The 57,671-nt window shown below is 44.7% G+C and carries 46 protein-coding genes, 1 other RNA gene and 1 pseudogene (1 of these 48 running past the window's edge); 27 read left to right on the forward strand and 21 right to left on the reverse strand.

What is annotated here, in order from left to right; all coding sequences use genetic code 11:
* Positions 1–458 precede the first annotated feature (458 nt).
* Together QZW47_RS24195 and QZW47_RS24200 are read right to left on the reverse strand one after the other, a co-directional pair.
* Positions 459–2,111, reverse strand: coding sequence for an alpha-amylase family glycosyl hydrolase (locus tag QZW47_RS24195; protein ID WP_293132740.1), 1,653 nt, complete (start codon positions 2,109–2,111; stop codon positions 459–461).
* A gap of 518 nt (positions 2,112–2,629) precedes the next feature.
* The gene (locus QZW47_RS24200) at positions 2,630–3,352 is read right to left on the reverse strand and encodes a response regulator transcription factor (RefSeq protein ID WP_293132743.1); all 723 of its coding nucleotides are present in this window, start codon (positions 3,350–3,352) and stop codon (positions 2,630–2,632) included.
* A 401-nt stretch (positions 3,353–3,753) separates the two neighbouring features.
* On the opposite strand from QZW47_RS24200, the gene QZW47_RS24205 reads away from it, so the two are divergent.
* Positions 3,754–5,613, forward strand: coding sequence for a PAS domain-containing hybrid sensor histidine kinase/response regulator (locus tag QZW47_RS24205; protein WP_293132746.1), 1,860 nt, complete (start codon positions 3,754–3,756; stop codon positions 5,611–5,613).
* A 296-nt stretch (positions 5,614–5,909) separates the two neighbouring features.
* Here the strand turns inward: QZW47_RS24205 and QZW47_RS24210 are convergent, their stop codons facing one another.
* Entirely contained in the window at positions 5,910–6,437 is a 528-nt protein-coding gene (locus tag QZW47_RS24210; RefSeq protein ID WP_293132749.1) for an orange carotenoid protein N-terminal domain-containing protein, read from the reverse strand.
* A gap of 325 nt (positions 6,438–6,762) precedes the next feature.
* On the opposite strand from QZW47_RS24210, the gene QZW47_RS24215 reads away from it, so the two are divergent.
* Entirely contained in the window at positions 6,763–7,140 is a 378-nt protein-coding gene (locus QZW47_RS24215; protein WP_293132752.1) for a hypothetical protein, read from the forward strand.
* Positions 7,141–7,702: 562 nt separating this feature from the next.
* On the opposite strand, the gene QZW47_RS24220 is transcribed toward QZW47_RS24215, so the two are convergent.
* The gene (locus QZW47_RS24220) at positions 7,703–8,803 is read right to left on the reverse strand and encodes a glycerate kinase (protein WP_293132755.1); all 1,101 of its coding nucleotides are present in this window, start codon (positions 8,801–8,803) and stop codon (positions 7,703–7,705) included.
* A gap of 350 nt (positions 8,804–9,153) precedes the next feature.
* Positions 9,154–9,486 (reverse strand): DUF565 domain-containing protein, encoded by a 333-nt coding sequence (locus QZW47_RS24225; protein ID WP_293132760.1) that lies wholly within the window; start codon positions 9,484–9,486, stop codon positions 9,154–9,156.
* A gap of 515 nt (positions 9,487–10,001) precedes the next feature.
* On the opposite strand from QZW47_RS24225, the gene QZW47_RS24230 reads away from it, so the two are divergent.
* The 8 genes from QZW47_RS24230 to nuoK all read left to right on the forward strand — a co-directional run bounded on the left by QZW47_RS24230 (position 10,002) and on the right by nuoK (position 19,477).
* Complete coding sequence (locus tag QZW47_RS24230; RefSeq protein WP_293132764.1) at positions 10,002–10,571, forward strand: hypothetical protein; 570 nt, start codon at positions 10,002–10,004, stop codon at positions 10,569–10,571.
* Between the two features lie 135 nt (positions 10,572–10,706).
* Complete coding sequence (locus tag QZW47_RS24235; protein WP_293132767.1) at positions 10,707–12,812, forward strand: glycosyltransferase family 39 protein; 2,106 nt, start codon at positions 10,707–10,709, stop codon at positions 12,810–12,812.
* Between the two features lie 496 nt (positions 12,813–13,308).
* The gene (locus QZW47_RS24240) at positions 13,309–15,063 is read left to right on the forward strand and encodes a serine/threonine-protein kinase (RefSeq protein ID WP_293132770.1); all 1,755 of its coding nucleotides are present in this window, start codon (positions 13,309–13,311) and stop codon (positions 15,061–15,063) included.
* Positions 15,064–15,331: 268 nt separating this feature from the next.
* Positions 15,332–15,722: a transfer-messenger RNA gene (gene ssrA, locus QZW47_RS24245) on the forward strand.
* Between the two features lie 604 nt (positions 15,723–16,326).
* Positions 16,327–17,445 (forward strand): NADH-quinone oxidoreductase subunit NuoH, encoded by a 1,119-nt coding sequence (nuoH, locus tag QZW47_RS24250; RefSeq protein ID WP_293132773.1) that lies wholly within the window; start codon positions 16,327–16,329, stop codon positions 17,443–17,445.
* Positions 17,446–17,562: 117 nt separating this feature from the next.
* Positions 17,563–18,141 carry an NAD(P)H-quinone oxidoreductase subunit I gene (gene ndhI, locus QZW47_RS24255; RefSeq protein ID WP_293132776.1) on the forward strand — a complete coding sequence of 193 codons (579 nt, stop codon included), beginning with the start codon at positions 17,563–17,565 and terminating at the stop codon, positions 18,139–18,141.
* A 250-nt stretch (positions 18,142–18,391) separates the two neighbouring features.
* The gene (locus QZW47_RS24260; RefSeq protein ID WP_293132943.1) at positions 18,392–19,015 is read left to right on the forward strand and encodes an NADH-quinone oxidoreductase subunit J; all 624 of its coding nucleotides are present in this window, start codon (positions 18,392–18,394) and stop codon (positions 19,013–19,015) included.
* A 156-nt stretch (positions 19,016–19,171) separates the two neighbouring features.
* Positions 19,172–19,477 carry an NADH-quinone oxidoreductase subunit NuoK gene (nuoK, locus tag QZW47_RS24265; protein WP_228042566.1) on the forward strand — a complete coding sequence of 102 codons (306 nt, stop codon included), beginning with the start codon at positions 19,172–19,174 and terminating at the stop codon, positions 19,475–19,477.
* 252 nt (positions 19,478–19,729) lie between these two features.
* On the opposite strand, the gene folB is transcribed toward nuoK, so the two are convergent.
* The 5 genes from folB to QZW47_RS24290 form a co-directional block, all read right to left on the reverse strand.
* On the reverse strand, positions 19,730–20,095 hold the full coding sequence (gene folB / locus QZW47_RS24270) for a dihydroneopterin aldolase (protein ID WP_293132779.1): 366 nt from the start codon (positions 20,093–20,095) through the stop codon (positions 19,730–19,732).
* Positions 20,096–20,230: 135 nt separating this feature from the next.
* Positions 20,231–21,619, reverse strand: a complete 1,389-nt coding sequence (locus QZW47_RS24275) for a serine/threonine-protein kinase (RefSeq protein WP_293132782.1) — start codon at positions 21,617–21,619, stop codon at positions 20,231–20,233.
* Positions 21,620–21,744: 125 nt separating this feature from the next.
* The gene (locus QZW47_RS24280) at positions 21,745–22,161 is read right to left on the reverse strand and encodes a HEPN domain-containing protein (protein ID WP_293132785.1); all 417 of its coding nucleotides are present in this window, start codon (positions 22,159–22,161) and stop codon (positions 21,745–21,747) included.
* The gene (locus QZW47_RS24285; protein WP_293132788.1) at positions 22,151–22,543 is read right to left on the reverse strand and encodes a peptidase; all 393 of its coding nucleotides are present in this window, start codon (positions 22,541–22,543) and stop codon (positions 22,151–22,153) included. Before QZW47_RS24285 ends, QZW47_RS24280 begins: the two co-directional genes overlap by 11 nt.
* Positions 22,544–22,779: 236 nt before the next feature.
* Positions 22,780–24,060, reverse strand: a complete 1,281-nt coding sequence (locus QZW47_RS24290; RefSeq protein ID WP_293132791.1) for a glutamate-5-semialdehyde dehydrogenase — start codon at positions 24,058–24,060, stop codon at positions 22,780–22,782.
* Between the two features lie 444 nt (positions 24,061–24,504).
* Between QZW47_RS24290 and QZW47_RS24295 the strand changes: the two genes are divergently transcribed.
* On the forward strand, positions 24,505–26,229 hold the full coding sequence (locus tag QZW47_RS24295) for a zinc metalloprotease HtpX (RefSeq protein WP_293132794.1): 1,725 nt from the start codon (positions 24,505–24,507) through the stop codon (positions 26,227–26,229).
* 341 nt (positions 26,230–26,570) lie between these two features.
* Here QZW47_RS24295 and QZW47_RS24300 read toward each other — a convergent pair whose 3' ends face one another.
* Positions 26,571–26,990, reverse strand: a complete 420-nt coding sequence (locus tag QZW47_RS24300; protein WP_293132797.1) for a hypothetical protein — start codon at positions 26,988–26,990, stop codon at positions 26,571–26,573.
* Positions 26,983–27,243, reverse strand: coding sequence for a hypothetical protein (locus QZW47_RS24305; RefSeq protein ID WP_293132800.1), 261 nt, complete (start codon positions 27,241–27,243; stop codon positions 26,983–26,985). Before QZW47_RS24305 ends, QZW47_RS24300 begins: the two co-directional genes overlap by 8 nt.
* A 337-nt stretch (positions 27,244–27,580) precedes the next feature.
* On the opposite strand from QZW47_RS24305, the gene QZW47_RS24310 reads away from it, so the two are divergent.
* The 3 genes from QZW47_RS24310 to QZW47_RS24320 are packed head-to-tail and all read left to right on the forward strand — an operon-like array spanning position 27,581 to position 28,764.
* Positions 27,581–28,027 carry a hypothetical protein gene (locus QZW47_RS24310; protein ID WP_293132803.1) on the forward strand — a complete coding sequence of 149 codons (447 nt, stop codon included), beginning with the start codon at positions 27,581–27,583 and terminating at the stop codon, positions 28,025–28,027.
* Complete coding sequence (locus tag QZW47_RS24315) at positions 28,024–28,542, forward strand: helix-turn-helix transcriptional regulator (RefSeq protein ID WP_293132806.1); 519 nt, start codon at positions 28,024–28,026, stop codon at positions 28,540–28,542. Before QZW47_RS24310 ends, QZW47_RS24315 begins: the two co-directional genes overlap by 4 nt.
* 33 nt (positions 28,543–28,575) lie before the next feature.
* Positions 28,576–28,764 carry a hypothetical protein gene (locus QZW47_RS24320; RefSeq protein WP_293132808.1) on the forward strand — a complete coding sequence of 63 codons (189 nt, stop codon included), beginning with the start codon at positions 28,576–28,578 and terminating at the stop codon, positions 28,762–28,764.
* A 138-nt stretch (positions 28,765–28,902) separates the two neighbouring features.
* On the opposite strand, the gene QZW47_RS24325 is transcribed toward QZW47_RS24320, so the two are convergent.
* The 3 genes from QZW47_RS24325 to QZW47_RS24335 form a co-directional block, all read right to left on the reverse strand.
* Positions 28,903–29,655, reverse strand: coding sequence for a TSUP family transporter (locus QZW47_RS24325; RefSeq protein WP_293132810.1), 753 nt, complete (start codon positions 29,653–29,655; stop codon positions 28,903–28,905).
* A complete protein-coding gene (locus tag QZW47_RS24330; RefSeq protein WP_293132812.1) occupies positions 29,645–30,919 on the reverse strand; it encodes a hypothetical protein in 1,275 nt (424 codons plus the stop codon). The genes QZW47_RS24325 and QZW47_RS24330 overlap by 11 nt, the downstream gene beginning before the upstream one ends.
* 63 nt (positions 30,920–30,982) lie before the next feature.
* Positions 30,983–31,435 (reverse strand): cysteine dioxygenase family protein, encoded by a 453-nt coding sequence (locus QZW47_RS24335; protein ID WP_293132815.1) that lies wholly within the window; start codon positions 31,433–31,435, stop codon positions 30,983–30,985.
* A 262-nt stretch (positions 31,436–31,697) separates the two neighbouring features.
* Between QZW47_RS24335 and QZW47_RS24340 the strand changes: the two genes are divergently transcribed.
* Together QZW47_RS24340 and QZW47_RS24345 are read left to right on the forward strand one after the other, a co-directional pair.
* Positions 31,698–33,047: an NB-ARC domain-containing protein gene (locus QZW47_RS24340; RefSeq protein ID WP_293132818.1), complete on the forward strand. Its 1,350-nt coding sequence runs from the start codon at positions 31,698–31,700 to the stop codon at positions 33,045–33,047.
* A 476-nt stretch (positions 33,048–33,523) separates the two neighbouring features.
* Entirely contained in the window at positions 33,524–35,263 is a 1,740-nt protein-coding gene (locus QZW47_RS24345) for a hypothetical protein (protein ID WP_293132821.1), read from the forward strand.
* Here the strand turns inward: QZW47_RS24345 and QZW47_RS24350 are convergent.
* On the reverse strand, positions 35,225–35,935 hold the full coding sequence (locus QZW47_RS24350; protein ID WP_293132824.1) for a hypothetical protein: 711 nt from the start codon (positions 35,933–35,935) through the stop codon (positions 35,225–35,227). The genes QZW47_RS24345 and QZW47_RS24350 overlap by 39 nt on opposite strands.
* Positions 35,936–37,353: 1,418 nt before the next feature.
* Here QZW47_RS24350 and QZW47_RS24355 point away from each other — a divergent pair.
* The 5 genes from QZW47_RS24355 to QZW47_RS24375 all read left to right on the forward strand — a co-directional run bounded on the left by QZW47_RS24355 (position 37,354) and on the right by QZW47_RS24375 (position 42,008).
* Positions 37,354–38,886, forward strand: a complete 1,533-nt coding sequence (locus QZW47_RS24355) for a DUF1565 domain-containing protein (protein WP_293132827.1) — start codon at positions 37,354–37,356, stop codon at positions 38,884–38,886.
* 232 nt (positions 38,887–39,118) lie between these two features.
* A complete protein-coding gene (gene psb28, locus QZW47_RS24360) occupies positions 39,119–39,454 on the forward strand; it encodes a photosystem II reaction center protein Psb28 (RefSeq protein WP_293132830.1) in 336 nt (111 codons plus the stop codon).
* Positions 39,455–39,552: 98 nt separating this feature from the next.
* Positions 39,553–40,059 carry a MogA/MoaB family molybdenum cofactor biosynthesis protein gene (locus tag QZW47_RS24365; protein WP_293132832.1) on the forward strand — a complete coding sequence of 169 codons (507 nt, stop codon included), beginning with the start codon at positions 39,553–39,555 and terminating at the stop codon, positions 40,057–40,059.
* A gap of 212 nt (positions 40,060–40,271) precedes the next feature.
* A complete protein-coding gene (locus QZW47_RS24370; protein WP_293132835.1) occupies positions 40,272–40,469 on the forward strand; it encodes a restriction endonuclease in 198 nt (65 codons plus the stop codon).
* 105 nt (positions 40,470–40,574) lie between these two features.
* Positions 40,575–42,008 (forward strand): cytochrome P450, encoded by a 1,434-nt coding sequence (locus QZW47_RS24375; RefSeq protein ID WP_293132838.1) that lies wholly within the window; start codon positions 40,575–40,577, stop codon positions 42,006–42,008.
* Between the two features lie 338 nt (positions 42,009–42,346).
* On the opposite strand, the gene QZW47_RS24380 is transcribed toward QZW47_RS24375, so the two are convergent.
* Both QZW47_RS24380 and QZW47_RS24385 read right to left on the reverse strand, forming a co-directional pair.
* Positions 42,347–42,670, reverse strand: coding sequence for a hypothetical protein (locus QZW47_RS24380; protein WP_293132841.1), 324 nt, complete (start codon positions 42,668–42,670; stop codon positions 42,347–42,349).
* Between the two features lie 161 nt (positions 42,671–42,831).
* Positions 42,832–43,767, reverse strand: a complete 936-nt coding sequence (locus QZW47_RS24385; RefSeq protein ID WP_293132844.1) for a class I SAM-dependent methyltransferase — start codon at positions 43,765–43,767, stop codon at positions 42,832–42,834.
* Between the two features lie 706 nt (positions 43,768–44,473).
* On the opposite strand from QZW47_RS24385, the gene QZW47_RS24390 reads away from it, so the two are divergent.
* Positions 44,474–45,376, forward strand: a complete 903-nt coding sequence (locus QZW47_RS24390; RefSeq protein ID WP_293132847.1) for a hypothetical protein — start codon at positions 44,474–44,476, stop codon at positions 45,374–45,376.
* Between the two features lie 237 nt (positions 45,377–45,613).
* Here QZW47_RS24390 and purU read toward each other — a convergent pair.
* Positions 45,614–46,468 (reverse strand): annotated as a pseudogene (purU, locus tag QZW47_RS24395) (formyltetrahydrofolate deformylase).
* A gap of 284 nt (positions 46,469–46,752) precedes the next feature.
* Entirely contained in the window at positions 46,753–47,103 is a 351-nt protein-coding gene (locus QZW47_RS24400; RefSeq protein ID WP_293132850.1) for a hypothetical protein, read from the reverse strand.
* Positions 47,104–47,326: 223 nt separating this feature from the next.
* Between QZW47_RS24400 and QZW47_RS24405 the strand changes: the two genes are divergently transcribed.
* Positions 47,327–48,247 (forward strand): DUF4384 domain-containing protein, encoded by a 921-nt coding sequence (locus tag QZW47_RS24405; protein WP_293132855.1) that lies wholly within the window; start codon positions 47,327–47,329, stop codon positions 48,245–48,247.
* A gap of 20 nt (positions 48,248–48,267) precedes the next feature.
* On the forward strand, positions 48,268–52,374 hold the full coding sequence (locus QZW47_RS24410) for a CHAT domain-containing protein (protein ID WP_293132858.1): 4,107 nt from the start codon (positions 48,268–48,270) through the stop codon (positions 52,372–52,374).
* Positions 52,375–52,792: 418 nt separating this feature from the next.
* Here QZW47_RS24410 and QZW47_RS24415 read toward each other — a convergent pair whose 3' ends face one another.
* Entirely contained in the window at positions 52,793–53,743 is a 951-nt protein-coding gene (locus tag QZW47_RS24415) for a TIGR01777 family oxidoreductase (protein ID WP_293132862.1), read from the reverse strand.
* Positions 53,744–53,891: 148 nt separating this feature from the next.
* On the opposite strand from QZW47_RS24415, the gene QZW47_RS24420 reads away from it, so the two are divergent.
* The 3 genes from QZW47_RS24420 to QZW47_RS24430 form a co-directional block, all read left to right on the forward strand.
* Positions 53,892–55,523 (forward strand): DUF3352 domain-containing protein, encoded by a 1,632-nt coding sequence (locus QZW47_RS24420; RefSeq protein WP_293132866.1) that lies wholly within the window; start codon positions 53,892–53,894, stop codon positions 55,521–55,523.
* 171 nt (positions 55,524–55,694) lie between these two features.
* The gene (locus QZW47_RS24425) at positions 55,695–56,294 is read left to right on the forward strand and encodes an IS607 family transposase (protein WP_293132868.1); all 600 of its coding nucleotides are present in this window, start codon (positions 55,695–55,697) and stop codon (positions 56,292–56,294) included.
* A gap of 35 nt (positions 56,295–56,329) precedes the next feature.
* Positions 56,330–57,671: the 5' portion of an IS200/IS605 family accessory protein TnpB-related protein gene (locus QZW47_RS24430; protein WP_293132871.1), read on the forward strand. It continues 134 nt past the right edge of the window; the window shows 1,342 of its 1,476 coding nt (coding positions 1–1,342); it begins with the start codon at positions 56,330–56,332; its stop codon lies beyond the right edge, outside the window.

Here is a 57,671-nt window from a genome sequence, read left to right on the forward strand (position 1 = left end):
GATTGCCAGGTTTGTAGTGAGGACTTTAGTCCGCATCAAGAAGGACTGAAGTCCTCACTACAAACCTATGAGATTGCCAGGTTTGTAGTGAGGACTTTAGTCCGCATCAAGAAGGACTGAAGTCCTGACTACGAACTTATGTGATTGCCAGGTTTGTAGTGAGGACTTTAGTCCGCATCAAGAAGGACTGAAGTCCTCACTACGAACCTATGTGATTGCCAGGTTTGTAGTGAGGACTTTAGTCCGCATCAAGAAGGACTGAAGTCCTCACTACAAACCTATGTGATTGCCAGGTTTGTAGTGAGGACTTTAGTCCGCATCAAGAAGGACTGAAGTCCTCACTACGAACCTATGAGATTGCCAGGTTCGTAGTGAGGACTTTAGTCCGCATCAAGAAGGACTGAAGTCCTCACTACGAACTTATTTGATTGTCGTTACAGCGGACTTAATAAGACAAGTTACTGCCAGACAAACACTTTGGCTTCGTATTCCGGCAAGTCAATCATAATATTATCATCGCCCGATTCCACATCATAATTACCCGTCCATTCGTGCCAAGTTCCATTGGCAGGGAAGTGGGGAACACTGTAACCAGCTAGATAATTTTCCGACATATTCGCCACTACAACAACTCGCGAGCCTTCATCGTTCCAGCGAGTGTAAGCAAACACTTTTGAGTCGATGTCTTCGTGGAAAAAATCGATATTTTCCGTGTAAAGTGCTTGGTTGTTTTTGCGGAGGTGAATCAAGCCTTTGTAGTATTCCCACAAACCTTTATTCATGTCATTGCCTAGCAGCGTCCAATCAATTTTAGCTTGCTCGATCGTTTTGGCTTTATATTCGCCAAATTCTTCGCCCATCCAAATCAGCGGTACGCCTACTGCTGTCATTAACAACACAGAACCCAACTTCGCTCGCTTGAATGCTGCTTCATCCAAAATCGCGCGATCGCCCAATTCTGACAGCACGCGATCGTGGTCGTGATTGCTCAAATAATTGACTACGTTTGTAGCACCCAAGAAACCTTGCCGCTTGGCATCAATTACGTCTTTGAGGCGCTCTAAATCAAAGGTATCGCCGCAGATATGTTCGACAATGCAGTGATAGAAACTGTCGTGCCAGCAGCCGTCCATCGGGCCTTCTAGATTGGTGATGCTGGGAGTTTCGGGAATGTGTTCGGCAACAGTATAAAACGGTTTTGGGCCTGCGGCATTTTTGGCTTCTTGAACTATCCAGTGCATGAAGTCGTAGTTGGCAATTTGCCGCGCTGCGTCGAAACGAATGCCGTCGAGATGGTATTCTTGAATCCAATAGCGGACTGTATCGCCGATGAATTTGCGCGCCGGGTAAGTTCCTAAGTTGTCGTCATAAAATTCGTAGTTGAATTCTGGGCCCCAATTGTTGTCAGCATCGCGGGGGGCGTGGTGGTACCAATAATCGTGATCGATTTGGGTGAGGGGGCTGGATGATTCGGAGTGGTTGTAAATCCCGTCGATGATGACGCGAATCCCGCGCCCGTGACACTCGTCTATCAGGTTTTTGAGTTCGGCGGTGGTGCCGTAGCTGGACTCCGCAGCCAAGAAGTAGCGCGGGTTGTAGCCCCAACTGTAATCGCCTGGGTATTCTTTGAGGGGCATGAGTTCGATCGCGTTAACGCCGAGTTCGACTAGGTAATCGAGTTTTTCGACGACGTGCTCGTACTTGCCGCGGGCGAGGGGATCTGCTTCGCCGCCGGAAAAGTCGGCAACGTGCGTTTCGTATATTACTAATTCTCGATCGGCTGGTAGCGGTTTGTCATCGTGCTGCCACACGTAGGTATCCACGATGCGATCGCCATCTTTGACTCTCACCACGCCGTTTTGAGTGGGATCGTCGATATCAGTCGCGTAGGGATCTACCACATCTACCCACTGATCTGCTTCCAGAAACCAGCTTTTCGATTGCACCCTAAATTTGTATTGATAAACGCCATCCTTCAATTCTACTAGCGTGCGGAAATAACCTTCTTCGTCCTTTTCCATCGGAATTTCTTCCCAATTAGAAAAACACCCCATCAAGGCAGCTCCTTTATTATAGGGAGCAAATAATTTGAATTCAATTGGAGCGGCCATAGTGCCTCTTTTTAGAATATGTAAGTAGCAGTTGATACTTTTAATTTCGCAAATTCAAGCGAACTCAGGCATCACTCTGTAGATATAAGTTCTGTAAATGCTTAACTATTCCTAAAAGTCGGAGTATTTGGCGCTGGAGGCTACATTTTATGAAGTGAACTCGCCCCTGTTCGGCAGTGCAAGCTAAATTTATTTAACTTTTGCTGGCTCAACCATAATTATGAATAATCCAATCCCGAGCTTGCATCTATCTCAAGGTGGATTAACTTATAAAAATATTGTTTTAAATATCTGCACATGGATAGATGCGGACTTAATTTATAGCTTTTTTCAGCTTAACTGTTCGGTTGCTGGCGCCCATGGCGCAGCCGAGATTTTCGAGAGTAAAGCGTGCATTTTGCACCCTAAAAAATCCGAAAAAATGACTCGACCCGCGCGCCGCCAACACCTAGGTTTTCGTCAGTAAGGTGCGTCCCGCGCACCTTACTTTTAACTACTTTTTAGCTGACCGTCGCGCTTCATCCAACCAAGCCGGAACGGAGGGCGAGAACGGCCGCTTGAGTTCGGTCATCAGCGCACAACTTGTTCAAAATATTGCGGACGTGAGTCTTGACCGTACCGACAGTAATGTACAGCTTTTCGGCGATCGCAGCATTGCTGTAACCCTGCACGATCAATTCCAAAACCTCTAACTCCCGCTCGGTTAAAGGGTAAGTTTCAATGATGTGACTGAACTCGGGTTCGGCAGCCTTAATTGTAACTCTTTTGCCCTCATGCTTCGGTTCTTCCGGTGCAGACTCCTTAGTTTTAGCTTGTTTTAGGACGATGCGGGCGATCGCCGGATCGATCCAAGAGTTACCTTCGTGAGTTACTTTTACGACATCTAATAACTGATCGAAGCTGATATCTTTCATGCAATAAGAATCAGCTCCGGCCGCAAAAGCTGCCAGGACTTCTTCTTCGTTGTCCTGAAAAGTCAGAATCAAAACTTTGGTATCGGGATCAGACTCGGCTACCATCGATTTTTTGAATTTTTGTGTCAGTTCAATGCCGTCAAAATCCGGCAACCCAATGTCTACGATTGCCACGTCAGGTTTTGAAGACTGAAGCAGTTTCAATCCGTCTGTAGCGTTAGCGGCATCACCGACAACTTCTATAGTGTCACGCTGTTGTAAAGCTGTGCGGATGCCTACTCTTGTCAGGTCGTGGTCTTCTATCAATGCAACGCGAATTTTACTCATCTTTCTTCCAATAGTCCGCTAAACTTTTAAAATATCGTCAACCCACTCAGCTAAGCTGAGTAATTTTGAGAATGTGTCCTGATTTAGGGTTTAACAGCCCGCACATCTTTTTCCAGCATACTCATGCAGCCGTCAAGATTGCAAGTAATTTTTTAAGTTATTTTGCACAGAGCGGCCAGAAAGTGCGATCGGGACTGGTTACGCTCTCAATGTTATAACAGTTTACATGAATTATCCCATTGTCCGCCCCTTGATAGAGGTAAAGATAGCAGTACCTGGGTAAGTTGAAAGTATAAAAACTTTTGATGCACTTGGTACGTCAAAATCAATAAAGCTAGCAGCACTCCTTGTTTATCGGTGTTAGGCCTCAAGTTCATTGGTCATTTTTTATAAAACCAGTTATGACTCACTATCACAGCAATAACTCTTTTCGCTCGGACTTGGCCGAGGCGGAAATACTATACAAAGCATCAGAAATAAAATCCCCCCAACTACAAGTTGACGATCGCCAAACTCAGAACGATCGCCAGTGGTCGGAAATTCCTCATATAGTTTGGAAAGTAAATGCCAGCGGCTGGGCGACTTATTTAGGCGATCGCTGGGAAGAGTACACGGGAGTACCAGCATCAGCAGGTTTGGGTTTCGGCTATCTCGCCCGCGTCCACCCAGATGACCGTGCTGGTCTGTTGGCGCGATCGCGCACGGATCAGATCCCGCCCCAAAGTTACGAAATACAATTTCGTCTCCGGGCGCGGTGCGGTACTTACCGCTGGAACATCGCCCGAGGAGCGCCCGCTAACCCTGACAGTCATGAGGTTTTGGAGTGGGTGGGAACTTACACAGATATGGAGGCGATCGAACAAACTCAAAGCCAGCCCGCAGCAGAACCAGGATTTTTGCCCCGTGAAGCGTCCTCGGAAACTAATATTAAAACCGAAAATTTGTGCGACAAAATGGACGCAGTACGCGATTTACAGGCGATCGAGCGATTTACAAATCTGTTGGGCCAGCGCGCGGGTAACTTGCGCGAACTGTTGCAAGCAATAGCGGACGCGACTGTGGAGGCGATCGCCGGAGCAGAATTTTGTCTGGTGGCCCTCCCAGAGTGCGATTCCAGCGACCTCAAACTCAGCGCTGTCGGGCGCGCGACCAACTTTGCACGTGCAGGTCACACCCCGCACGTGCAAGAAAAGCTGCTGTTGAAAGCGTTTGCGACGGGAGAGTCTCAACTGTGGCGCTCTGAGTCGGGCGACTCGGTATCAGCGGCGGGCTGTGCTGCGGCGATCGAGTCTGGGGACACCGGGCGTTTGGGCGTGCTGGCGATCGGGAACGAGAAAGACAGCACCGCCATTGACAGGGGCTCGGCGCAACTGCTGGCGGTGATGGGAAAACAAGCTGCGATCGCGATTAACAGCGCCCGGGCGATCGAAAAATTAAAAAAACAGGAAGAGCTTTTAGAGTTGCAAAACGAGCTGCTAGTTCGCCAGCAGCAAGAACTAGAAAATCAGGGGCGGCGCATTCAACAACAAAAATTGCAACTGCTAGAAGCAGCAAAGTTAAAATCGCAATTTTTGGCCACCATGTCGCACGAATTGCGAACTCCGATGAATGCGATTATCGGCTTTTCCCAATTGCTGCTGCGCCAGCACAAACAACTGCTGACGGCCCAGCAAATAGATATGGTGGGGCGCATTTTAAACAACGGCAAAAACCTGCTGGTGTTGATTAACGATATCCTCGACCTCTCCAAAATCGAAAGCGGCCGCACAGAATTAGAAATTGCAGAATTTGATTTAGCGCGTTTAGTCATGGATGCCGCCCTGGAATTTGGCAATCAAGCCAGCGACAAGGATGTAGCAATGTGCGTCTGCGTGGGCTTGCAACATAAATTAGTAGTTAATGACAAGTTGCGCCTGCGGCAGGTTTTGGTCAATCTGATTTCCAACGCGGTTAAATTTACGCACCAGGGCTGCATTTCCATTGAGGTAGGGGAATTAAATGGCGATCGGCTAAGTATCGCCGTTCGAGACACAGGAATCGGCATCAGTGAAACAGATCTGCCCCACATTTTCGACAAATTCCGCCAAGCCGACCAAACCACAACTCGCCAATATCAAGGCACCGGTTTAGGACTAGCGATTAGCGCCTATTTAGTCGAGATGATGAACGGCACAATGACTGCCGAAAGTCAACTCGAAAAAGGTTCGAGATTTCAAATCGAAATTCCGCGAAAAGTTCATCCTAAACAACTCAATCCCTGACAGCAAACAGTGTAACTAACTCACATTCAGATACTTATAATTGTAATTGTGAGTTCGCCAAATTTGCCATCGCCGACGCTGCGCTTCGATAAAAAGCCGCCTTCACAGACTGTACCGCTGCCCCCAAAAAAAAGGATTCAAACCGGAAATAAGAGCAAAACCTGCGGACATTTCTGAGGTTTATTTATGTCCGCAGGTTTTGCACAAAATTCGGCTTTAATACCTGCTTTATTCTTCAGTCCGCAGAGCCGGACAAAAGTTGGAGTCGGTTAGAGGCTTCCAGGGTCGAGGCAGATTTAAAGACTAGAAGTTTTACCAACTTGAGCCTGAGTAGCAATTGGTTTAACATCCGTGTAGCCCATATTATTAGCTACGTCGCGCAGCACCGAAATTTGCTGTTCAAAATCAAGAGCTTCTATTTGACCTAAAATGCCATTCACAGCCTCAGTTGCCTCATATCCTTCGGGGATATCGACAATTCTTTCCCCCATACCAACAGCCCAAGCATACCAAACCACCAACTGATTGTTAGCAGTCAAAGCTCCGTAAGCGTGAGAATAAGGCGTGTCATTGCGATTGACAATACCTCGCATGATATTCAGTTGTTGGTCATGGGAAAGGTTGTAAAAATCATTCAGCAACATGGGAGCTAACTCTGGTTCAGCCGCGGCGGGAGCGGCTGGTGTAATTGAATCTCCCATTTTTTCATAAATAAAGTACAGCAGTGCCAGTTTTTCATCTGTACCCAACCCGTTGATTTTCTCAACCATGTTTTGAGTATCGTTTGACAGAGCGTGAGAATTGGTGGCGGCGGGTGAGTTCATAAATATGTTCCTTAAAATGCTTTCAGAATATATGAATATCAACATTTGTCAGTGCAAGTCACCATCCCCGAGAGGTAATGCGATTTTAGGTTTTAGATTTAAGATTTGAGATTTTATGATTGGGAATTGCTTATTGTGTATGGGTTTCGTGCTGGTCGAGAGTTGCCTTATTTTGGGAAACTCGCCTAAGGCCGAGTCAACATTATCAAATAAATCATCCTTGAGATAGAAGCAAACGATACATCTGCGGGTAGATGCAAAAAACAGGAATTTTAGCCAAAATAACCTTATTGAATTGTTTAAAAAAAGTAACAAGGAGTCGGCTATGTCTGAAGTTAATCCTCAAGTGAATACAGAATTAGATAACACTCAAACATTTGATGCTCAACAGATAACTGAAAGCGTAGAAGCTGGAGAACAAAAGTTACCGACGGTTGATGTATCCGCCGACTACGAAGCTTCAAAACAATTTAGCGTTAGCGACATCGATCGCACAAGTGCCGGCGCCGAAGCAGCCGCTGCTGCAACAGCACCTAAATTTGAGATTCCCGCCCCTCAAGAAATCCCAATGCCGGCAGATGCACAGGGAAATCCCGATGACTTTCTGTCGATGGCTAAGGAACTTAACCCCACAGGTGCGCCGGGAAATGTTACCGATGATTTGGTGAAAAAGGCGATCGAACTCGGTACTCCTGGTAGCTAATTTAGCAATTATCAATCTGGTACGCAGAGCCTATATACGTAGGTACGAACAGGTTTGTAGTGAGGACTTAAGTCCGCATCCATTACAGGTTTGTAGTGAGGACTTAAGTCCGCATCCATTACAGGTTTGTAGTGAGGACTTAAGTCCGCATCCATTACAGGTTTGTAGTGAGGACTTAAGTCCGCATCCATTACAGGTTTGTAGTGAGGACTTAAGTCCGCATCCATTACAGGTTTGTAGTGAGGACTTAAGTCCGCATCCATTACAGGTTTGTAGTGAGGACTTAAGTCCGCATCCATTACAGGTTTGTAGTGAGGACTTTAGTCCGCATCCATTACGCTTGACTGTTGATAAGTGTTAACTTAACGTCTAAAACTATTTGTTTCTCGGGTTTGTATCAAGCGTCTCGATCCCCCCTAACCCCCCTTAAAAAGGGGGGGATGGGAAGTGTTCAAAGTCGCCGCAACGATTCGCGGGATTTAGGGGGATCTAGATTACGATAGAAGCGAGATTTTTCCAGTATTCTATGCTTAAGTTGGGACTTATGAACATTGTTGTGTCGCTAAAGGCTTGATTTTAAGTCGATCGCCCGACAGACTTTGCCGATCGCGCGATCGGCCAAAATTTCCACCAGCAAATGCACGCCATCGCCCTCAAGCATCGACTGAATATATAATTCAGGATGCAGCGCCTTCCAGAAATATTCAACAAACCGATTAATTTCGGCCTCAGACATTCCCGACTTCCCCGCAGCCATCATTTCCCGTTCCGCCTGATTGCGCCACACCTGAGAAAAGCGGTAATCTCGGGGATACAAAACCATCAACCGATCTAATCGCTTCCACAGCGGCAAATAGTCGTGTAGCTTCGCATTCATATCGCGCGCAAACTGACAGTCGCCCTCTGTAGAAATCGGAAACGGCGCCGCAGCCAAAAACTCGTTCAATCTGGCATCAGCCACTGGATTCACGCCGACAAACCAACCCTCAAACAGTACAATATCCGCACCGCAAATAAGTTCTGATTGACTGCGATCGCCCGCACCTCCCCAGGCAGATTTTTCAAACCGGGGAATTTCGATTTTGGGACTGTCAAATGCTGTTAATTCAGCAGTTTTAGAAGCGCACAACTTGTCTAAAACCGAGATTCCTAAGTCAATATCGTGAGTACCGGGGGGGCCGCGCCAAATCAATCGCGGGTCAGCTTTTTGGAGGTTTTGGCGATCGGCATAAGTCTTATAAAGATCGTCTAGAGAAAGGCTAACTGTAGAATATCCCAATTTTCCCAGAATCAGCGTCAAAACTTGGCATAAAGTAGTTTTTCCGGTTCCTTGGACTCCTAAAATGCCTTGAATTAAAGTCCGGCTTAAACTTTGTTTTTCAGTCGCTAATTGCATAGCCAGCGGCAGCCACAGATTCCACAAACTTTCGAGAAAAACACTTGACTTTACGGGAAAATTATGCAAATCGTCAAGCAGAGACAAAAATAAATCGGTTTTGTGGCGGACAACATCGGCTGCATTGTCAGGAGTAATGTTAAAAGCGCGCGATCGCCCATTATCGGCAACTTCCCAACAGGCGAGGCGATCGAAGTCGAGAGCGAGCCTCTTCGAGGATCGCCAGCGGTGTAAAATTTCAACAGGATTTACAGGCGATCCAACCATTTTAGATTTTAGATTTTAGATTTGAGGATTTGATGATATCATGCCCCGTCGATTACCATAACAAAAACGGTTTGTAGTGCGTCCTGGCGTCCGCAAAATCCTGCGGACTGAAGTCCGCGCTACGAACGATTCAACCATTTTAGATTTGAGGATTTGATGATATCATGTCCCGTCGATTACCATAATAAAAACGGTTTGTAGTGCGTCCTGGCGTCCGCAGCCTAAGAACGGACTGAAGTCCGCACTACGAACTAATTTTATTGCGCTTTCTTAGCTTGTATCAAAACTTTCTAGACCGAAGCTAGTTTTAGGCAAATAATATTTCCCAGCGACAGATATCTTACCATTTTTCAAGAACCAAGCTTGAAAGCTTCGACAAATAAATTGTAAGTTAGACCAATTTTGAGAGCATTAAGCATTTCCACCCACAAAGAACTGGCTACCTCTCGCCTGCTGCGGTAAACCAGCCGATTCACCAACTCCGTCACCAACACCAACAGCCCCGCAGTGATAATATCCCAATTAGCGGCTTGTCCGGCGATCGTCGAAATAGCTGTTCCCAAAAAAGTACCGAACAGCAAACTAATTAGCAGCAGCGAAATCCGGCGCCAAGGATTACTCGCCCAGCCTGCTAATTGCTCGCCGAGAACATCAATCAATCTGTTAATTCGGGTATTCTGCATAGAATTGAAAAGTTATGCCACTTAGTCGGTAGATTTTGGGTGCATCTCACTTTTGAAGAGGGCGAAGCATGACCGCATATAAGTTATTAGTTACAATCCCATATTGACTGCGGTCATGCTTCGCCCCTACAAACATATTTGCCTTCATTGAGATGCACCCGTCGATTTTAGATTTTAGATTTTAGATTTACTCTGGTCTTGAATCTGGGAGATTGAACAGGAATCTCAAATTTTTCGCTCGTTTCTCAACAGTCTGGGAGCTTGTAGCTGTTTTGGGGCTTGCGTTAAAAAATCCCCGCCGCCAACAAATCTCCATCCTTACCGGGTGAGTATGCCGCCATCTAAAATCTAAAATTTAACATCTAAGATGGTATTGTGCGATCGCCCAGTTATGGCTGGGAACAGTCAAGTAATTAAGTGTAGCTTCATCTTGTGGCACAGCAGCCCCAGGTTCTACATTAAAGATAGTTATGACTAATTGCGGGTATGCAGACTATTCTTTAAGCATAAAATTTATGACACTTAAAACTTACCAGATATTAATTGGAGTGACGATCGCCCTAATTACAGGAATGTTTCTCGGACGTTTTGAAATCACCATCTCCAACGGTGCAAATCGCTCGATCGATTTGCCCTCAGCAGCCACCGCACTCCCCCGAACACCAGCCGTTTCGAGAGTCACCACAGCTTCGCCAAACACCGCTAAAGCGCCAAAACCCGACGTACCCCCAGAACCCGAGGAAGAAAGTAATTCCTCAATCCCTGTCAATGGCAAAGCCGCGGGCAGTTTGCGCGTCAGCAACCGCAGCGAACACCCGGTACGAGTGGCCCTGCTGTCGAAACGGCAAGCCGAGAAATCCTACGGGAAACCTGCCCACTGGGATTTTGCGCCGGGAGAAGGCGGCGGCAAGGGACTGATGCTATCGCTGCCGGAGGGGAAGTTACAAATCAAACAGGGAGACATTTTGGTGGTTTTTGCTCAAGATGGTTCCCGCCGCTACTGGGGGCCTTACGTCGCCGGAGAGACAGCCTCGCCTGCTTGGAATGGCACAGCCGCAGAATGGCAGTTAACTGTGCGGCATTGAAGTCCGTTGACTGTTGACTGTTGACTGTTGACTGTTGTCAAACAGGTCATTAGGGACTAGGGACAAGGGACTAATGACAAGGGACTAGATATACATAGCAATCTTCTTAGCGATCGATATTTGGCGTTTAATTCAGTGGATTTACCTAGTTGGGAGTGGAGATTTGGCTCGCAAAACCGGGTTTCGAGCATTTTGTGGAGAACGGTGCAAAATTTGAGTTGTACGAGGTGCGATCGAATTTCCAGTTTCCGATCGGGCGAATCTTTCGGTAAACTCTCTATGCGAGCTAAAATTTTACATCTAAAATCGCAGGAAGTTTGGGTGAAGGAAGTTATTAAAAATTTGTCAGAATATTACAGGCATCGGCCGTTAGCGAAGCCCTCGAAGAGGATCGCACCTTTGCTATTATCGGTACTGTGGCTGTGTGCGATCGCCTCGGTGGCTTTTTTGTGGAATCTCGGCAACATTGGCTTAGTTGACGAAACCGAACCGCTGTTTGCCGAAGCCGCCCGTCAAATGACGGTGACAGGAGATTGGATCACTCCTTATTTCAACACCGAAACCAGGTTTGACAAACCGCCGTTGATTTACTGGCTGATGGCTGTGGCTTACCAGACTCTGGGGGTGAACGAGTGGGCTGTGCGACTTCCGTCGGCTTTGTGCGCGATCGCCCTGACTTGTCTCGGATTCTACACTTTATCGCGATCGAAGGAAGAAGGAAGAAGGAAGAAGGAAGAAGGAACAGGGAATGAGGAAGAAGGAACAGGGAATGAGGAAGAAGCAAAATTTTTCCCATCTCCCAGTCTCCCACTGTTTCTTTCTACTCCTTGGATTGGTGCGGCGCTAATCGCTTTAAATCCGCAAACTATTGCCTGGGGGCGGACTGGGGTTTCAGATATGCTATTAGTTGCCTGTATGTGTTCGGCACTTCTGGCATTTTTCCTCGGTTACACCCTCGAAGAACAGAGAGAAAAAGCCGAATTTTCCACCGTTGCTGCTGGGCGATTTCCCAATAAGTGGTATCTGACTTGTTACGTACTAATTGGCTTAGCAATTCTGGCTAAGGGGCCTGTGGGAATTGTCATCCCAGCGCTGATTATTGGCAGCTTCGCGCTGTATTTGGGGAATTTTCGGCAACTTTGGCGCGAAATGCGTCCGCTGTCAGGAATCTTGATTATTTTGGCGATCGCCCTGCCTTGGTTTATTCTCGTTACAATAGCCAACGGTCAAACTTATATTGATAGCTTTTTTGGCTATCACAATTTCCAGCGCTTTACCGAAGTAGTCAACAAACACTCGGCGCCTTGGTATTTTTACTTTATTGTAGTGCTGGTGGGTTTTGCGCCTTGGTCGATTTATTTGCCGGTGGCGATCGCCCGTACCCGTTTTTGGCAGCGCAGTTACTGGCGCCGTCAAGCGCGATCGGCACAATTAAGTTTATTTGCTCTATTTTGGTTCGGCTGCATCTTTACTTTTTTCACAATCTCCGTGACCAAATTGCCGAGTTATGTATTGCCTTTACTTCCCGCCGCTGCCATTTTGGTAACGCTGCTGTGGAACGATATTGTTACAGGCAAGCTATCACAAAACCGACCGGGAAAGTTAGAGAAAAAACCAAATTCTTTACCGCGAGGGCTGTTAGTTACATACATTTTAAATATCGTATTTTTACTGATTATAGCCGGAGCCACTTTCTACTGCTACAACTGGCTGGGAGACGACCCGGCAATGCCCAATTTCCCGCAAGCTATTCAGCAGTCGGGATTGCTGATGGTAGGCGGTGCAATTTGGATAACGGCGGCGGGGGCGATCGCGCTTTTACTCTGGAAGCGACAACAACGCTGGATTTTGGTAGTTAACTTCATCGGATTAGTCGCATTTATCATCTTTGGTTTGACTCCAGCCTACAATTTAGTCGATATCAACCGCCAGTTACCTCTTCGAGAGTTAGCGAAAGTTGTTGTTCAACAAAAACTGCCGGGGGAAGAGTTGATGATGATAGGTTTCTGGAAACCGAGTCTAGTTTTTTACACCCAAAATCCGGTGACATTCTACCGACTTCCCAGAGGCGCGAAGGACTACATCGAGGAATCCAACAACCACACTTCTCCGACAATTCTGGTGCTGGGATATCCCCACAAGTTTGTGGAATTCGGATTGCAGCCAAATCAATATCAATTGTTGGACAGTCGCGGGGCGTACCAACTTGCGAGGGTTCAGAGAAAGGCGTTTTTGCAATAGTCTAGGATGCTGCGGTTTTGGCGATCGATCCTCATACCTGGTATGACGTTGAACATGACTTACGCAAATGAGATTTAGGCAAGCGGCGAGAAACCCGGTTGAGTCTTTAGTGGGGTGACGAGAAATATACAGAGAAACCCGGTTTCTGATAAGGCAAGCGGCGAGAAACCGGGTTTCTTCGAGTATTTAGTTGGGTGACGAGAAATATACAGAGAAACCCGGTTTCTGATAAGGCAAGCGGCGAGAAACCGGGTTTTTTCGAGTATTTAGTGGGGTGACGAGAAATATACAGAGAAACCCGGTTTCTGATAAGGCAAGCGGCGAGAAACCGGGTTTCTTCGAGTATTTAGTTGGGTGACGAGAAATATACAGAGAAACCCGGTTTCTGAGATTTACGCAGAATAGATCTCTTGCGATCGCCTTTTGAAGTGGTAAGTTCGTTAACTAATACGTGCAATAATCAGCCATAGTATCTGGTATGCGATCGACTAGACCTATGGACGCACTAATCGGCAAAAGTTTACAGGGCGGAAAATATACTCTCGAACAAGAACTCGGGCGGGGCGGCTTTGGGATTACTTTCCGCGCAAATCACCGCTATTTAGGACAGCCGGTGGTGATTAAAACCCTCAACGAGTCTCTGCGACGCGATCGCAATTTTGCCGAATTCGATCGCAAGTTTCAAGACGAAGCAAGGCGATTAGCTTCCTGCGTCCATCCGAATATCGTGCGCGTCAGCGACTTTTTTGTGGAAGACGGACAGCCTTACATGGTAATGGACTACATAGCCGGTCAGAATTTGGGCGATGTAGTCGGTACCAACAATCCCCTCCCAGAAAATCTGGCAATTCTCTACATCACTCAAATTGGGGCTGCTTTGAAAGCAGTTCATCAAAAGGGTTTGCTGCACCGAGATATTAAGCCGCAAAACATTCTATTGCGCCAAGGTACTCAAGAAGTCGTGCTGATCGATTTTGGGATTGCCCGCGAGTTTACAGCAGGTGCAACCCAAAATCACACTAATATGGTGTCCGACGGCTACGCACCGCCAGAACAGTATTTCGCCCAAGGAAAATATACGCCAGCTACCGATGTTTACGGACTAGCGGCGACGCTTTACACTTTACTCACAGCTAGGGTGCCGGTGGCGGCAATTTTGCGTACCAGCCAGCCGATGCCTTCACCCCGCGACTTGCGGCCTGAGTTAAGTGGGCTTGTTAGTCAAGCGGTGATGCGGGGGATGACGGTAGAAGCTCAAAATCGCCCTGCTACCGTGGATGAGTGGTTGTCATTGCTGCATTCGCAGTCGCCTGACACCGGGCCGACGGTGGCAGTGATGCCGGGACACGGCGCTCAGTCGCCTGCAAATTCGAGGACAGTGCCTGCTGTGGTGCCTTCTGGCGGCAGCAACCGCAAGATTTGGTTGATTTTGGGGTTGGTGGCGATCGCCCTGCTGGTCGCAGGTTTAGTGGGTGTTGCTAGGGTTTTCCTCAACCGACAATCTGCGGAACCCACACCGGTGTCCGACAAGGACGATCGCACTTCGACCCCCGCAGATCCAGACGCACGCACCACCCCCGTACCAAGTCCCGCGCCCACACCCGCACAAATTCGCCCTCGCCCAGAAACTCCACCGCCTGCTGCTGAAACACCAACACCAGCGCCAACTCCAACACCAGCGCCAACACCAGCACCAACACCAGCGCCAACTCCAACACCAGCGCCAACTCCAACTCCAACACCTGAGGCTGCCCAACCTACACCAACGGAAAAACTTGTTGACAAGCAATTGCCGCCCGATCGATCCGCACCAAGCAAACCACCGACAACCAGAGATCAGAAGACTCCCACTATCCCAGGATTTGCCGTTGGTACAGAGGAGCCTAAGATTGTAGCTGCATTAGGAGAACCCACAAAATCTCAAACCCGCGGCTATTGGCCAAATACTCGCACCGCACTTTATGAATTAGTGCCGAACCGGGTGACTCTCGGCTATATTTATGATCGCGATTCCGACCAACTGGTGCAAACAGAGGGTTCTTTTGCCCAGTCGGTGGATGATTTGGTGGTGCGTACCGCTTTAAACGGGATGGTGGGCGGCGCAGATAAGGAGATTTTGCAAGGCTTCCGCGACGTGCAGCAACGCCGCACCAATCGGTTTAATTTTCAGAAAGGTTCGTTGAAAGGGACGATCGAACGCAACGAGCGCGATCGCATTTACATCGGCGTCTGGGACGAAAATTTGCATTAAACTTAGCACCCACTGGTGGTCAGAAACCGGGTTTTTTAACGAAAATATGTGCTAAAAACCCTCAGTCTTGGTAAAAAACCCGGTTTCTTGGTTCGTAGTGCGGACTTCAGTCCGCTTCCGGAGAGCGGACTGAAGTCCGCACTACGAACGGTCGATCGGACACCAGATCAATCCCCAATCTTCAATCTTCAATCCAAAATCCAAAATCTAAAATCTAAAATCCAATTGACGTTATACAAAATATTGTCTATAATACAAGAACACACGAGGGGCTGTAATGGTTTCGACAGGGTGGCGAAAGCTGCTCCGTGATGCAGGTCGAGAGGGAGTCTACTCTCGTTAATATCGGCTCAAAAAAAATAGTAAATGCGAACAACATCGTTCCTTTCGCTCGTAAAGCCGTAGCTGTAGCCTAAAAACTTCTCTAGCTTGGTTCAGAGTGTATGCAGCTTAACTCCGTTAAAGGCAGCATAACAACCCCCAACGGATGCCCTAGCTAAACGCTTCTAGTCGGCTAGCCGGGAAAGAAATCACTAGAAAATCCTCCCATTTAGGATAAAGATGGTTCCCGCCCCGAGGATTAGAGGGGATAAACCTGTGAACGATCGGAAGGTAAATAACCATTTTGGACGGCAGTTCGATTCTGCCCAGTTCCATCGCAAAGGTGACGTAAAATCAATGGTTTAAGCCATTTGAAAGTCGCTTTACAACAGAAAAAGGGCTCGCGAGTTAACTCGCGAGCCCTTTTGTTTGGCATTCAATCTCAAATCTCCAGTAGCCGTAGGGTGCGTCGCCCTTGACAATCCTTAAATTTGACAGACAATCTCACCGCGACGCACCAGCCCAAATAGTTGAGGAAACAACCCCAATATTTTTTTGTAGCAATGTTTTTTATAAATGGTATAAGGTGCCCGTCGCGGAAAACCCTAATTTTTCGTGCTAGATCCACAACTGACGCACCCTAAAATCTGCTTCCTTATTCGGAGCTAAAACCCTTAGTTTGATTGGTTATTCCTTCTTCCTTCTTCCTTCTTCCTTCTTCCTTCTTCCTTCTTCCTTCGCCATATAAGTTACCAACGCATTAGCTAGCTTGGGGGATCAGATAATTAGAACTTCTCCCGTCCGTGCGTTCTTCGGGGCTCTCGGGCGATATACTATTAGGCGGTAAAGCATTAAAAATCTTTACAAACTCCCCGCTCTCTAAGCCTACTCCTACGAAGGACGGGTGAAAAATTATATGGCGATCGCTCAAAAGCTGGAAACATGAACCCAGGAATTGACTTACAAGGAAGTTTCGTAGAAGCCCTCATAAATTTGGGCTTACCTGCCGACATCGCCCACGTGCTTTGGCTACCTTTGCCAATGGTACTGATGGTTGTTGGTGCTGTTTTCGGGGTACTGACTAGCGTCTGGCTGGAACGGAAAATTTCCGCAGCCGCTCAACAGCGGATCGGCCCGGAATTCCTCGGCCCTCTCGGAGTCCTAGCACCCGTTGCTGACGGCCTGAAGTTGGTATTCAAAGAAGACATTGTACCTGCAAAAGCTGACGCGCTGCTGTTCACGCTTGGGCCGGTCATTGTCGTGATTCCAGTTTTTCTGTCCTATTTGATCGTACCTTTCGGCGAACATATGCTGATTGCCGATATGGGGACAGCGATATTTCTCTGGATTGCTCTTTCTAGCGTTCAGCCGATCGGCTTGCTGATGTCGGGCTATGCTTCTAACAACAAATACGCTCTCCTCGGCGGACTCCGCGCCGCTGCTCAATCCCTCAGCTACGAAATTCCCCTAGCTTTGGCAGTATTGGCAGTTGTGATGATGTCCAATAGCTTAAGTACGATCGACATCGTACACCAACAAGCCGGCTACGGCATCGTCGGCTGGAACGTCTGGCGACAACCCGCCGGTTTCCTGATTTTCTGGATCGCAGCCCTCGCAGAATGCGAACGGTTGCCCTTTGACCTTCCTGAAGCAGAAGAAGAATTGGTAGCAGGATATCAGACTGAGTACACAGGCATGAAATTTGCTTTGTACTACATCGCTTCCTACGTTAACCTCGTTCTTTCTTGTTTGCTAGTAGCCGTTTTGTACCTCGGCGGCTGGGAATGCCCAATACCCGTCGGAGTCATCACCAATGCCCTAGGATTAAGCGAGACGACTCCTTGGTTGCAGGTAATTACCGGCACATTGGGCATTACAATGACCCTGCTCAAAGCCTACTTTTTCCTGTTTCTGGCGGTGCTACTCCGCTGGACTCTGCCACGAGTTCGGATCGACCAATTGCTAGATTTGGGATGGAAGTTTTTGCTTCCGGTTGCTTTAGTTAATTTGCTATTAACCGCAGCTTTGAAACTTGCCTTTCCCTTTGCTTTTGGCGGTTAATTCATAATAGGTAAAGGGCAATAGCTAAAAAACACAAAATAGCTGTTAACCAATTACCTATTATCAATTAGTAATTACCAAAACCTCAAGTACAGAGAGAGAAAGAAAGAGAACACGATGCTAAAATTCCTCAATCAAGTAGGCGAATACGCCAAAGAGACTGTTCAAGCTGCTAAGTATATCGGCCAAGGGCTAGCCGTGACCTTCGATCACATGAGACGCCGGCCGGTTACGGTGCAGTATCCTTACGAAAAACTAATTCCTTCCGAACGTTTCCGGGGCAGAATTCACTTTGAATTTGACAAGTGCATCTCCTGTGAAGTCTGCGTTCGAGTTTGTCCGATCAATTTGCCTGTGGTGGATTGGGAATTTAACAAAGAAACTAAGAAGAAACAGCTCAAGCACTACAGTATCGATTTTGGTGTGTGCATCTTCTGCGGCAACTGCGTAGAATATTGTCCGACAAATTGTTTGTCGATGACAGAAGAATACGAGTTAGCTGCTTACGAACGTCACGAGTTGAATTATGACAACGTGGCCCTCGGACGTTTGCCTTACAAGGTTACAGATGACCCGATGGTGACACCGTTGCGGGAATTCGCTTATTTGCCCAAAGGTGCGATCGACCCTCATGAAGTTTCCTACACCGATCGCCGCGCCGGTCTTCGCCCAGAGGAAATTCAGGAAAGTAAGTAATGGGAATGGGGCATCGGGCATGGGGCATCGGGCATGGGGCATGGGGAATAGTTAGTAGTTAGTGGTTACTTGTTAGTTGTTAGTTGTTAGTAGTTTTTCAAATAACAAATAACAAATAACAAATAACAAATAACAAATAACAAATAACAAATGCCCAATGACCAATGACCAATGACCAATGACCAATGACCTGTTTGGCCAATGCCCAATGCCCAATGCCCAATGCCAAATTAACAAAGGATTAAATATTGTGAATCTAGCCGAAGGAGTTCAAGTTGTTTCATTTGTCATACTGTCACTAATGATGATTGGCGGAGCATTAGGAGTAGTCCTGTTCTCCAACATCGTTTACTCAGCATTTCTGCTGTGTGGCGTATTTACCAGCATTGCCGGCTTGTACCTGTTGTTGAATGCTGACTTTGTAGCAGCAGCCCAGATACTGATTTATGTTGGTGCTGTCAATGTCTTAATTTTGTTTGCCATTATGTTGGTGAACAAACGAGAAGATTTCCGCAAAATTCCCAACGCTTGGGTGCGTCAAGTAGCCACCGCAGTAGTTTGTGCTGGTTTGTTTGCACTTTTGGGCACGATGGTAGTGTCTACTCCTTGGGCGATTGTGACGACGACGGGAGCACCTGCTGAAAGTTCAATTGTCACCATTGCTAAACACTTCTTTACCGACTATTTGCTACCTTTTGAGTTAGCATCAGTGTTTTTGTTGATGGCAATGGTAGGAGCAATTGTGTTGGCACGCCGCGATTTCTTTGCGGATGAACTCTCCATGAAGCAATCGGAAACACCAGCTTTTAGTTTGCCGGAACGCCCGCGCGAATTGGTTTCAGCCGGTGATGTTTCTTCACCCGAAACCAAGTAAGCTGTTGCGGCATTTAAATTGTGTGTCAAGAATTAATTAAACTCTTGTGGGACGTTGCTCTGAGCCTCGTTCCAAATAGATAATTTAAATGCGCCGCTTCTGTATCTGTCTGTTTTGTAGTAATTGTGACTGAGATCAACTCAAAAATTTATGCAACTGCAACTCCAGTATTTCCTGCTATTAGCTGCTGCACTTTTCTGCATTGGCATTTACGGTTTAATTACCAGCCGAAATGCAGTGCGGGTGTTGATGTCGATCGAGTTGATGCTGAATGCAGTCAATCTCAATCTGATGGGTTTTTCCAACTATCTTGACCCTGTACAGATTAAAGGTCAAGTATTTACTGTCTTTGTAGTGACCGTTGCGGCTGCTGAGGCTGCTGTCGGTTTGGCGATCGTCCTGGCAATTTACCGCAACCGCAACACCGTAGACATGGAAGAGTTTAATTTGCTGAAGTGGTAATTAGTCATTAGTCATTTGTCATTAGTCATTTGTCATTAGTCATTTGTCATTAGTCATTTGTCATTAGTCATTTGTGAAAACTTCTGACTGTTTCAATGATGGGGCATGGGGCTAGAAACCCGGTTTCTATGAGTTTTGCGTTTAGTAACGAGAAATTTATGAAGAAACCGGGTTTCTGACATCTATGCGCGTCAGCAAGCTCAAATTATACTTGTCAGGAAACGGTACTGCTGTGTCCTTACTCGCAACCAGTTAATTACTATCTTTGCTTCTAGTAATTTCGAGAGTAATTCGGCCGCCGAAGTCAGGGATGGGAGCAGCAGGTTTTGAGAGTTGTAGCTTAACTTTTTCGACTAAAGGCAGTTCTAAAAGCGCTTGAACAACAGTATCTGCTAGCCGTTCGATTAATAAAAACTTCGATTCTTTGACTAGCTGTTGAATCATACTAATGGCGCTTCGGTAATCGAGAGTATGTTCAATATCATCACTTTTTCCTGCTTTTGACAAATCTAGCCAGAGAGTGACATCCACTTCAAACCACTGGCCCAATACTTGCTCTTCGGGTAGATAGCCAGTGTAGCCGTAGCAGCGAATTCCTGTAAGTTGAATACAATCCATTGTGAAATAAACTAAAAGTGCAGTAATTATACTAATTTACATTGAACTATAAAAGTTTATCTATCTTTCGTTGCTCTTGATGATGGGTTATTGGCGCGTTGTGCGGTTCAATCAATCTGATTATCATCTTAAATATCAAAACTTCTGTCCTTTTTCTAATTTGTCCAGAAAATCTTCAGCAACTTGACACCATTTTTGTCTAATGCCTGCATCTTCTGGCCGATCTGTCAAGCTGCGACCTTGTAAATCTGGATATTTATTGTAAAATAATTCATCCACTTTTTGATAAAATATTTCCTTATCAATATTAAGATTTTTGCGCCGCTTGCCAATCTTTTCCTGCCTAGCTACTTCTGCATCTAAAGACTTATCGGGAAAATGCGGAAGTTCGGGAATTTTAGGTAGAGCGGGTAGTTTGGGTAGGGTAAAACCAGATTTGACGGCGCTGAAAGCTAGCATTCCCGGCAATAAAACTACGCTTAAACTCATTAGAGTTTTCCAAGGAATTAACTTGAATTTGCTGGTGTTGCTGTTGACAACTTGATTGTTTTGCACAACAGGAGGATTGTTATTGGTAGCAGTTTGAGTGCTTTGGTTAAAGGGGCGCCCGACAAAGTTCATTGTCACCATTTGGGAGATGATGCTGCCAATTTGGGATAATTTTGGATCTTTGAGGGCTTCGCGGACTTGTTTTGCTGATTGGTAGCGATCGCCCGGTGTGTCTGCTAGCATCTTATCTAACACGGTTCCCAGGTTTGGACTGACGCTGACGTGCGTTAGCGAAGCCCTCGAAGAGGATCGCCAATTCCAAGTTTTCTGACTCACATCGTACAGTTTTTGGGGCTTTTTGCCGGTTAGCAGCACTAACGCGGTGACGGCTAAAGCGTACAAATCGCTAGCCGCTGAAACTTTCCCGTGTCGCATTTGTTCGGCGGGCGAATAGCCTTGTTTGCCGATCGCGGTTGCAGCTTGTCCGCTAAACTGAAATACGGCCGTTGCTGCGATTTGCTTGACGGAACCGAAGTCAATTAAAAAGGGCAGTTTGTCAACACTGTGCTGAATGATATTGTCGGGCGAAACATCGCGGTGAATTAAATTGCGGGAATGGATGTATTCTAAAACTGGTAAAAGCTGAAATAGCAGTTGAGTAACTTCGGCTTCGGTAAAATTTTTACCTTGTTGCTGGCGGGATATCAGTATTTCTTCGTAGGTTTGACCTGGGACGTAATCTTGAACTAAAAATAAAGATGGATTCCCGCCCAAATCGGTGCGTAGCAGTTCTCGAAAGCGGGGGATTTGCGGGTGTTGGAGGGTGTAAAGCATACTCGCTTCGCGATCGAACAATTCGGCGGCTTTGGGGCTTTGAACCACCGGAGAGAACTCTTTGAGCACGCATTGTTCGCCGTAGCGGTTGGTATCTTCAGCCAGGTAAGTCCGCCCGAAGCCGCCGCGGCCCAATTCGCGGATAATCCGGTAGCGTTTTTCGAGGGTGGAACCTGGGGCGAGGGGGGAAGGGTTAGACATAAACCACGGCGGATTGTTCGAGTTGGGGAGTCGCGGGCGCGCTATAGCTTATTGTAGCTAAGTTTGGTTGGCTGCGAGGGCGATCGTACATTTTGGGGATGGATGAAGGAGAAGAGACACTTTGCTTAAGATTCAGTATCTTGTTTTAAATTATTTAATACTGACATAATATTTTGAGCTAATTTTAAAGCATATTTGACATCTTTTTGTAAATTAAATATAGTATCTGCATAATCAGCTTTATTTCTCAGCTCTCTTAATCTACTTAAATTTTCACCTATTTTTATCATTTCTTTGTTTTTAGATTTGTGAAAAATGAATTCCTCAGCTACATATTGATGCTCATTGATGTCAGAACTGCTTTTGCGAGAGAGTCTGGGATCTTTTTCAATATCGCGCAAGTAGTTTCGCGACAAACAGAAAACTGCATAGTAAGCTCTACTGACAGCAGAGCGTAATTTGGCTTCAGCATCGTCTGAATCGCTTGACAAAGCAGCTAACTCGGTTGCTAAATTCAAATACTCAGACCAATCAAATTTCATTTGATTCCCATTCGAGATTAATATGCAGCTTATTCTTAGTAACAGAAGTTACAGCTTCTACCCACCAAGTATCATCCAGAATCATTAATTTGTCAAAGGCTTCATCGACTTCGATTTTAGTATAGATATTAATCCAGAGAGTTCGACTTCCAGGTATTTCTGGGTCTGTTTTGATTTCTAATCCTAATTTTTCCTCTGGAAATAGGGCAGTGATTTTATCGTGAGCTTCAATAATTAAGGAGGTAATTATTTGTTGTTCGATGATAAATTTAAAAGTTTCGCGTGAATCTGCGATGGTGTAGAGGGTTCGGATTTCATTAAATGAATTAATTAAATCATCAAAGGCTTTGCTCTTGACACCTGCATCTTGAGTGATGGTCATAAAACTAGATGGGGAGAGAAGTTTGACTGTTTAAATTATAGCTGATATTGACTTTATGGGTTAAAACAGCACTTCGGACAGTTTCAGAGTTTCCACATGGGGCTAGAAACCCGGTTTCTACGAGTTTTGCGTTTAGTAACGAGAAATATACGAAGAAACCGGGTTTCTGAGGTCGCGAGTGCGATCAATATTTTGTGAATGGCTCATTACAAGCGGGAATCTCCCACTGTTCTATTCTACAACTCGCGATGCGTAAATTCCCGAGCATCTTTCCCCACATAACTCGCGGCAATATGGCCATCTCCAACAACTCGATACTTATAGGTAATCAAACCCTCTAAACCAACCGGGCCGCGAGGTGGCATTTGCTGCGTACTAATCCCCACTTCTGCGCCGAAACCGTAGCGGAAACCGTCAGCAAATCTCGTCGAACAATTGTGATAAACTCCGGCTGCATCGACTTGATTTAAAAATGTTTCGGCGGCTTCGCTGTCTTCGGTAACAATGACATCTGTATGTCTGGAACCGTAGGTATTGATGTGGTTAATTGCTTCTTCCACAGAGTCTACTATTTTGATTGACAAAATCAAATCGCTGTATTCTGTAGACCAATCCGCTTCATTTGCTTCGGCAATATCTAAGATGGCGCGAGTTGCTTCGTCTCCCCGTAATTCGACTTTTTTATCCTGCAAAGCTTGGGCGACGGCGGGCAGGAAATCCTGGGCTATATCACTGTGAACTAACAAAGTTTCAATGGCATTACAGGCGGCGGGATATTGAGTTTTGGCATCGACGGAAATCTCTACGGCTTTCTGAATGTCCGCTGCTTTGTCTGCGTATAAATGACAAATGCCGTCGGCGTGTCCTAATACAGGAATCCGGGTATTTTCCTGTACGAACCGCACGAAGGAATTAGAACCTCTGGGAATAATTAAATCTACGTATTCATCCATTTTCAGCAGTTCGATTGTTTCTTCCCGCGTGGTGAGCAACTGCACTGCTGCGGGATTTACCGCTGTTTCTGCTAATGCTTGATGGATGACTTTTGTCAAGATTTCGCAGGAACGGACTGCTTCTTTTCCGCCTTTGAGAATTACGCCGTTTCCCGATTTGATTGCTAAGGATACTATCTGAATTAAGGCTTCTGGGCGCGCTTCAAAAATAATCCCTAAAACGCCTAAAGGACAGGTAACGCGCTTCAGAGTTAATCCTGTGTCTAATTCGCGGTGGATTTGCACGGCACCGATCGGGTCTGGGAGTTTGGCGACATCTCGCACGCCGGCGATCGCACTTTGCAACTTACTCTCGTCTAACTTTAGGCGATCGTACAACGGTTTCGCAATCCCATCCGCCTCCGCCGCCTTACAATCAGCAGCATTCGCTGCCAAAATCTCCGGCGCAGCAGCTTTTAAAGCTTTAGCAATCGCTTCAATGGCTTGATTTTTGGCATCGGCGGACAAAACTGCCAATTTCCTAGCAGAGGCGCGCGTTTTTTGGGCAATTTCAATAATCGACATGGCTTTTATTCAGTTGAAAGTTGACAGTTGACAGTTGACAGTTGGTAGGGGCGGTGCCCCCGTGCCCGCCCTCATTGACAGTTGACAGATTTTCAGTTGATAGTTGACAGATGACAGTTGATAGTTGACAGTTGCCTCTATCTGGAAGGAAGAGGATTAAAGTGACCAACAGTCTGATTTTAATTTCTCCTTACAAGCGGGAGGCTTGAACCCTATTCTTTATGGTAACTGTTAAATAGTTTTGATTTGTTTAGTTTTGAGGTGGGAATAGAATTATCGCAAATAAATAAGTTGGGCGGGCGGTTTTCAATCTTAACAATTTAACGGAAATTATATATTTTTGTTGAGACCACTTACCGCGCTCCGAAATGACAGATTAAAACAGTGAAGTATAGATAAATTCCCACGGTAATTACCTTTTGTCAATAACCTTAGGAGAATATTATGTCATCTCAAGCGCCTTTACGCAAGGCAGGGCGATCGCCCAAAGCCGGCATTAAACTCATACAGAAGACTGGCGGAAATCTCGTTTTAGCTTCCGGTGTTACTATCATCATGCTATGTGGTATGGTGTTAGCGCTATCCTTAGCATCAATTTTGATTCTCAGCGGCCCCGATCCAGTGACCGGATTGGCGATCGCACTTCCGATCACTCTGATTTTTAACATTGCCGCTTTTTTCCTATCGCCTTACTTGATGGACTTAACCCAAAATTGGCTCTACAATACTCGCTGGGTTTCCCTAGCAGAAATTGACAGTCTGAGTCCAGAAACGGCGAAGGTTATTCAGAAGGTTTGCAAACAGAAAAACCTCAAACAGCCGCGGTTAGGAATTATCGACGATCAAAACCCCACTGCTTTTACCTACGGTTCCTTTCCTAACAGCGCTCGCTTAGTCGTCAGTCAAGGTATTTTCACCTATTTAGACGATGATGAAATTGCCACTGTTTACGCCCACGAACTCGGTCACATCGTCCACTGGGACTTTGCCGTAATGACTTTAGCTTCTACTTTGGTACAAATTACTTATCTAATTTATACCTTTGCTAGGCGCATGGGTCGCAGCGGAGGCGAAAAAGCTAAAGATGCTGCCGGTACTGTAGCTGCTGTTGCTTATGTATTTTACATCGCTGGTACTTATTTGTTGCTATATCTGTCACGGACGCGAGAATATTTTGCTGACCATTTTGCCGCTGAAACTACCGGGAACCCCAACGCTTTATCCCGTGCTTTGGTAAAGATTGCTTACGGTATTTTGGAAGAAGGACAAAGAGCAACGGAACCCAGCCACTTGTTAGAAGGAACTCGCGCTTTAGGCATTTATGATGCGAAAGCTGCGGCATCTAGCGGTACTGCTTACCGGATTTCGTCGGAACCGGAAAAAATTGGGCGAGTGTTTCTGTGGGATATCTTTAATCCTTGGGGTTGGTGGATGGAGTTGAATTCGACTCACCCGCTGACTGGTAAGCGAGTTCGCGCTTTGAGCACCTACGCCGAACAATTAGGCTTGGATATTGAGTTTGACATGGGGCGGATTGTCGGCGAAGGTCACAATTTGAGCAAGCGCAAATTGTACGGAAATTTCTTTGTCGATTTGCTGCTTTACAGTGCGGAAACTTTGGGCTTAGCTGTCGGTTTTGCGATCGGCATTTCGCTGTATGTTGCAAATCCGATGATGATGCTGGCTTGTCCTTTAATCGGTTTGGGCGTGGGAATTTTGCTCAAAGCTTTGGTGATGTTCCCGAATTACGCACAAGCAGAAGAGTTGGATGTTTTAACCTTAATGTCTGACCCCTATGCTAGTCCTTTGCGCGGTCAACCGGCGAAACTCCAAGGCGAATTAATTGGTCGCGGTGATGCGGGTTATGCGTTTGGTTCCGATTTGAAATTGCAAGATCGATCGGGAATGATTTATCTGCGCTATGCTTCTCGTTTTGGGCCGATTGGTAATTTCTTGTTTGGGATGAAACGGGTTAAAAGTTTGATTGGTATGGATGTTAGCGCTTTGGGTTGGTTCCGCCGAGGTGTTGCACCTTGGATGGATTTGATTAAGCTTGAAAGCGATAGCGGTACGACTGTTAGCAGCTATCACCGCTTTTGGTCTTTTGTGATGGGACTCGGCGCGATCGCGATCGGTATTGCATCTCTATTCGTGTCATTTCCAGCTTAAGATTTGAAAGGACTGAAGTCCGAACGATCAAACCAGGTTCGATCGTTCGGACTTCAGTCATCTTAAGTCAGGGTTAAGGACTACAGCATTAGTGTCAACTTAAGCAATATATGTAAGAAAGGGCGAGATCCCTTTCTTTCGCTGGGGCGATTCATGAAGAGGGATAGCTAAGCTTCACGCCCCTGTGTGCAATCATCGCCTTTTGAAATGGTGGAAATGGATAAAATTGTAAGTGGGAAAAGAGGTTGGGGTGACACGAGTGTTAACTGAATATGTAGGAAAGGGCGATCGCGCTTTCTGTTGGTGGGGCGATCGCATTGAAAAGACTGTGCAGTCTCTCTTCATTTCTGTATTGGGTAAACCTCAAAAGCTAACTCATGACGAAAAAAACAGACATTAAACTCCGCAAAAAAGTTGAGGTGTCCGAGGATTACAGGCGCGTCTGTCGATAGACTCCAAGCAAATGCAAGTAAAATCGGCGAAAATTGAGCAACTGTACCCGAAATCACCAATCCTCGTGCCTCGCTGCTAGCCAAATTCCCGCTCAACTGAATAGGAACTGTTTGTTCTTCCCATATTGCCCCTAGTTGTATACCAATCTCATAGGGTAGGACATTGACACTCGCGCCTGTATCCAACAATGCCATTACTTCTACAGAGTTGCTGCCGTTAGAGAGTGTGATGGGCAAATATGGGAGAATGCTCGATCGACCGAGGGTATCAATTCGTTCTGTAAATGCAAATCTTTGACCATTAAGCATTGGCTGATTCCTGGGCGGCAACTAGAAGTCCTGATAATGCTTTCAGTCCTTCACTATCCGCCTGTGGAGACCAGATAGTGGCAGGGGTTGATGCTAGTTGATTCAGGAGTAAATTTTTTGAATCACTATCTTCAGCAGACTCTAGGCTACACCCTTCTTCCTTGGCAACTGCAAGTAGAAGAAAGTGAATGAGTCGCAGTTTATCAAGATGAGAGAGTTGGCTAACTGTGGGTAAAAGTTCGCTGAGAGGCATATCGTTTGTTTAAGATGATACGTCTAGTTTAGTCTCCTTTCCTTACGTTCTAAGGATAATCGCCCTTTTGTCTGCTAGGGCGATCGCCCTACGGGATAGCTACGCTTCACGCCCTCCGCGCAATCATGGCACTTTGAAATGGTGGAAATGGATAAAATTGTAAGTGGGAAAAGAGGTTGGGGTGACACGAGTGTTAACTGAATATGTAGGAAAGGGCGATCGCGCAACTCTTCCATTGCATTGAGACGAGTCTGCTGTGAGGATACTTGTGAGCGATCGAGATAAATATGATAATATTAAGAAACGAACAATAAATTTGTGACAAGAGTGTGAAAGAGTGATTCCAGAATTCGATGAAAACGGCAATCTACCACCAGGAGTTCATGTTTGTGAATGGGAGGAGTTTAATGAAAAATTTGGTACAAATTATAAAAGAGAACGGATGATAGAAGGATTGCTACTGGCAATGACTCAATTAAAAGAATCAGGCTGTAGGACTATTTATATTAATGGTAGTTTTGTGACCAGCGAACCAGAACCTAACGATTTTGATGCTTGTTACGATCGCGAAACTGTAGACATGAATCATCTGAGAGTTAATGCTCCTAGATTGTTCAATTATGCCGATCGGAATGCCCAAAAAGCCAAGTATAGAGGGGAGATTTTTCCCTCCGACCAACCTGTAGGTAATTACGGCGATAATTCTTTTGAGTTTTTTCAAAAGGATAGAAATAAAAACAAGAAAGGAATCATAGCTATAGATATAATGAGGTGGGAACCATGATTAAAGATGAATTTCAGTATGAAGTCAGTAAGGAATGGGTAGCAAAGTTCACAAAAACTCTAGCAGCGATGGAGCGGGATGAAGAAGCAAAAAGAAAAGATTTTCTGAAATGGGATGCAGGGCGAGGTGCTGTGCAGTGTCACGTAGATAAGTTAGAAGCAGAAATAGCGGAATATGAAAGATTGATGAATTGTGACAAAAGTCAGTCAATTAAAATTACCGTTGAAAATTTAACAGAGTTGCCATTTGCTTTGATAAAAGCTCGGATGGCAGCCAAAATCACGCAGCAAGAACTAGCCGAAATTATAGGAATTGACCAGGAGCGAATTACGCAGTGTGAGGATAAGAATTATCAATGTGCTAGTTTTGTGGAAATTCTTGAAGTTAGCGCGGCTTTGGGTGTGGAGTTTAAAACTGCTGTGATGGAGGTGGATTTTGGGGAAATAGAAATTGGCAAAAAAATTGCGGAAAAACGACTCAAAAAAAGAATGAAGATGGCAAGTAAAGTATCTTAAACAAACGCTCTTGATTGTGGAGGGCGATCGCTGTTGTTTGAAAAGAAGAAGAGGGGCGATCGCCCTTTTTTTGCTGGGGCGATCGCTCATGAGAACAAACAAAGGGCGATCGCCCTACGGAATGGCTACGCTTCACGCCCTCTGTGCGATCATCACCCTTTGAAATGGTGGAAATGGCTCGGATTGTCAGTGGAAAGAGAGGTTGGGCGACATGAGGGTTAATGGAATATGTAGGAAAGGGCGATGCCTTCGGCCTGCTTCGCTTGTGCCCGTCAGAGTGAACTATGGGATAAAGTATTGAAAAACTAGCTAACCTATATAATTCGGATTCCTATTTAAAAAATGTCCGAAGTATTGCCCTTAAAACTTTAGTAATAATCTAACAGACATCAAGAAGCAAACAGTAACTACAACTGGTCGAATCAAAGCAACTCCTTTCTCCGTGACCATTTTTGCACCTATGTATGATCCGATGATTTGACCAACAATCATTACCATAGCAACCCCCCAATAAATCTTCCCAAATAGCACAAAATAAACTAACGCTGAAAAATTACTGGTAAAATTGTGTATTTTAGCATTGGCTGTTGCTTTAGATAAACTATAACCACATAAAACAACAAATGCTAGAGCCATAAATGTTCCAGTTCCGGGACCGAAAAAACCGTCATAGAATCCTAAAACAGGGGCGATAAAAGCAGAAAATATTATATATGAAATTCGTGGCTCTCGATCGACATTCTCAACCGTGGGAGACAAAAGAAAGTATAAACCCATTAGGATCAACAAAATTGGTAGAATTGTTTTTAAAACCTCAGAATTAATCTGTAATACCAGCCATCCACCAACAGCCGATCCAATGAATGTCATAAAAATTGATAATTTAATTTTATTCAAATCAAATGATCCTTTCCTTAGAAAATATATGGATGCAACTAAAGTTCCGCTGCTTCCTTGAACTTTGTTGGTTGCTAACGTTACTGCTGGCGGTATACCAACTGTTAACATTGCAGGTATGGTTATTAGTCCGCCACCACCGGCGATCGTATCTACCCAACCAGCAATTATTGCCGCTACAAATAATTTCAATGCAATTTCAATACTAAGTTCCATTTAGATAACTCTCCAAGAAGTTTTTTTTACTATCTCTATATCTGCTTACAACATATTGTCTACAAAGCATTCTTCTAGTATGAGAATAATTACCAATTTGTATATGATATTCAGATTCATCTAGCTCCCCTCTTCCATGTGTAACATTCGTTTGCTGTGAATAGCAAGAATTGGGGATAAATAACACTTTTGAGGAAGTCAGAAGAACTTCATGTACAGGCATTGATTTAACAGCCAATAAAAAATTATTGAATAGATTTTCCTCTTTATTATTGTGTCCTACATAAATCATCCTACCTTCCGCAGCATTAATACAAGTTCCCAAAATATTTCCAGATGAATCCATATTTATGGGGTTTGTTATGTTGCCCACATAACCAGAAATTTCACCGTCAGCCGGCCCTGCTATATGTGCAATAGGCATTTTAGATAAGCATAGTAATTGCTCTTTTGTAAAACCTATATTTTGCATATGCTCTTGTAACTGGCTAGGCATCCCGATATGTGTTTTAGTATTTAAATTTACAATTCCACTCAAAATAGTTGCATCTACTCGTAAATATTTTCTACAAAGTACCTCACTTACAATTGTATCTTCAGTTTTAAGCAATCTCCGTGCAACTGTTTGAATATTTGTATTAAACTTATCAAGTTTTTTTATTAAATCATTTCTTGTACAGAAATCATTGTAAACAGTCGCATCACTATGCTGAAAGAATTTGCCACCACCTGTACTAGCTCCTACTTTTCTCAAAAAATTATCATCCTTCGGAACAGGAGAGATTAGATGAAACCGATTTCCTCCTCCATGTTCTGAAGGGTGAATAGTGCTATCATGATTCATTAATATTATCATACACCAAGAAAACCATTCGGTAAAAAAATATTTTTTCATTCTATCCTTCTCGTCACTCCCATAATTAAAACCTCTCTTACTATTAGTGGAAAGTAATGAATTTGTCGGTTCTTCTGGAGTATTGTCAATTAAAAAAACAGGTATATTTTTCCCCATATTTGCAAGATTTATGAGATATAATAATTTGTATATTTCGACATCTTTATTTGCATAGTAGCTTTTAATTAATAATTCAAGAACTTTATATGCAAAGTCATAAGCAATATTTTCTCTGCAAAAATACGGGTTCTGGTTTGCTAGATTTAACGTTATATACTCAGTTATTCTAGCTTTGATTTCATTGGGAATTTTTATTTCAATAATTACTTTCTCTAGAGTTGGTAGCTCCATAGGTTGTAAGTCAAACATATTATCTATCCTTTCAGTAAGCTTTATAGGTTTAGCATATTTTGTATGTAATCGTTCAACCCCTTATTCAAAAAAATGTAAAGCTGGTTTGTAAGAGATAGAGGTATCCATATAAGGAATATATAAATGAAGAGAAACAGAGTAGTCAGAATTTACATTGAGAATTTCATGAATTCCTAATTTGTTGTTTATGTGTGATATGTCAAATTGTACTATTGTTTTAGAAGAGACTTTTACTAAATCATCTATATTTATTGCTTCAGTTTTTTGATTATTTGAAAATATGTAACGATTTTCGCTTAGCTTTCCATTTAAGCAAACCATTATACATTCTGAATCACCATGATCGTGAATTGCTGATTGTTGGCAATTCATCCAAGATATTAAAATTAGTTCAAATTCATCAGTCCTAATTATTGAGTTTCTCGTATATCCATTTTTTTGAAACTGTATATATGAACTAAAGTCAATATCAGAAAAGCTAGTGTTTTTCATCACATCAAGATAATCATTCAAAACCCAGCATTTTTTGAGTTGTATCAAAAATGAATTCAAGTCTGGATTGTGCATTAGTCAACTATATAAGGCACTACTGTTATCAAATCAATAGCTCCTACTTTACTTGTAAATTAAAGGTTTGTCTAGCCCAAAATGTTATATTTTGTTGGCAGTTTTGTCTGCTACTTCAACTCGCCTTATGTAAAAATGTTGGTAAATGCCAGAAAATGTTGGAAAAAGTTAGGTATAATACTAAAAATCACAATATCTATGATGTTGCATGAATCTTGAGGAAGTGTTAAAAATGGCTGACGATCTGATGTTTGCCAAAACTGGTAAGCACCTCGATGACTTACAAGAGGCGATTTTGCGGGGAAGCATACAAGGTGAGAAATACACCAAAATTGCGGAGGAGATTCACTGTAACGAGAGTTATGTCAGGGATATTGGCTCAAAATTATGGCAAATACTTTCAGAGGAATTAGGCGAAGAGGTCAGGAAGTCCAATTTACGGTCTACAATGGGAAGGTTTATATTTGAAAATGTGTCTAATTTTGAAAATGTAGCAATTAGTAGTTTCAACATTTGTGGAGAAGCTAGACACCCACCAAACATATCAAACTCACACCCACCAAATCAAGAAACATCCCATCAAGATTTAAGCGAGATGCCAGAATTAGGTGCTTTCTTCGATCGCACTCCCGAACTCAAAACCCTCACAACCTCGATTCTACAACAAAACAGCAGCCTCATAGCCCTCACCGGCGGACTCGGCATCGGCAAAACCACACTCGCAGTGCAACTCGTCCAACAAATCAAAGACGAGTTTGAATACGTCATTTGGTGCAACTTCGACACATCCCCCACCCTCCCGGAATTTGAAGCCAACCTAATCCAGTTTTTCTCCCAGTCAGAAAAGCAAGATTCACCTACAACCAACCAGAAAGCATTACCCCTAATAAAATATTTACAAAAACATCGCTGCTTAGTAGTCTTAGATGACATTCACAACCTATTCAGCAGCGGCGAATTAGCAGGAAAATATAAACCGGGATACGAAGAATATCGCTCTTTATTCAAACAAATACAAAAAATATCCCATCAAAGTTGCTTCCTGCTCATCGGTTGGGAACAACCCAGAGAAGTTACTCAAATTAAAAGCCAAAATACACACATTAACACCTTACAACTCAAAGGTTTAGACATCGCAGCCACACGGGAAATACTCAGAGATTATGGATTAGCAGACATCGACAACTACTCAGCACTGATTCAGCGCTACCAAGGCAATCCCCTCTGGTTAAAAAGCGTCGCGACTCTGATGCAAGAGTTGGGCGGATGCGTGACAGAGTTATTACCAGATGATACCATATTGTTGCCGGAAGATTTGAAAGATGTTTTACAGCAGCAGTGCGATCGCCTGTCCGAACTCGAAAAACAAGTCCTCTCCTTATTAGCGAAGGCAAGCGATTCAATTAACCTCACCCAACTGCTAGAAAATAGCCGAATTCCCGCATCGGATTTGGTAAATGCGCTGCAATCTTTATCGCGGCGCTGTTTGATAGAACAACAAGGAAATTTTTACACGATTTCACCTGTACTGAGGCAATATGCGATCGCAACAATGTAATTTAGGTACATAATACCAAATCTGGGTATCATACCCTTTATATAAATTCTCCGTAATTCTCAGAATCCATGCGATTGCGACTCACAGCGAACAATCACAATAAACGGGGTTACAAACCCTGATTTGGTATAAGTTGTAGGTGCGCCACTATCGAAAATCACTAAATAAAGATCGACAATCTCATAGATCCGCACCTTACTATTACTAATTCATAAAAAAAATCCCAAAATCCTGTAGGGGCGGGTTCGCCAACCATTCATGGTAAGAATGAACAATATTATAAACCCGCCCCCGCCCACCAACAATAAAAATGTACTATTAATTTATTGTAAAATGTTGATGTAAACAATGGCGGAGACAGAGGGCGGGTTTATGAGATTGTTTGTGGGTTTCATCGATGGTTGGTGAACCCGCCCCTACCATATTCAGGGTAATCGATCGGACACGAGATAAAATCTAAAATATAAAATCGACTGATGTTCATAGCCCGCTTACACAAATTTCTAACTGCGACTGTGGATGAAAAATCCCGATCGCACACAATATTCTGGTTGATGCTGAGCTTGACATTTGCCGCAGTTTATGGGTTGTTAGCAATCAAGCAAGCTTTCAGCGCCGAGTATGTGGTGCAAGACGATGCGAGACAGCACGTTTTCTGGATGATGCGGTTTGTCGATCGGCAATTATTCCCCAATGATTTCATTGCTAACTACTTTCAATCAGTCGCCCCCACAGGATACAGCACGCTCTACAAAATAGCAGCAACAATCGGAATTCACCCGCTATTTCTTCACAAAATATTACCGCTATTTCTCGGCTTAATTTCCACCTATTACTGTTTTGGGCTTTGCCTAGAAATGCTGCCAGTACCGATGACTGGATTTATCGCATCTTTGCTGTTAAATCAGCATATGTGGATGACTGATGATTTGGCTTCCACAACGCCCAGAGCTTTTATCTATCCGATATTTCTCGGTTTTTTATATTATTTATCGCGGAGTTCGTTGCTGCCCTGTTTGGGAGCGATCGCCCTAATTGGATTATTCTACCCTCCCTACGCCTTAGTTGCTGCCGGAATTTTAGTTTTGCGCCTGCTAAGCTGGGAAAACGGCTGTTTGCGCTTGTCGGGCGATCGCACAAATTACCTATTTTGCAGTACAGGTTTGGGACTAATCTTTTTAGTAATGCTCCCCTATGCCTTAGATAAATCGGAATTTGGCCCGACTTATACCGCAGCCGAAGCCAAGCAAATGCCGGTATTTGCGCCAAACGGCAGAAATGCTTTTTTTCGTCCAAATCCCAAGGATTATTGGCTGACTGGTAGGGGAAGTGGGATGTTTCCCAAGTCGCTGTTTACGCCTGTAACTCACTGTGTCGGGCTGTTTTTGCCGCTGATTTTGCTGTGGAGGCGATCGGCTTTTCCGTTAGCCAGTCGAATTAATAGCAAAATCTGGCTGTTGCTTCAGCTATTTTTAGCATCCTTGACGATGTTTTTGGCTGCTCACGCCACCATTTTTAAGCTGTATCAGCCTGGAAGGTATACTGCGTATAGCTTGCGGTTTATTGTTGTGTTCGTGAGCGCGATCGCCCTGACGTTAATTATCGATGGCGTCGGTAACTGGGCATCAACAACCGAAACAAAATTTAATTTAAAAAAGCTAGTCGCACTAATTACCACAGCCATAATTGCGATCGTAGTTGTGCTTTATCCCTGCTTGGTAGAAGACTTTCCCGATGTCGGGTATGTAGCAGGTGAAATGCCCGCTTTATACAAGTTTTTTCAGCAACAACCAAAAGATATCATGATTGCTTCCATTGCGCCCGAGGCGGACAATTTGCCAACTTTTAGTCAGCGTTCGGTTTTGGTAGCAAAGGAATATGCAGTGCCTTATCAGAAAGGCTACTACAGCGAATTTTTACGACGAATCAATGATTTAATTCGCGCTCAATATACGCCCGATCGCGCTGTATTGCAAAACTTTATTAACAAGTATAAAATTGATTTTTTTATGCTCAATCTCAATGCCTTGACTCTTCAGTACGTCGAGGATTACGGCTGGATCGATGACTTTGATGCCACACCGGAGACGATGCTCGCTCTCAAACAAGGGAAAATTCCCGCGCTAGCTTCGGCAATGACAAGTTGTGCTGTTTTTCAGAATGAACTTGTAGTAGTTTTAAATGCCTCTTGTATTGTGAAAGTGACCAGAAATTAAGTTGTTGAGTGCGAAATATTCAGCAATTAAATCGTAGGATGTGTCGCCTTGAAAAGTTTTGCCACTACTTGAAGATATTGATAGCGACGCACCACACAGCTTAATGCGGTACAAATACAGATTGTAGGGTGTGTCGCTGTGAGAAGAATTGCCACTAATTGAAGAGATTGATGGCGACGCACCACACAGTTTAATGCGGTACAAATACTGATTGTAGGGTGTGTCGCTGTGAGAAGATTTGCCACTAATTGAAGATATTGATAGCGACGCACCACACAGTTTAATGCGGTACAAATACTGATTGTAGGGTGTGTCGCTGTGATAATTGTTGCCACTAATTGAAGATATTGATGGCGACGCACCACACAGTTTAATGCGATCTGAATACAGATTGTAGGGTGTGTCGCTGTGAGAAGATTTGCCACTAATTGAAGATATTGATAGCGACGCACCACACAGTTTAATGCGGTACAAATACTGATTGTAGGGTGTGTCGCTGTGATAATTGTTGCCACTAATTGAAGATATTGATGGCGACGCACCACACAGTTTAATGCGATCTGAATACAGATTGTAGGGTGTGTCGCCTTGAAAAGTTTTGCCACTACTTGAAGATATTGATGGCGACGCACCACACAGCTTAAGGTGCGTCGCTATGGGATTTGTCGGCACTATTTGAGACTATTTGAGGGCGACACACCCTACAGTTTAAGGTGCTGTGAAAAGTTTTGCCACTAATTGAAGATATTGATAGCGACGCACCACACAGTTTAAGGTGCGTCGCTATGGGATTTATCGGCACTATTTGAGACTATTTGAGGGCGACACACCCTACAGTTTAAGGTGCTTTGAGAAGTTTTGCCACTACTTGAAGATATTGATAGCGACGCACCACACAGTTTAAGGTGCGTCGCTATGGGATTTGTCGGCACTATTTGAGACTATTTGAGGGCGACACACCCTACAGTTTAAGGTGCTTTGATAATTGGCCACTACTTGAAGATATTGATGGCGATGCACCACTGATTGTAGGGTGTGTCGCTGTGATAATTCTTGCCACTACTTGAAGATATTGATGGCGACGCACCAAGGATTGTAGGGTGTGTCGCTGTGAGAAGTTTTGCCACTACTTGAAGATATTGATAGCGACGCACCACACAGTTTAAGGTGCGTCGCTATGGGATTTGTCGGCACTATTTGAGACTATTTGAGGGCGACACACCCTACAGTTTAAGGTGCTTTGAGAATTTGCTACTACTTGAAGATATTGATAGCGAGGCACCACACAGTTTAAGGTGCGTCGCTATGGGATTTGTCCGCACTATTTGAGACTATTTGAGGGCGACACACCCTACAGTTTAAGGTGCTTTGATAATTCTTGCCACTACTTGAAGATATTGATAGCGAGGCACCACACAGTTTAAGGTGCGTCGCTATGGGATTTGTCCGCACTATTTGAGACTATTTGAGGGCGACACACCCTACAGTTTAAGGTGCTTTGATAATTCTTGCCACTACTTGAAGATATTGATAGCGAGGCACCACACAGTTTAAGGTGCGTCGCTATGGGATTTGTCCGCACTATTTGAGACTATTTGAGGGCGACACACCCTACAGTTTAAGGTGCTTTGATAATTCTTGCCACTAATTGAAGATATTGATGGCGACGCACCACACAGTTTAAGGTGCGTCGCTATGGGATTTGTCGGCACTATTTGAGACTATTTGAGGGCGACACACCCTACAGTTTAAGGTGCTTTGATAATTCTTGCCACTACTTGAAGATATTGATGGCGATGCACCAATGATTGTAGGGTGTGTCGCTGTGAGAAGTTTTGCCAATAATTGAAGATATTGATAGCGACGCACCACACAGTTTAAGTGGGTTTTGTAAAATTAAAAAATACTACTTGAAGATATTGATGGCGACGCAGCACACAGTTTAAGTAAGTAATCGGACTACCGAATAGGGGCAATCCCCCTGCTGGTTATCGCTACTGAGGGGCGATGTTGCGGATATCCAGCAATTCAATCATCTGTAACACCAAAGCTGAATATATATCCGGTGTCAGCTTAGTAGAGAATGAAAAGTGCACAAAAGCTCGATCGCCAATTATCCATACAGCAAAAACATGGCAACACTCTACGTTAACGCACAAACAGGCAGCAATGGAGCAGTCGGCAGCCAATCTGCTCCCTTCAAAACGATCGCCCGCGCGATCGACTCCGCTGCATCCGGAACAGTTATTCAGCTAGCCGCGGGAACTTACAGCGCAGCCAGCGGCGAACAATTCCCCTTAGAAATTCCCTCAGGAGTCAAAGTGATCGGGAATGAAGCCAACAAAGGAAGCGGCACTCTGATTCAAGGAAGCGGCAAATTTGTCAGTCCCAGCGCTGCGGGTCAAAATATCACTATACTGCTAGCAACTGATGCTGAATTGCGCGGAGTAACTGTCACTAATTTGGATAGTCGCGGCACCGGAGTCTGGATTGAGTCAACTTCTCCCACTGTGGCTAACTGCACTTTCACTCTTTGCAAGCGCGAAGGTATTTTTGCCACAGGTACGGCTAATCCTGGGATTCTCGACAACAGATTTATAGAAAACTCGGCGGCTGGCGCGATCTTTGCTGGCAGTGCTAAAGGCGTAATCCGGCGCAATGTTTTTCAAAATACCGGTTTTGGTATTTCTCTACAAGCTCAATCGGCTCCTTTGATTGTTGACAACCAAATTGTGGCTAATCGCTCTGGTATTGTTTTAACGGGGAGCTCCAAGCCGATGGTGCGGAAGAATCGCATTGAAAAAAATACCGAAGATGGTTTGACTGCGGTGGAAAAATCGCTGCCGGATCTTGGTACGGCTCAAGATTTGGGGGGCAATATTTTTGCCAATAATGGCGAGTTTGATTTGCAAAATGCTACTGCGACTAAGATTTTTGCGCTGGGAAATCAGCTCAATCCTTCGCGGGTAAAAGGTTTATTTGAGTTGGGAAATGTGACGCCGACTCCAACTCCGACTCCGACTCCAACTCCAACTCCGACTCCTGGCGGCGTCAAGTTTAGCGACACCAGCACACATTGGGCTAAGGATTTTATCGATCGCCTCGCTTCCATGAATATTGTTAACGGGTTTCCTGACGGTACTTTTAAACCTGACGCGAGTTTAACTAGAGCTCAGTATGCGGCTTTGCTGGCGAGGGCGTTTGAGTTGGCGCCGCGCCGTGAAGCCACGGTGTTTAAGGATGTGGCGCCGGATTTTTGGGCCCAAAGTGCGATCGTCAAAGCGAATCGAGGTGGGTTTTTGGCTGGATACCCCGACAGCACGTTTCGCCCGGAACAGAATTTGACTAGAACTCAGGCGATCGTATCATTGGTAAACGGCTTGCAGATTACAGGCGGCAATCCTAATTCTTTGAGCGTTTATGCCGATCGAGCTTTGATTCCCAGTTTTGCTACCGACTCCATCGCCACCGCCACAGAGCGCAAAATCGTCGTCAACTATCCCGCGCGAGACAAGCTGTCCCCCGCCCGCGATATCACCCGCGGCGAGATATCCGCCCTCGTTTACCAAACTTTGGTAGCCACAAACCGAGCAGAGCCAATTAACTCTCCCTACATCGTCTAGGCGAATTGCCAGAGGGGGAGCAGAGCTGAGGAGTTTTGATACGGGGCATTGAAACATACAATTTAAATGCCCAACAGCTTACCAATCAGCAACTCGTTTCGGATTTCCCCAATCTCCTCCTCCCCTCTCTCTCCCCTATCCCTCTGGTAAGTCTTGACTTCCGAGTGCCCGAATCGTTTTATGATTAAAAAATTAAGAAATTCAGCAATCTTTAAGGTTCGACTGTCAAATTATGGCTAAAATTCAATTCTCCCGGGGGATGGACGAAGATTCTATACCCGAAGTGCGCCTAACCCGTTCTAAAACCGGAACTCAAGGCACTGCCACGTTTTTGTTTGAAAATCCCAAAGCTCTCAGCAGCACCAGTACCCAAGACATTACTGGAATGTATATGATCGACGATGAAGGCGAACTCCTGACTCGCGAGGTCAAGGCGAAGTTCGTCAACGGTCAGCCTGCGGGTTTGGAAGCTCTTTATCTGATGAGAAGTGCCGAAGAATGGGAGCGTTTTATGCGTTTCATGGAACGCTACTCGGAAGCAAACGGCTTAGGATTTAGCAAGGCATAATAGATAATTGGTAATTGGTAATTCGTAATTGGTAGTAGGTAATTGGTAAGAAAGCCGATCGCCTACTGCCAATTTCCGATTACTTACGACAAGAAACTATGACGCAAATTCCTCACCCCGATTTATCTAAAATAACCGTAAATTGCGCTATCATTACTGTTAGCGATACGCGCTCGGCTGAAACAGATAATAGCGGCTTGTTAACCAAGAAGCTGTTAAAAGATGCCGGTCACTCTGTGGTAGCTTACACTGTTGTTAAAGATGATGCGGCAAAAATTGTATCGCAAATGCAGGCGTTTTCCCAGCGCGAAGATGTGGATACAATCATTTTTAACGGCGGGACGGGTATTTCTCCCCGAGATACTACTTACGATGTGATGGAGAGTTTGCTAGACAGGATTTTACCGGGATTTGGGGAGATATTTCGGTTTTTGAGCTATCAAGAAATTGGTTCGAGGGCGATCGCATCTCGTGCAGTTGCAGGCGTATATAAAGGCAAGTTAGTCTTCTCTCTTCCCGGCTCTAGCAATGGCGTAAGACTAGCTGTGGAAAAGCTAATTTTACCGGAATTAATTCACTTGGTGCAGCAGTTGCGCGGCGGCTGAGGGCAGGCGATCGAGTTTGAAGTCGATCGCCCGCATCCAGCTTTTGTTAATCATGACTTACGCTCAAAACGCGATTGTTAACCGTTGTCCTCCGCCAGGAACGAAGCAATCTCCGTATCTATTTTTCAGAGGTTTTCTCTTTTGGCATCTGGGATCGGAAGCGTATTGATTTATATAGCAACCGCCAAAGCTGTTAAGACATAGATAACCTCATGAATAGAACCAGAAACCCCTCTACCCTTAACGGTTTGATTCCTTTAACAGTCAACAGTCAACAGTCAACAGTCAACCGTCAACAGTCAACCGTCAACAGTCAACCGTCAACAGTCAACAGTCAACCGTCAACCGTCAACCGTCAACCGTCAACAGTCAACAGTCAACCGTCAACCGTCAACCGTCAACTGCTATAGCGTGCCTGCGATCGCTCCTGTGATAAATTTCAGGGTGCCTGCGGTCGATCGACTTCCCAGTATGTCAAAATACATTAGAAATATTGTGTATCGCCAATTTTTGCAATGACGTTGCCTGCCGGATCTCGTTCTCCTGCTTTGTTCCAAACGCTTTCGCTGGTAGCCGATCCGATCGCCTTTTTCGATCGCTATTCTGCCAAATATGGCGATACATTTACCGCCCGCGTACTGGGGCCCGCTTCGCCACCCGTCGTGTTTCTAGGCCGTCCCGAAGCCATTCAGGGCGTGTTTACAACCTTCGCCGATGCCTTTGAATTTGGCAAAGTCACCAACGTATTTCGCCCGCTGGTAGGAAATGAATCCCTAATTATGAACGAAGGGGCGCGACACCTGCGACAGCGACAGCTATTAATGCCCGCGCTACATCGGGAACAGTTGCACAGTCAAGGCGATTTGATTGTGGATTTGACGCGCAAGCAAACGCAGCACTGGAAAACCGCAGACGCGATCGCCGTGCGTCAAGAAATGTCAGAAATTTCGCTGCAAGTAATCCTGCAAGTTGTCTTCGGATTAGTGCCGGGAGAGCGCTATGAACGCCTCAAACACTTGCTGGGGAAACTTTTAGAAGCAATTACCTCAGAACTCTACTCAATCCAATTTTTCTTTGCGCCGTTGCAGCAAAATTTCGGATCTTGGAGTCCGTGGGGGCAGTTTTTGCAGCAAATGGCGCAGATTGACTCGCTGATTTATGCAGAAATTGCCGAGAGGCGATCGCATTCTCTGGATGCGTCTCGCACGGATATTCTGTCAGTATTAATGATGGCGCGCGACGAAGCAGGCGAATCAATTGGCGATCGAGAATTGCGCGATCAGTTGATGACGCTGTTGTTGTTGGGACACGAAACCACTGGATCGGGATTGACTTGGGCATTTTACTGGCTGCATCAATTTCCAGACTGTCTGGCTAAATTGCGCGCCGAATTGGATGAATTGGGCGAAAATCCCGATCCCGTCGCGCTTTCGCAGTCGCCGTATTTAACCGCAGTTTGTAAAGAAGCGCTGCGGGTGTATCCCATCGCCTTAATTTCGCAGCCGCGCAAGGTAAAAAGGGCGATCGAACTTGAAGGCTATACCTATCAACCGGGAACGATTTTAATCCCCTCTGTGTATTTAGCGCACCGCCGCCCTGAAACCTACGAAAATCCGGCCGGGTTTAATCCCGATCGCTTTTTAGATCGCAAGTTTTCCGCCGCTGAATATTTACCTTTTGGGGGCGGGAGTCGAAGCTGCATCGGGATGGCGCTGTCGATGTTTGAGATGAAGCTGGTGTTAGCAACGGTGTTGTCGGCGCGCGAGTTTGTCTCGAATCTCGATCGGCCAATTCGTCCCAGCCGCCGGGGAATCACCTTTGTACCGCCGGAGAAGTTTCGATTAACCGTTGTGGGCGATCGGTTATCTTCCGATATCAAATCCGCAGGATTGACAGCAATAAATCAGGTTCGTAGTGCCGACTTCAGTCGGCAAAAAGCTGCGGACTAAACTCAGCAAAAAGCAAGTTCGTAGTGCCGACTAAAGTCAGCAAAAAGCAGGTTCGTAGTGCCGACTTCAGTCGGCAAAAAGCTGCGGACTAAACTCAGCAAAAAGCAGGTTCGTAGTGCCGACTAAAGTCAGCAAAAAGCAGGTTCGTAGTGCCGACTTCAGTCGGCAAAAAGCTGCGGACTAAACTCAGCAAAAAGCAGGTTCGTAGTGCCGACTTCAGTCGGCAAAAAGCTGCGGACTAAAGCCGGCAAAAAGCTGCGGACTAAAGTCCGCACTACGAACCGTTTGTTTTTGTGATGGTAATCTACCGGATAATATCTAACAACCTGAAGCTGGCATCAAGCGATGAAAATTCCAGCAACTTTGTCTCCATTCATAGTCATCTGTGCCACAAATTCATCTCCACCATCTGCAAAACTCAGCTTCCACAAATAAATCATAGAATCACCTTGTTTTAAATCGCCAAAATAAGTAATTGAATATCCGTTTTGCAGGCGCGAACCGAGTTGTTCGCTAACATCTTCAAACATTTCTTGTGTAATCGCAGCTTTATAGCCAGCATCGCCCACAGTTGTAAAAAGCTCGTAATTTTTCGAGGCTGTAGAATCCAAAATCGTCTGCAAACAATCGATGACGTGTTGAGATGGAGCTGTCGGGTTCATCAAGATATCCTTAATTTCGGGTTTTCTCAGAATCTTCTACCTAAGACCGCTGTCTAACCATTAATTTTACCAGATTGGCGATCGTATCAAATACAGTAGGGACACGGCACTGCCGTATCCTACCCGAGCGCCGTGTCCCACCTAAAATCACCTCAAAACCGCTAAATTGCCTCAGCAACAACAGTCCGGTGTCGGACAGTATTGCAAGTAATCGTCGGCGCAGCAAAACCCGAATCAACCAAAGCCTGCTCGATATCCAACCCAAAATACTGATCCAAATAAGGCTCCGTACTCTTGAGCAAAGTCAAAATATAAGGAGGCATTTTAGCATAAACTTCAGACTGAGGATTCATATCCATAATTGTCAAATGTCCGCCAGCCCGCAACAAACGCCGAGCTTCCAGAAATACTTCTTTAGAAGCTTTCTGTGGCAATTCGTGACAAACTAAACAAATAGAAACCAAATCAAAACTAGCCGCAGGTAAACGAGTAGATTCAGCAGCAGCATGAACCCAACTCGGAGATCTTTGACTAGAAAATTCCGCTTCTCGTTGTTGGGAACGGTATTGAGCAACTGCTAAAAAATAAGGCGACAAATCCACTCCAGTCATCTTGGCTTCCGGGTAAACATCCCCAAGAGCAAACGTACTCATTCCCACACTGCATCCCAAATCCACAATATTTTGCGGCGGTTTACCAATTTGAGCTTTAACGATTTCGTGATAGCTAGCGCGAAGTTTAGCATCACCTTCTGCACCAGCTTCCGGCCAAATTCCCGCATGAACTGCACGGGCTGCAACTTCAACTTCTGTCGCAGCCTCCCAACTCATATTACCTTTTTCGTAAGCGTGGAATGAAGTTAGATAATATTTTGGGTAAACCAGATCGGGATTTTCTACGCTCAGCAATTCTGCATCCCAATTCCGGGCCAAAAGTTCTTGGGCTTCTTCTCGCCAATGCACCCCGATTTTTTCGGCTCTGTTTATCATCATTTCCCGCGCTTGGTGCTTGGCTAGAGCGGCCAAAGGTTTGATGGAGAGTACGCTATTTACTAAACGCGATGCTAATCCCGGAGTTTTGTTAACTGCAACATTCATATTTTATATTTTTCTTTTGGGCGCGATCGATTATAACACACATACATCATTTTTATTGAGTTGAGACAATGAAACTTCATCAGGTTCGTAGTGAGGACTTTAGTCCTTTCTTGGATGCGAACTAAAATCCTCACTACAGGTTCGTAGTGAGGACTTTAGTCCTTTCTTGGATGCGAACTAAAATCCTCACTACAGGTTCGTAGTGAGGACTTTAGTCCTTTCTTGGATGCGAACTAAAATCCTCACTACAGGTTCGTAGTGAGGACTTTAGTCCTTTCTTGGATGCGAACTAAAATCCTCACTACAGGTTCGTAGTGAGGACTTTAGTCCTTTCTTGGATGCGAACTAAAATCCTCACTACAGGTTCGTAGTGAGGACTTTAGTCCTTTCTTGGATGCGAACTAAAATCCTCACTACAGGTTCGTAGTGAGGACTTTAGTCCTTTCTTGGATGCAGACTAAAATCCTCACTACAGGTTCGTAGTGAGGACTTTAGTCCTTTCTTGGATGCAGACTAAAATCCTCACTACAGGTTCGTAGTGAGGACTTTAGTCCTTTCTTGGATGCGGACTAAAGTCCTCACTACAAACCAATCTGAGCATAATCCATTGAGCGAAAATGATATTGCGGGGGAATCGGGAATCGGATTTACCGAAGTTGGAGTATTGGGAAGAACACTATCAAATCTAATTATTTAGGAGTTTGTTGTGAGCAAGTCAATTGTGGAATTGGTTGACAATTTACCGAATTCTGGGATTACTGTGATGATGCTCAAGTCCCTCGATTTTGTGGTTCCGGGGGAGTGGAACAATCTTTCTGGTTTTGACAATACTATTCGATCGCTCACAGGAGAAACCGATCGCGCTTTAGTGCAAAAAATTCGTACCAGGGCGATCGAGCTTTACGCCAACTCCAACGAGCCCTATCAAGGCGCAGTCAAGCTTTACCAGCTTGCAGACAGCGCCGACAGCGCCTTAGGCGCCACCGCTATGGCGAATAAAATCGGCGAAAAAATCGGCTTTCTGTCGTTTATGAGCCGCTTGACTCCCAAGGCTGACACCACTCAAACGATCGACTTATGTGTCAAAGTGGCGATCGAACTCATCGTCTTCTGCAAACTCAACAAAATTTCCCTTGACAACGTGGGAAGCTTTACAAATTACTTATCAGAATACAAGAGCGAATCTCTGATGCGGATGGCCGCATTAGTATGCGTTGACGGTTTAATTCCCCTCGGCCCGGACTTCCTCAGAGTAGCGCAAAACACCCTAGGCGGCTTAAATCCTTCAGCCTTTCAGCAAAACTCAACATTCCAAAACATCAGCAACCTAATTCCCGGCGCCAGCAATGCACAAAAATTCGGATTTGTGACAACAACATTCGCCTCAGCCCAAGGTTGGATGAACAATTTAGTGCAGTCTCGCGGCTTAACTCCCGCCACAGTTTTAGGTAATCTCAAGCAATACGTTGATGTTACCGATGATAAATTGGATTATGTCGCCGCATTTTTGGACATGACTACCAATTATTACGAGCATACCGGAATTCAGACAGTTGCTCGCCAATTGATCGATCGCGCTTACGCCCAAACATTATTCGCCCCAATGTAACCTGCTGCAATGAATCAAATGCGAGGAGCTATTTCACGCACCTCGCATCCCCAGGATTGCTTATTATACCTATTACAAAAATAGCTGGACAGGCAAGATGCCTGTCCCACAAAATTTATTTGTTCTTGTGGGATGGGCATCCTGCCCGTCCCCAAAAAAAAATATTTATTGTTGTGGGATGGGCCGAAGAGCCCGTCCCAAAATTAGAGCAACCCACTAGCAATTTAAGTTAAAAAATCAAGCAAAAACAACAGTACGATTGCCATAAACTAAAACACGATTTTGTAAATGATATCGCACCGCCCTTGCTAAAACAACCCTTTCTAAATCTTTACCTTTGCGAACTAAATCCGACACTTCATCGCGGTGACTCACGCGCACAACATCTTGCTCAATAATCGGGCCAGCATCTAAATCAGGCGTCACATAATGGGCTGTGCCACCAATAATTTTTACTCCTCTTTCATAAGCCCTTTCGTAGGGATTAGCCCCCACAAAAGCGGGTAAAAACGAATGGTGAATATTAATCACATCAGGAAAAGTTTTCATAAAATCTTGACTCAAAATTTGCATATATTTCGCCAAAACTACCAAATCAATTTTATGATTTTTCAGAATTTATAACTGTTGTCCTTCTTGACTAGCTTTATTGTCTTTATTAATCGGGATGTACTCAAAATCAATCCCGTATTGGGCAGCAATAGGCTTTAATTTTTGATGATTACTAATAATCAGGGGAATTTCCCCCCGAAATTCTTGAGAACGTTGCCGCCAAATCAAGTCTAACAAACAATGATATTGACGGCTGACCCAGAGCGCAATCCGTCTAATTTTATGGGAAAAATGCAATTGCCAATTCGCTTGCAAATCCTTGGCAAGTTCACTAAAAGCAGGCGTGATTTCTTCGGTTGTTAAGTCAAAACCGTCTAATTGCCATTCCAGCCGACTTAAAAATAATCCCGCGGTAAAATCAGTATGGTGGTCGGCGTGGATAATATTGCCATTATGGGAGGCGATAAAATTAGCAAGTAAGGCGACAACTCCTTTGCGATCGGCACAGGAAATTAAAAGGGTTGCTGTAGGGCTAGTCATGGTAGAATAGCAGTTGACTGTTGACTGTTGACAGTATACGATAATCAAACCATTTATACTATGGGTTCTCGACTCTATTTATCAGGTTATTTATATCTGATACCAAATCCGGGTATAATACCCTCTTTATACTAAGAGTATAAAGTAGGGTGAGTCGCCACCAACAATTCCAGCTATTGAAAACAATTCAGTAGCGACGCACCACGACCATCATCAAGGGGGTCAATAACCAGGATTTTATGATTACGGTAATCAGAAATAGCAAAAACCTGCTGATTAACCAATCATTTGAACGTTTTGGTTTCTTCAATTAGAAATTTGATAAATGGTTTTACTCCGATCGCACGGATGGAAACATCGACCGCTACTAAACCTATTGTAGCAGCCAGCGTGACTGCGATCAGCCAAGTTTTTAAGCCTCCAGGGGTTTGATTAATTAAAGTACATATTGTCTGAAAAGGTTTAAGAATGCCCTCGAATTCTTCGATGATTTTTTGGAATTTAGCAAGATCCCGATCGTAGGCTTCAAAGTTCCGTAGGTCTTGCTCTTGTTGTACCTCTAGGCGAATGAGTCTTTCTTTTAAGTCCTCCAAGCCTTCCAATTCTTCTACGAGCCTTTTGTTTTTGTTGAACATGGTGGTTCCCTCTAAAACTTACAACGATAATAGCGAGTCTTTAAATGAATCGGCAATTTTTGAGAAGGGATTATGTAGATAAAAATAGATGTCATAACTCAAGAGACGATCGATAGCTCTCAAGTAGAAATTAGTAGAAACTGGTAGAATTAAGTGGTTTGGGACTTGCCAAACTTCTGAAGTATGGATAAACTAATATTATCCTCCATCAAAGATAAAGCTAATGAAATTACCCAGGTATGAAGACCATGAAAAAGACTTTCTTGAAGCAATGGCAACGAAATTTTGCTTGACTGGCAAAACTCGGATAGTATTTTTGCACCGATTCTGCGAAAAAAATGCAGAATTGAATGATAAGACTTTAGCTGATGAATGGCAAGGTGAATTACTAGAGGGAACTAAAAAGCCAGACAAAGATCCGGCTGCTATTAAAAAAAGTGTAGATGCGGCAGCTATTATTTTGCGCGATCGCTTACAGGTAATTTGCGACAAGCTGCAAGATGAAGGGTGCGACTTTGGGGAAACTAAAAAAGGTCGCTGGAAAATAGGTAAAGCATGGTTACAAAAAGTTAAGTTTATTGAATGGGCAAAAGAACAGCGATTAATTAAACCGCTTACTATCGAAGAATATTGGAACGAATTAAAAACGAAAGCTAAAAAACTCCAGCCCGCGACAGATAAAGAAATGCAATCTGAGTTAGTTGTGGAAAAATGGGAACCACAATTAGGAAATATGGGTGCACGAACGAATATCAAACGTCAACAAATTCCGGTTAATAGCGATTTAACTTATCGGGTGATTTCTCCCCAATTCGGACATTTAATCTTATTTGAACGGGAACCTAACGGCACGATTGTTTGTTTATGTCCTTCGGAATTTGCCCCCTCATCCTACCATGCAGGGAAAGAGACGAAGTTACCCCATTCTGACTCTGAGTATGAATTTTTTGGCTCGGATGAGCTAGGATGGGAACAACTGATTGCGGTGATTACGCCTGAGTTACCGCCGTTTCAGTGGTTGGAAGATAGTGGCCAGGAAGCCTTAGAAGTCGATCGAGAGCATTTAGCAGAAATTTTGGACTATGTGAATAGTCAACCTAACGCTGAGGTGTTATATACTGAATATTTGGTTGTTGCTGCTTAAATTTAGAGGTGAGGGGAAACATGAACGGAGAGAATGCTTCGGAACAACTAAATGAAAGAGTTATTCAGCTTTATAGTGAAGGCAAATTTACTGAAGCAATAGAGATTGCTGAAAAAGCATTAACTTTAGCTCAATCCCTTCACCCAGGCGACCATCCTCAGGTGGCAGCAAGTCTTACTAACTTGGCAACACTCTACAGATCCGAAGCACGCTACGCGGAAGCTGAACGTCTTTCCCTACAAGCGTTAGAGATGAGAAAACGCCTGTTTAATGGCGACCATCCCGATGTGGCACAAAGTCTGAACAACTTGGCAACACTCTACTACTCCCAAGGACGCAACGAGAAAGCTGAACCTCTCTATCTACAGGCATTAGAGATGACAAAACGCTTATTTAATGGCGACCATCCTGATGTGGCAGCCATTATGAATAACTTAGGACAACTCTACGATTCCCAAGGACGCTACGCAGATGCTGAACCTCTCTTAAAAAAGGCATTAGAGATGAGAAAACGTCTATTTACAGGCGATCATTCTGATGTGGCACAAAGTTTGAATAATTTGGCATTACTCTACGATTCCCAAGGACGGTACGCGGATGCTGAACCTCTCTTCCAAAAGGCGTTAGAGATGTGGCAACATCTATTTAAAGGCGATCATCCTGATGTGGCAACCATGATGAATAACTTGGTAGAAATCTACAACGTTCAAGGACTATACGCGGAAGCTGAACCTATTTGTCTACAGGCATTAGAGATGAGAAAACGCTTATTTAATGGCGACCATCCTCATGTGACAGTCAGTCTGAACACCTTGGCATCACTTTACTCTTCCCAAGCACGCTACGCGGAAGCTGAACATTTTTACCTACAGGCGTTAAAGATGTGTCAACGTCTATTTAATGGCGACCATCCCAATGTGGCAGCCATGATGAATAACTTGGCATCATTCTACGATTCCCAAGGAGGCTACACGGATGCTGCATCTCTATTAAAAAAGGCGTTAAAGATGTGTCAACGTCTATTTAATGGCGACCATCCTGATGTGGCAGCCATGATGAATAACTTGGGATTACTCTACGATTCTCAAGGATGCTACGCAGATGCTGAACCTCTCTTACAAAAGGCATTAGAGATGAGAAAACGCCTATTTACAGGCGACCATCCTGATGTGGCACAAAGTTTGAATAATTTGGCATTACTCTACTCTTCCGAAGGACGCTACACGGATGCTAAACCTCTCTTTAAAAAAGCGTTAGAGATGTGGCAACATCTATTTAAAGGCGACCATCATGATGTGGCAACCAGTCTCAATAACTTGGCAGGACTCTACGACTCCCAAGGACAATACGCGGAAGCTGAACCTTTTTGCCTACAGGCGTTAGAGATGAAAAAACGCCTATTTAATGGTGATCATCCTGATGTTGCATTCAGTTTGAATAACTTGGCATCACTCTACTCTTCCCAAGGACGCTACACGGATGCTGAACCTCTCTTCCAAAAGGCGTTAGAGATGTGGCAACATCTATTTAAAGGCGATCATCCTGATGTGGGAACCAGTCTGAATAACTTGGCAGGACTCTACGACTCCCAAGGACGCTACACGGATGCTGAACCTCTCTTCCAAAAGGCATTAGAGATGAGAAAACGCTTATTTGATGGCGACCATCCTGATGTGGCAACCAGTCTCAATAACTTGGCATTACTCTACTCTTCCCAAGGACGCTACGCGGATGCTGAACATCTCTACCAAAAGGCATTAGAGATGTGGGAACGTGTATTTAATGGCGATTATCCCAATATAGCAAGAGGTCTAAATAATTTAGCATCAGTCTACTCTTCCCAAGGACGGTATGCGAAAGCTGAACCTGTCTTACAAAAAGCATTAGAGATGACGCAACGCCTATTTAAAGGCGACCATCCTGATGTAGCCCGTAGTATTAATAAGTTGGCAGAACTGTTAGCTGGTACAAATCGACCCCAAGAAGCATTTGAAAAAATGCACGAAGCGATCGAAATGTATGAACGGTTGATTCGTAGTAATTTTGCCTTTAGTTCAGAACAAGAACGACTGCAATCTATTAAAAATAAGAGAAGCAATTTTTATGCTTTCCTATCCTTAATTTCTCAATATTTCTCCGACTCTCCCGAACAAGTCCAAAAAGCCTTAGATGTCGTTCTCAAACGTAAATCTATGACGGCGGCGGCGTTAGCCGCGTTTAATTTTGCCATCCACAGTCAACGCTATTCCCACCTAAAACCCCAGTTTAATCGCCTCCGTTCTTTGCAAGAACAACTGTATCACCGCACCTATAACCCACCCCTTCCAGATCCAGAACAACCCATAGAACTTTATCGCATTCGTTTGCGAGAGTATCAAAAAGACATTGCCGAATTAGAAAACCAATGTCAACAATTAGAAAAGCAACTCGCCGCCGAAGTTCCTGAAATTCAACTCGACCATCAAACCCTAGATCGTCGCGCCGTTGCCTTAGAATTACCCGCCAATAGCGTCTTAGTGGAATATGTGCGGTTCGATCGCTATGATTTTACAGCCGCCAAAGCTCAAAACTGGCAATCTGCCGAATATTGGGCGTTTATTTTACCCTCCCAAAATCCCGATGCGGTGCAGATGATTTCATTAGGAGAAGCGCAACCCATTGATGATTTAATTGAAAAGGTGCGACAAGTTTTATCCTTGGACAAAAATACCCCACCCCCAGAAACTAGGGCAAATAAAAAGGGTAAAACACGGGATGAAGCACTAAAAGAGCTATTAAAGAAGCATCAATATGACGCCCAAGAACCCAACGCCTTACGCGAAAAAATCTTTGATCCTCTCCTTGCTATTCTGCAACCACATCAAAACATTTTTATTGCCCCCGACTTTGGTTTAAGCCTGATTCCTTTTGGGGTTTTGCCCGTCGATGAAACCTGCCAAGAGTTATTAAGGGATAAGTATCAAATCAGTTATGTGAGTAGCGGGCGAGATGTCTTAAGATGGAAACTAGAAACAGACAGAACTGCCTCGGAATCCTTAATTATTGCCAATCCTAACTTTAACTATCCCAACCCTCCTAGTTTAACGAAATCTCAAACCGAAGGTTTAACGAAATCCGGTGTTTCTCACAGCACAAAACCCGTTTTTAAAAGCCTATCCGCAGCGGAATTGACCCCTCTTCCTGAAACAGAACCCCTAGCCCAAACCATCGCGGAAAAATTAAATATACCCAATTTATATTTAGGCGATCGAGCCCTAGAAACCCTGTTTTCTGAAACAGCCTGTCCCCGCATTTTATTAATCGCCACACATGGAGATTATGAACCAGAAGACCCCTATTTTCAATTAACTTATCAATTGCTCAACTGTCCATCAGAAGAAGAAGATAATTTACTCGCACAAAATCGGGATTTAGTCAATCCCCAACTGCTGTTAGTGATGGAAAATCAAGCCGAAACTTTTGTCAAACAAGGCAAAGAAAATTCCGCCCAATGGTTGAGAAACTTTGCTCAAAAAGTCTCAGAAGAATATAAAATCTCCCCCGCACCCAACCCCACAGAAAACCCTTTTAATCGCTTTGCCGTTGCACCCGGTAATAATGCGATGATTCGGGGTTATTTAGCCTTTGCCGGGGCAAATACTTGGCGAAAAGGAGAGGCATTACCCCCCGAAGCCGGGAAAGGAAGATTATTAGCTCAGGATATCGCGGGCATTGACTTATGGGAAAATGAATTAACGATTTTAATTGCTTGTCAAACGGGTTTAGGAGATGTCCAATCAGGAGAGGGAGTTTTTGGGCTGCGCCGTGCCTTTGCGGTGGCGGGTTGTAAGGCTTTAATTATGAGTTTGTGGTCTGTTCCTACCCGTGCATCGCTGTTATTAATGGATGTGTTTTTAAATCACGTTCAGCAGGGTTTAGGCAAGGGAGAAGCCTTAGTTAAAGCGCAAAATTATGTCCGGTCAATCACGATTAAAGAGTTACACACTTTGCCTCTAGGTCGCGATATTTTGGATGAGTTTAAGGAGAAAGCCAGTAAATTTGAAGAGTTTAGTAAAAATAACCCCGATTATCAATTGTTATCTCATCCTTATTTTTGGGGTGCATGGATTTCTCAGGGATTGGAATGAGGACAAAAAGAAGCGCTAATTCCTGATGCTTCTACGATTTTTACAAAGTTTTGCTACAACAAAAGTGTTGGGTTTGTTTCCTCCAGTATTGTGTAAGGTGCGTCGCCCTGAGATTGTCGATCTTTCTTTAGGGATTTTTCATAGCGACGCACCCTACGAATAATGTTTTTTTTTGAAAAATGGTCTTATTAGCGAAGGAATTATCGGATTTTTTGAGAGATGTTTAGTCGTGATTCAACGGCTATCTCTGAGCCATTAAATCGTTGTTCATAAATGATTTGTGAAAAAGACTTTTTTTAATGAACCGCAGAGAGCGCAGAGAGCGCAGAGAGCGCCGAACGAGGGATGCGCCCCGTACACCTTGATTTAGCGTATGGGCGATGCCCCCGTGTTCGCTTAGATTCTAAAACCGCAGGATTTAATTACCAGTCAAAATCTCTTCCAGAGCTAACTTCAGAGTTGGATACTGATATTGAAAACCGCTCGCCAAAGTTTGTTTCGGCAAAACTTTTTGCCCTTCCAAAACAACTTTAGCGCCATCTCCTAACAGCAATTCTAAAGCAAAACTTGGCACTGGCAACCAAGAAGGTCGATTTAAAACTTGTCCTAAAGTTTGGCACAATTCATTCATCCGCACCGGATTCGGCGCTGTTGCATTCAAAACGCCTTCAACTTGCGGATTTTGCAGGGCGTACAAAATTAGATCCACCACATCCTCGCGGTGAACCCAAGAAAACCACTGTTTTCCTGTGCCAATGGGGCCGCCAGCAAATAGTTTAAAAGGTGGCAACATTTTAGCCAGCGCGCCTCCCATTCCCAAAACTATCCCCAGTCGCAAAATTGCTAGCCGAGTGCCCGTATTTTTGGCAGGTTGGGCTGCTGCATTTTTGGCAGGTTGGGCGGCGGCTTCCCAGTCTTTGCAAACTGTTGCTAAAAAATCGTTTCCCGCAGGGCTGTTTTCGTCAAACTCAGCGGTTTCGCTGGTTCCGTAATAGCCGATCGCCGATGCGCTCACAAACACCGATGGTTTAGGATTAGCATTGACGATCGCCTCGACCAATTTTGCCGTCGTCAATTTGCGACTATCCAGAATCGCCTGCTGGCGCGCCGCCGTCCATCTTTCCTCCGCAATCGGCACCCCAGCTAAATTAACCACACCGTCGCAGCCCGCGATCGAATGAAGCCAATCACCAGACTCCGCCGGAGTGTAGGCGACAACTTCCAAATTTGGATAAGCTGAAGCCGGAAAAACTCGCCCAGCCTTCGCCGCATCCCTACTCAAAACCACCACTTGATGTCCCGCAGCTTGCAGCTTCTCTACCAGCCGGCTACCGACAAATCCTGTTGCTCCCGCGATCGCTACTTTCATCTTTCTTCCCGCACTTGACATGAACAGCAGTTTACACGATCGCCCAAACTTGTGTTAAATCATACAAAAATCCACAGCCTCCTCGATCGCCTCCCCACAAGCCAAGTGTATCTAGTTAAACTGATAGGGGACGCGAGGAATACAAACAATGCCTGCAAAAAAACCAAAGCTTCTAATTGCTGCCGCCATCATCGCAGCAGGTAGCGCCGCGGTGTACCTTTACTTCCACGGTTTGAGCCAACAAGTATCCAACCCTCAAGACAGCGCCAAAGTTGTACCCGACGAAGCAACGATGGCCGCCTTCATCTCCCCAAATCCCCAAGCGCTCTCAGAATTGCAGCAATTCGGCACCCCCGGCGCTCAAAAGTTGGTCGGTGCGGGTTTGAAGGCCTTTCAAGAACAAAGCTTGGCAGGCACTCAAATCGACTTTGACAGGGATTTAAAGCCTTGGCTGGGGGGGGTGATGGTTGCTTTGTTGCCCCCTGATGCTGGCGCCAAAACCGAGGCTCCTAAGCTGCTGGTTGTAGTCAGCGTCAAAAATAAAATTAGCGCTTGGAATTTTGCCAATAAATTAAAATCTCAGCCCGGTGCAACTATTCAGGAAACTGAGTATCAAGGAATTAAAATTTCAGAAATTGCAGAGCCCACCGGCAAGCGCTACAGTGTGGCTTTGCTTAACGACCAATTAGTGATGGCTCCTTTGAGAAAGCCTGTGGAATTGGCGATCGACACTTTTAAAGGATCGCCCTCCCTTGCTACCGAGAAGAGTACAAGTAAGTATTTTGCAGAGAGTGCTGGCGTTAAAAATCCGATCGCAACTGTTTACATTGCTGACTATCCAGCCGCCATGAAGCAATTGAAAGCTAATTTACCCGATGATTTCAATTTGCCTTCAACAGTGCTTTCGCAGTTCAAACAAGTCAAGTCTTTAGTAGCGGGAATAGGGGCGGACAGTTCAGGCTTAAGAATCAAAACTATCGCTCAGTTAGACCCTAAATTCGCACAGCAAAAGCCGCAATTCGCATCGAAATTGTTACCCAGATTTCCTGGTGAAACCATTGCTTTAGTAGGCGGTAAGGGAATTAATCAATTTTGGTCGCAGGCTACAGCAGAGGCAAAAAATAGCCCGGAAGTTGACAGGGGTATTGAGCAGGTGAGAAGTAGTTTTAAACGCTTGGATTTAGATGCGGATCGTGATGTTTTTGGGTGGATGAATGGGGAATTCGCGATCGGGGCGATCGGTTCGGATCGAGGTATTTTGTCTCAGTTGGGGATGGGGGCGGCGATGATTTTTGAAACGAGCGATCGCCCCGCAGCCGAAGCCACCCTCAAAAAACTCGATGCGATCGCCAAAAGCAATCCTACAGTCAGCGTCGCCCCCAGACAAATCCAAGGCAAAGAAGTTACAGAATGGCAAATACCCCAGCAAGGCACTTTATTCGGGCACGGCTGGCTGAATCAAAATTCTGTGTTTGTCGCTTTCGGAGGCCCTTTAGTCGATGTCATCACCACAGCGCCGCCAGAACCGTTAAGCAGCAGTCGGAGTTTTCAGGCGATCGCGACTTCTTTACCCCAAGCCAACCAAGGTTACTTTTATATAAATATGGAAAAAACCATGTCATGGGCTAACCGTTATTTGCTCGCAGTACAGCCAAATTTAGTTTCGCCGCCCGTCTCTGAATTTCTCAATTCTCTCCGAGGAGTCAGCGTAGCTACAACTTCCACAGAACCCACAACTGCTCAACTTGAAATGCTGTTTGCCTTCAAACCTAACAATTAGGGAACTGTTCAGTTGACAGTTGACAACAGTTGACAGTTGACAGAAGAGCGAAGTCAAAGAGTTGACAGTTGACCTGGGACAGTTGACAGAAGAGCGAAAGATAAGGGTTCCTCACTGTTGCCAAAATACCTAGATTTACCTATGATTTAGAGAACGAGTTCTAGGTATGACATGAACAGACTGATCAGTATCGGGGAATTAGCGGAACTGAAAGCAGTCAGCGTTGACACCATTAGGCGTTGGGAAAAGGACGGAAAAATTGAATCAGTCCGTACCGATGGTGGACATAGGCGTTATAGGTTGACCGATTTTGTCGAAGAGAAGTTGGGCAAGACTATTGCTTACGCTAGAGTATCTAGTCATGACCAAAAGTCCGATCTAGACAGGCAAGACGCTGTACTGTCAGCTTACTGTCTGTCTCAAGGTTGGGATTTTGAAGTGATCAGGGATTTAGGTTCCGGGATGAACTACAGGAAAAAGGGACTTCAAAAGTTGATTAATGCCCTACTGGACGGTGAAGTTGCCCGATTAGTTATTTCCCACAAGGACAGACTTCTAAGGTTTGGATCTGAACTGATCTTTGCTGTGTGCGAACATCATGGTGTTGAAGTGGTCATCTTGAACAAAAAGGAAGATGCAACCTTTGAGGAAGACTTAGCCTCGGACGTACTGGAAATCATCACCGTATTTTCGGCTAGACTTTACGGGTCACGCTCAAGCAAAAATAAAAAACTTTTGAATAATCTTGCAAAATCTGTACAAAACCTGTAAGATCTACAGGTATAACGACATTGAAGGTCGAATCAATGCCATCCCTAACCTACGTCAAAGGACTGCCCACTCCAGAGTCGGAACTAAACGCTTTGGGATTCAGTCAGATGGAGATGTTTTTAACTGCATTCGCCCCTGTTTTTAGGCTTGCTGCGACTGAAACGGTTAATCAGTTGTTGGCTTGTTCCGAATTTAACAAGTCGAAATGGAATACATACCTTCAGGCAACCTACTCTATCAATAAGCGTCACGCAAATGGCATTATCTCTTATTCCAAGGGTAAAGTTGACAGCGCTAAACAGCATCGTTCGTTGCATATCAAGACATTAACTGGCAAAACAAAGTCGATTGAAGTTTGGCTGCCGAAGGCGGAGAAAAAGCTTAAAACAGCAAACAAGTTTTACTCCAAAAAGAATTGGCCGGGCAGCACAGTAGGCTGCAATTTCCCTTTGTCTTGTTCGCTCAAGCACAAGGGAACTAATTGGCAAAACTTACGGTTTCAGATTCACAACAAAAAGCGCAAGCTTTTCTTGATTCAGAACAAGCTGGCTATTTTGAAGGTAGCACCAATCAAAGTATTCGTACCTCACAATCAAATCTTTCTTGTGGGTTCTAAGGACGAAACGCTAGGGAATGGTATCGCGCAATGGAACGGTTCTACCTTAAAGATTAGAACCCCTGCTTGTCTTGAAGAAAGTTTCGGCAAAAATGTCTCAGCCGAAATTGGCAATTTTGACCGAAATATTAATCGACTACCGACCTGCGGTGCCAAGACTTGGCATCTATTCAAGAAAGATCATAAATGGAAAGTAGCGGTATCTTTTACACCAAGCCCTGTTGAGTCCCAGTCTTTTGATCGAGCTTATGGTTGTATTGGGATTGACATGAACCCCGGCTCAATTGGTTGGGCTTGTATTGACATCGATGGCAATTTAAAATCCTCATGTCAAATTGCCTTACAAATGGGTTTACCCAATGGTGCACAGCAAGCTCAAATTGTTGATGCTTGTCTTCAGTTGGTGACGTTAGCTCTACTCTATCAATGCCCGATTGTTTGCGAGGAATTAGACTTCTCAGATAAAAAGCAGCGCCTGGGTGAAAAGAGTCGCAAATATGCCAGAATGCTCTCAAGCTGGGCATACAACGAATTTTATAAACAACTAAATGCTATTCTTGCCAATCGTGGAATTGAATTGATTACAGTCAATCCCGCATTTACAAGCATTATTGGTTTATTTAAATACCTTAAGATGTACGGGCTTGCTAGCGATGAAAGCGCTGCTTTAGTGATTGCTCGTAGAGGCATGAGACTTAGTGAAAAACTCCCAGACTCCATAACCGCCTATGTCGAGGTGAACTCGGACAAGCACGTATGGA

It is taken from the genome of Microcoleus sp. bin38.metabat.b11b12b14.051 (assembly GCF_013299165.1).
GTDB lineage: Bacteria > Cyanobacteriota > Cyanobacteriia > Cyanobacteriales > Microcoleaceae > Microcoleus.

Coding starts and splice junctions, on each gene's coding strand:
- QZW47_RS24210 (WP_293132749.1), bottom strand. CDS start 6,437: ATGAACTCACCCGCCGCCACCAATTCTCACGCTCTGTCAAACGATACT.
- psb28 (WP_293132830.1), top strand. CDS start 39,119: ATGGCTAAAATTCAATTCTCCCGGGGGATGGACGAAGATTCTATACCC.
- QZW47_RS24345 (WP_293132821.1), top strand. CDS start 33,524: ATGTTCATAGCCCGCTTACACAAATTTCTAACTGCGACTGTGGATGAA.
- QZW47_RS24215 (WP_293132752.1), top strand. CDS start 6,763: ATGTCTGAAGTTAATCCTCAAGTGAATACAGAATTAGATAACACTCAA.
- QZW47_RS24220 (WP_293132755.1), bottom strand. CDS start 8,803: ATGGTTGGATCGCCTGTAAATCCTGTTGAAATTTTACACCGCTGGCGA.
- QZW47_RS24400 (WP_293132850.1), bottom strand. CDS start 47,103: ATGTTCAACAAAAACAAAAGGCTCGTAGAAGAATTGGAAGGCTTGGAG.
- QZW47_RS24295 (WP_293132794.1), top strand. CDS start 24,505: ATGTCATCTCAAGCGCCTTTACGCAAGGCAGGGCGATCGCCCAAAGCC.
- QZW47_RS24305 (WP_293132800.1), bottom strand. CDS start 27,243: ATGCCTCTCAGCGAACTTTTACCCACAGTTAGCCAACTCTCTCATCTT.
- QZW47_RS24410 (WP_293132858.1), top strand. CDS start 48,268: ATGAACGGAGAGAATGCTTCGGAACAACTAAATGAAAGAGTTATTCAG.
- QZW47_RS24230 (WP_293132764.1), top strand. CDS start 10,002: ATGACACTTAAAACTTACCAGATATTAATTGGAGTGACGATCGCCCTA.
- QZW47_RS24200 (WP_293132743.1), bottom strand. CDS start 3,352: ATGAGTAAAATTCGCGTTGCATTGATAGAAGACCACGACCTGACAAGA.
- QZW47_RS24290 (WP_293132791.1), bottom strand. CDS start 24,060: ATGTCGATTATTGAAATTGCCCAAAAAACGCGCGCCTCTGCTAGGAAA.
- QZW47_RS24205 (WP_293132746.1), top strand. CDS start 3,754: ATGACTCACTATCACAGCAATAACTCTTTTCGCTCGGACTTGGCCGAG.
- QZW47_RS24240 (WP_293132770.1), top strand. CDS start 13,309: ATGGACGCACTAATCGGCAAAAGTTTACAGGGCGGAAAATATACTCTC.
- QZW47_RS24300 (WP_293132797.1), bottom strand. CDS start 26,990: ATGCTTAATGGTCAAAGATTTGCATTTACAGAACGAATTGATACCCTC.
- QZW47_RS24415 (WP_293132862.1), bottom strand. CDS start 53,743: ATGAAAGTAGCGATCGCGGGAGCAACAGGATTTGTCGGTAGCCGGCTG.
- QZW47_RS24425 (WP_293132868.1), top strand. CDS start 55,695: ATGAACAGACTGATCAGTATCGGGGAATTAGCGGAACTGAAAGCAGTC.
- QZW47_RS24385 (WP_293132844.1), bottom strand. CDS start 43,767: ATGAATGTTGCAGTTAACAAAACTCCGGGATTAGCATCGCGTTTAGTA.
- QZW47_RS24195 (WP_293132740.1), bottom strand. CDS start 2,111: ATGGCCGCTCCAATTGAATTCAAATTATTTGCTCCCTATAATAAAGGA.
- QZW47_RS24275 (WP_293132782.1), bottom strand. CDS start 21,619: ATGTCTAACCCTTCCCCCCTCGCCCCAGGTTCCACCCTCGAAAAACGC.
- QZW47_RS24370 (WP_293132835.1), top strand. CDS start 40,272: ATGAATAGAACCAGAAACCCCTCTACCCTTAACGGTTTGATTCCTTTA.
- ndhI (WP_293132776.1), top strand. CDS start 17,563: ATGCTAAAATTCCTCAATCAAGTAGGCGAATACGCCAAAGAGACTGTT.
- QZW47_RS24420 (WP_293132866.1), top strand. CDS start 53,892: ATGCCTGCAAAAAAACCAAAGCTTCTAATTGCTGCCGCCATCATCGCA.
- QZW47_RS24375 (WP_293132838.1), top strand. CDS start 40,575: ATGACGTTGCCTGCCGGATCTCGTTCTCCTGCTTTGTTCCAAACGCTT.
- QZW47_RS24225 (WP_293132760.1), bottom strand. CDS start 9,486: ATGCAGAATACCCGAATTAACAGATTGATTGATGTTCTCGGCGAGCAA.
- QZW47_RS24405 (WP_293132855.1), top strand. CDS start 47,327: ATGAAATTACCCAGGTATGAAGACCATGAAAAAGACTTTCTTGAAGCA.
- QZW47_RS24365 (WP_293132832.1), top strand. CDS start 39,553: ATGACGCAAATTCCTCACCCCGATTTATCTAAAATAACCGTAAATTGC.
- nuoH (WP_293132773.1), top strand. CDS start 16,327: ATGAACCCAGGAATTGACTTACAAGGAAGTTTCGTAGAAGCCCTCATA.
- QZW47_RS24340 (WP_293132818.1), top strand. CDS start 31,698: ATGAATCTTGAGGAAGTGTTAAAAATGGCTGACGATCTGATGTTTGCC.
- QZW47_RS24380 (WP_293132841.1), bottom strand. CDS start 42,670: ATGAACCCGACAGCTCCATCTCAACACGTCATCGATTGTTTGCAGACG.
- QZW47_RS24325 (WP_293132810.1), bottom strand. CDS start 29,655: ATGGAACTTAGTATTGAAATTGCATTGAAATTATTTGTAGCGGCAATA.
- folB (WP_293132779.1), bottom strand. CDS start 20,095: ATGGATTGTATTCAACTTACAGGAATTCGCTGCTACGGCTACACTGGC.
- QZW47_RS24315 (WP_293132806.1), top strand. CDS start 28,024: ATGATTAAAGATGAATTTCAGTATGAAGTCAGTAAGGAATGGGTAGCA.
- QZW47_RS24330 (WP_293132812.1), bottom strand. CDS start 30,919: ATGTTTGACTTACAACCTATGGAGCTACCAACTCTAGAGAAAGTAATT.
- QZW47_RS24285 (WP_293132788.1), bottom strand. CDS start 22,543: ATGACCATCACTCAAGATGCAGGTGTCAAGAGCAAAGCCTTTGATGAT.
- QZW47_RS24280 (WP_293132785.1), bottom strand. CDS start 22,161: ATGAAATTTGATTGGTCTGAGTATTTGAATTTAGCAACCGAGTTAGCT.